The sequence below is a fragment of the Luteococcus sediminum genome (assembly GCF_054783495.1).
This window is the reverse complement of record NZ_BAAGQL010000019.1, coordinates 1-54,228: the sequence shown is the minus strand read 5'-3', so window position 1 is coordinate 54,228 and position 54,228 is coordinate 1. Positions and strand designations below refer to the sequence as shown.

Annotated in this window: 57 protein-coding genes, 2 tRNA genes and 1 riboswitch (1 of these 60 only partly in view); of the genes, 13 read left to right on the top strand and 46 right to left on the bottom strand. The window is 70.6% G+C overall.

The genetic code is table 11. The features are described 5' to 3' along the window. Positions 1–453: the 5' portion of a lysophospholipid acyltransferase family protein gene (locus tag ACYVKA_RS10785; RefSeq protein ID WP_460705332.1), read on the bottom strand. Its footprint begins 369 nt before the window's first position; only the first 453 of its 822 coding nucleotides appear in the window; the start codon lies at positions 451–453; its stop codon lies beyond the left edge, outside the window. A gap of 159 nt (positions 454–612) precedes the next feature. On the opposite strand from ACYVKA_RS10785, the gene ACYVKA_RS10780 reads away from it, so the two are divergent. Next, entirely contained in the window at positions 613–888 is a 276-nt protein-coding gene (locus ACYVKA_RS10780; RefSeq protein ID WP_460705330.1) for a hypothetical protein, read from the top strand. A gap of 163 nt (positions 889–1,051) precedes the next feature. On the opposite strand, the gene ACYVKA_RS10775 is transcribed toward ACYVKA_RS10780, so the two are convergent. The 3 genes from ACYVKA_RS10775 to leuC form a co-directional block, all read right to left on the bottom strand. Next, positions 1,052–1,345 carry an HU family DNA-binding protein gene (locus tag ACYVKA_RS10775; RefSeq protein ID WP_460705328.1) on the bottom strand — a complete coding sequence of 98 codons (294 nt, stop codon included), beginning with the start codon at positions 1,343–1,345 and terminating at the stop codon, positions 1,052–1,054. 192 nt (positions 1,346–1,537) lie between these two features. Continuing rightward, on the bottom strand, positions 1,538–2,143 hold the full coding sequence (gene leuD, locus ACYVKA_RS10770; RefSeq protein ID WP_394276701.1) for a 3-isopropylmalate dehydratase small subunit: 606 nt from the start codon (positions 2,141–2,143) through the stop codon (positions 1,538–1,540). A 1-nt stretch (position 2,144) separates the two neighbouring features. Further along, positions 2,145–3,557: a 3-isopropylmalate dehydratase large subunit gene (leuC, locus tag ACYVKA_RS10765; RefSeq protein ID WP_460705326.1), complete on the bottom strand. Its 1,413-nt coding sequence runs from the start codon at positions 3,555–3,557 to the stop codon at positions 2,145–2,147. Between the two features lie 86 nt (positions 3,558–3,643). On the opposite strand from leuC, the gene ACYVKA_RS10760 reads away from it, so the two are divergent. Then, a complete protein-coding gene (locus tag ACYVKA_RS10760) occupies positions 3,644–4,369 on the top strand; it encodes an IclR family transcriptional regulator (RefSeq protein WP_394276699.1) in 726 nt (241 codons plus the stop codon). Positions 4,370–4,547: 178 nt separating this feature from the next. Here ACYVKA_RS10760 and ACYVKA_RS10755 read toward each other — a convergent pair. From ACYVKA_RS10755 to ACYVKA_RS10740, 4 genes are all read right to left on the bottom strand, one after another. Beyond that, a tRNA-Glu gene (locus tag ACYVKA_RS10755) sits at positions 4,548–4,623 on the bottom strand. Positions 4,624–4,697: 74 nt separating this feature from the next. Further along, a tRNA-Gln gene (locus ACYVKA_RS10750) sits at positions 4,698–4,769 on the bottom strand. A gap of 44 nt (positions 4,770–4,813) precedes the next feature. Further along, the gene (locus ACYVKA_RS10745; protein ID WP_460705324.1) at positions 4,814–5,839 is read right to left on the bottom strand and encodes a lysostaphin resistance A-like protein; all 1,026 of its coding nucleotides are present in this window, start codon (positions 5,837–5,839) and stop codon (positions 4,814–4,816) included. Then, the gene (locus ACYVKA_RS10740) at positions 5,836–6,660 is read right to left on the bottom strand and encodes a fumarylacetoacetate hydrolase family protein (RefSeq protein WP_460705322.1); all 825 of its coding nucleotides are present in this window, start codon (positions 6,658–6,660) and stop codon (positions 5,836–5,838) included. The genes ACYVKA_RS10745 and ACYVKA_RS10740 overlap by 4 nt, the downstream gene beginning before the upstream one ends. 39 nt (positions 6,661–6,699) lie before the next feature. On the opposite strand from ACYVKA_RS10740, the gene ACYVKA_RS10735 reads away from it, so the two are divergent. Continuing rightward, positions 6,700–7,995 (top strand): thymidine phosphorylase, encoded by a 1,296-nt coding sequence (locus ACYVKA_RS10735; RefSeq protein WP_460705320.1) that lies wholly within the window; start codon positions 6,700–6,702, stop codon positions 7,993–7,995. A 69-nt stretch (positions 7,996–8,064) separates the two neighbouring features. Here ACYVKA_RS10735 and ACYVKA_RS10730 read toward each other — a convergent pair whose 3' ends face one another. Then, entirely contained in the window at positions 8,065–9,147 is a 1,083-nt protein-coding gene (locus ACYVKA_RS10730) for a branched-chain amino acid aminotransferase (RefSeq protein ID WP_460705318.1), read from the bottom strand. A gap of 75 nt (positions 9,148–9,222) precedes the next feature. Here ACYVKA_RS10730 and ACYVKA_RS10725 point away from each other — a divergent pair, with 75 nt between their 5' ends. Then, positions 9,223–10,284, top strand: a complete 1,062-nt coding sequence (locus ACYVKA_RS10725; protein WP_460705316.1) for a 3-isopropylmalate dehydrogenase — start codon at positions 9,223–9,225, stop codon at positions 10,282–10,284. A 153-nt stretch (positions 10,285–10,437) separates the two neighbouring features. On the opposite strand, the gene ribH is transcribed toward ACYVKA_RS10725, so the two are convergent. The 5 genes from ribH to ACYVKA_RS10700 form a co-directional block, all read right to left on the bottom strand. Then, positions 10,438–10,905 (bottom strand): 6,7-dimethyl-8-ribityllumazine synthase, encoded by a 468-nt coding sequence (ribH, locus tag ACYVKA_RS10720; RefSeq protein ID WP_460705314.1) that lies wholly within the window; start codon positions 10,903–10,905, stop codon positions 10,438–10,440. Then, positions 10,902–12,134, bottom strand: coding sequence for a 3,4-dihydroxy-2-butanone-4-phosphate synthase (ribB, locus tag ACYVKA_RS10715; RefSeq protein ID WP_394277491.1), 1,233 nt, complete (start codon positions 12,132–12,134; stop codon positions 10,902–10,904). The genes ribH and ribB overlap by 4 nt, the downstream gene beginning before the upstream one ends. Beyond that, the gene (locus ACYVKA_RS10710; protein WP_460705312.1) at positions 12,131–12,742 is read right to left on the bottom strand and encodes a riboflavin synthase; all 612 of its coding nucleotides are present in this window, start codon (positions 12,740–12,742) and stop codon (positions 12,131–12,133) included. Before ACYVKA_RS10710 ends, ribB begins: the two co-directional genes overlap by 4 nt. Next, complete coding sequence (ribD, locus tag ACYVKA_RS10705; protein ID WP_460705470.1) at positions 12,743–13,771, bottom strand: bifunctional diaminohydroxyphosphoribosylaminopyrimidine deaminase/5-amino-6-(5-phosphoribosylamino)uracil reductase RibD; 1,029 nt, start codon at positions 13,769–13,771, stop codon at positions 12,743–12,745. 127 nt (positions 13,772–13,898) lie between these two features. Further along, positions 13,899–14,029: riboswitch (FMN riboswitch) on the bottom strand. Between the two features lie 89 nt (positions 14,030–14,118). Then, a complete protein-coding gene (locus ACYVKA_RS10700; RefSeq protein WP_460705310.1) occupies positions 14,119–14,913 on the bottom strand; it encodes a DUF3152 domain-containing protein in 795 nt (264 codons plus the stop codon). Positions 14,914–15,024: 111 nt separating this feature from the next. On the opposite strand from ACYVKA_RS10700, the gene ACYVKA_RS10695 reads away from it, so the two are divergent. Beyond that, positions 15,025–15,588: an O-methyltransferase gene (locus ACYVKA_RS10695; protein ID WP_460705308.1), complete on the top strand. Its 564-nt coding sequence runs from the start codon at positions 15,025–15,027 to the stop codon at positions 15,586–15,588. A gap of 9 nt (positions 15,589–15,597) precedes the next feature. On the opposite strand, the gene ACYVKA_RS10690 is transcribed toward ACYVKA_RS10695, so the two are convergent. The 4 genes from ACYVKA_RS10690 to ACYVKA_RS10675 form a co-directional block, all read right to left on the bottom strand. After that, on the bottom strand, positions 15,598–16,491 hold the full coding sequence (locus ACYVKA_RS10690; RefSeq protein ID WP_460705307.1) for a patatin-like phospholipase family protein: 894 nt from the start codon (positions 16,489–16,491) through the stop codon (positions 15,598–15,600). 173 nt (positions 16,492–16,664) lie between these two features. Beyond that, positions 16,665–17,693 (bottom strand): ketol-acid reductoisomerase, encoded by a 1,029-nt coding sequence (gene ilvC / locus ACYVKA_RS10685; RefSeq protein WP_460705305.1) that lies wholly within the window; start codon positions 17,691–17,693, stop codon positions 16,665–16,667. A gap of 57 nt (positions 17,694–17,750) precedes the next feature. Beyond that, positions 17,751–18,263: an acetolactate synthase small subunit gene (gene ilvN / locus ACYVKA_RS10680; RefSeq protein ID WP_394277485.1), complete on the bottom strand. Its 513-nt coding sequence runs from the start codon at positions 18,261–18,263 to the stop codon at positions 17,751–17,753. After that, complete coding sequence (locus ACYVKA_RS10675) at positions 18,260–20,008, bottom strand: acetolactate synthase large subunit (protein ID WP_460705303.1); 1,749 nt, start codon at positions 20,006–20,008, stop codon at positions 18,260–18,262. The genes ilvN and ACYVKA_RS10675 overlap by 4 nt, the downstream gene beginning before the upstream one ends. A 92-nt stretch (positions 20,009–20,100) precedes the next feature. On the opposite strand from ACYVKA_RS10675, the gene ACYVKA_RS10670 reads away from it, so the two are divergent. Beyond that, on the top strand, positions 20,101–20,247 hold the full coding sequence (locus ACYVKA_RS10670) for a hypothetical protein (protein WP_460705301.1): 147 nt from the start codon (positions 20,101–20,103) through the stop codon (positions 20,245–20,247). 108 nt (positions 20,248–20,355) lie between these two features. On the opposite strand, the gene ACYVKA_RS10665 is transcribed toward ACYVKA_RS10670, so the two are convergent. From ACYVKA_RS10665 to ACYVKA_RS10615, 11 genes are all read right to left on the bottom strand, one after another. After that, positions 20,356–20,760, bottom strand: a complete 405-nt coding sequence (locus tag ACYVKA_RS10665; protein ID WP_460705299.1) for a hypothetical protein — start codon at positions 20,758–20,760, stop codon at positions 20,356–20,358. Between the two features lie 158 nt (positions 20,761–20,918). Next, the gene (locus ACYVKA_RS10660; protein ID WP_460705297.1) at positions 20,919–21,314 is read right to left on the bottom strand and encodes an HIT family protein; all 396 of its coding nucleotides are present in this window, start codon (positions 21,312–21,314) and stop codon (positions 20,919–20,921) included. A gap of 47 nt (positions 21,315–21,361) precedes the next feature. Then, positions 21,362–22,123: an imidazole glycerol phosphate synthase subunit HisF gene (gene hisF, locus ACYVKA_RS10655; RefSeq protein WP_460705295.1), complete on the bottom strand. Its 762-nt coding sequence runs from the start codon at positions 22,121–22,123 to the stop codon at positions 21,362–21,364. Between the two features lie 52 nt (positions 22,124–22,175). Beyond that, the gene (locus tag ACYVKA_RS10650) at positions 22,176–23,243 is read right to left on the bottom strand and encodes a DUF808 domain-containing protein (protein ID WP_460705293.1); all 1,068 of its coding nucleotides are present in this window, start codon (positions 23,241–23,243) and stop codon (positions 22,176–22,178) included. A gap of 114 nt (positions 23,244–23,357) precedes the next feature. Then, positions 23,358–26,291 (bottom strand): DEAD/DEAH box helicase, encoded by a 2,934-nt coding sequence (locus tag ACYVKA_RS10645; RefSeq protein ID WP_460705291.1) that lies wholly within the window; start codon positions 26,289–26,291, stop codon positions 23,358–23,360. 11 nt (positions 26,292–26,302) lie between these two features. Then, positions 26,303–27,346 carry a diacylglycerol/lipid kinase family protein gene (locus ACYVKA_RS10640; RefSeq protein WP_460705289.1) on the bottom strand — a complete coding sequence of 348 codons (1,044 nt, stop codon included), beginning with the start codon at positions 27,344–27,346 and terminating at the stop codon, positions 26,303–26,305. 1 nt (position 27,347) lies between these two features. After that, complete coding sequence (gene tatC / locus ACYVKA_RS10635; RefSeq protein WP_460705287.1) at positions 27,348–28,196, bottom strand: twin-arginine translocase subunit TatC; 849 nt, start codon at positions 28,194–28,196, stop codon at positions 27,348–27,350. A gap of 2 nt (positions 28,197–28,198) precedes the next feature. Then, positions 28,199–28,426 carry a twin-arginine translocase TatA/TatE family subunit gene (tatA, locus tag ACYVKA_RS10630; RefSeq protein WP_394277476.1) on the bottom strand — a complete coding sequence of 76 codons (228 nt, stop codon included), beginning with the start codon at positions 28,424–28,426 and terminating at the stop codon, positions 28,199–28,201. Between the two features lie 45 nt (positions 28,427–28,471). Continuing rightward, a complete protein-coding gene (locus ACYVKA_RS10625) occupies positions 28,472–28,681 on the bottom strand; it encodes a hypothetical protein (RefSeq protein ID WP_460705285.1) in 210 nt (69 codons plus the stop codon). Beyond that, positions 28,678–29,715 carry a helix-turn-helix transcriptional regulator gene (locus tag ACYVKA_RS10620; protein WP_460705283.1) on the bottom strand — a complete coding sequence of 346 codons (1,038 nt, stop codon included), beginning with the start codon at positions 29,713–29,715 and terminating at the stop codon, positions 28,678–28,680. The genes ACYVKA_RS10625 and ACYVKA_RS10620 overlap by 4 nt, the downstream gene beginning before the upstream one ends. Further along, positions 29,712–30,716: a helix-turn-helix transcriptional regulator gene (locus ACYVKA_RS10615; protein ID WP_460705281.1), complete on the bottom strand. Its 1,005-nt coding sequence runs from the start codon at positions 30,714–30,716 to the stop codon at positions 29,712–29,714. Before ACYVKA_RS10615 ends, ACYVKA_RS10620 begins: the two co-directional genes overlap by 4 nt. A gap of 127 nt (positions 30,717–30,843) precedes the next feature. Between ACYVKA_RS10615 and gluQRS the strand changes: the two genes are divergently transcribed. Then, positions 30,844–31,788 (top strand): tRNA glutamyl-Q(34) synthetase GluQRS, encoded by a 945-nt coding sequence (gene gluQRS, locus ACYVKA_RS10610; protein ID WP_460705279.1) that lies wholly within the window; start codon positions 30,844–30,846, stop codon positions 31,786–31,788. 86 nt (positions 31,789–31,874) lie between these two features. On the opposite strand, the gene ACYVKA_RS10605 is transcribed toward gluQRS, so the two are convergent. The 11 genes from ACYVKA_RS10605 to ACYVKA_RS10555 form a co-directional block, all read right to left on the bottom strand. Further along, positions 31,875–32,969: an FKBP-type peptidyl-prolyl cis-trans isomerase gene (locus ACYVKA_RS10605; protein ID WP_460705277.1), complete on the bottom strand. Its 1,095-nt coding sequence runs from the start codon at positions 32,967–32,969 to the stop codon at positions 31,875–31,877. A 10-nt stretch (positions 32,970–32,979) separates the two neighbouring features. Further along, entirely contained in the window at positions 32,980–34,428 is a 1,449-nt protein-coding gene (locus tag ACYVKA_RS10600) for a proteasome accessory factor PafA2 family protein (RefSeq protein ID WP_460705274.1), read from the bottom strand. Continuing rightward, complete coding sequence (locus ACYVKA_RS10595; RefSeq protein ID WP_460705272.1) at positions 34,428–35,270, bottom strand: pseudouridine synthase; 843 nt, start codon at positions 35,268–35,270, stop codon at positions 34,428–34,430. The genes ACYVKA_RS10600 and ACYVKA_RS10595 overlap by 1 nt, the downstream gene beginning before the upstream one ends. Then, entirely contained in the window at positions 35,248–35,958 is a 711-nt protein-coding gene (gene scpB / locus ACYVKA_RS10590) for an SMC-Scp complex subunit ScpB (RefSeq protein WP_460705270.1), read from the bottom strand. Before scpB ends, ACYVKA_RS10595 begins: the two co-directional genes overlap by 23 nt. Then, positions 35,951–36,796, bottom strand: coding sequence for a segregation and condensation protein A (locus ACYVKA_RS10585; protein ID WP_460705268.1), 846 nt, complete (start codon positions 36,794–36,796; stop codon positions 35,951–35,953). The genes scpB and ACYVKA_RS10585 overlap by 8 nt, the downstream gene beginning before the upstream one ends. 13 nt (positions 36,797–36,809) lie before the next feature. Continuing rightward, positions 36,810–37,316: a hypothetical protein gene (locus ACYVKA_RS10580; protein WP_460705265.1), complete on the bottom strand. Its 507-nt coding sequence runs from the start codon at positions 37,314–37,316 to the stop codon at positions 36,810–36,812. Continuing rightward, a complete protein-coding gene (locus tag ACYVKA_RS10575) occupies positions 37,301–38,191 on the bottom strand; it encodes a ParA family protein (protein WP_394277493.1) in 891 nt (296 codons plus the stop codon). Before ACYVKA_RS10575 ends, ACYVKA_RS10580 begins: the two co-directional genes overlap by 16 nt. Positions 38,192–38,338: 147 nt before the next feature. Further along, the gene (locus ACYVKA_RS10570; RefSeq protein WP_460705263.1) at positions 38,339–39,019 is read right to left on the bottom strand and encodes a hypothetical protein; all 681 of its coding nucleotides are present in this window, start codon (positions 39,017–39,019) and stop codon (positions 38,339–38,341) included. Positions 39,020–39,064: 45 nt separating this feature from the next. Next, on the bottom strand, positions 39,065–39,454 hold the full coding sequence (locus tag ACYVKA_RS10565; RefSeq protein WP_460705262.1) for a hypothetical protein: 390 nt from the start codon (positions 39,452–39,454) through the stop codon (positions 39,065–39,067). Positions 39,455–39,789: 335 nt separating this feature from the next. Then, complete coding sequence (locus ACYVKA_RS10560) at positions 39,790–40,770, bottom strand: site-specific tyrosine recombinase XerD (RefSeq protein WP_394277463.1); 981 nt, start codon at positions 40,768–40,770, stop codon at positions 39,790–39,792. Further along, complete coding sequence (locus tag ACYVKA_RS10555) at positions 40,763–41,437, bottom strand: NUDIX domain-containing protein (protein ID WP_394277462.1); 675 nt, start codon at positions 41,435–41,437, stop codon at positions 40,763–40,765. Before ACYVKA_RS10555 ends, ACYVKA_RS10560 begins: the two co-directional genes overlap by 8 nt. Positions 41,438–41,480: 43 nt before the next feature. On the opposite strand from ACYVKA_RS10555, the gene ACYVKA_RS10550 reads away from it, so the two are divergent. From ACYVKA_RS10550 to ACYVKA_RS10525, 6 genes are all read left to right on the top strand, one after another. Further along, complete coding sequence (locus ACYVKA_RS10550) at positions 41,481–42,554, top strand: ATP-dependent DNA ligase (protein WP_460705261.1); 1,074 nt, start codon at positions 41,481–41,483, stop codon at positions 42,552–42,554. A gap of 35 nt (positions 42,555–42,589) precedes the next feature. After that, complete coding sequence (locus tag ACYVKA_RS10545) at positions 42,590–43,471, top strand: siderophore-interacting protein (protein WP_460705260.1); 882 nt, start codon at positions 42,590–42,592, stop codon at positions 43,469–43,471. Positions 43,472–43,521: 50 nt separating this feature from the next. Beyond that, the gene (locus ACYVKA_RS10540) at positions 43,522–44,577 is read left to right on the top strand and encodes an iron-siderophore ABC transporter substrate-binding protein (protein ID WP_460705259.1); all 1,056 of its coding nucleotides are present in this window, start codon (positions 43,522–43,524) and stop codon (positions 44,575–44,577) included. After that, positions 44,574–45,566, top strand: a complete 993-nt coding sequence (locus ACYVKA_RS10535; protein WP_460705257.1) for a FecCD family ABC transporter permease — start codon at positions 44,574–44,576, stop codon at positions 45,564–45,566. Before ACYVKA_RS10540 ends, ACYVKA_RS10535 begins: the two co-directional genes overlap by 4 nt. A gap of 130 nt (positions 45,567–45,696) precedes the next feature. After that, positions 45,697–46,668, top strand: coding sequence for an iron chelate uptake ABC transporter family permease subunit (locus tag ACYVKA_RS10530; protein ID WP_460705255.1), 972 nt, complete (start codon positions 45,697–45,699; stop codon positions 46,666–46,668). Further along, positions 46,665–47,462, top strand: coding sequence for an ABC transporter ATP-binding protein (locus tag ACYVKA_RS10525; RefSeq protein WP_460705253.1), 798 nt, complete (start codon positions 46,665–46,667; stop codon positions 47,460–47,462). Before ACYVKA_RS10530 ends, ACYVKA_RS10525 begins: the two co-directional genes overlap by 4 nt. Here the strand turns inward: ACYVKA_RS10525 and recN are convergent. The 6 genes from recN to ACYVKA_RS10495 form a co-directional block, all read right to left on the bottom strand. Further along, a complete protein-coding gene (recN, locus tag ACYVKA_RS10520) occupies positions 47,453–49,156 on the bottom strand; it encodes a DNA repair protein RecN (protein WP_460705251.1) in 1,704 nt (567 codons plus the stop codon). The genes ACYVKA_RS10525 and recN overlap by 10 nt on opposite strands. Next, positions 49,156–50,076 carry an NAD kinase gene (locus ACYVKA_RS10515; protein WP_394277454.1) on the bottom strand — a complete coding sequence of 307 codons (921 nt, stop codon included), beginning with the start codon at positions 50,074–50,076 and terminating at the stop codon, positions 49,156–49,158. The genes recN and ACYVKA_RS10515 overlap by 1 nt, the downstream gene beginning before the upstream one ends. A 73-nt stretch (positions 50,077–50,149) precedes the next feature. Continuing rightward, positions 50,150–50,902, bottom strand: coding sequence for a TlyA family RNA methyltransferase (locus ACYVKA_RS10510; RefSeq protein ID WP_460705249.1), 753 nt, complete (start codon positions 50,900–50,902; stop codon positions 50,150–50,152). After that, on the bottom strand, positions 50,895–51,143 hold the full coding sequence (locus ACYVKA_RS10505) for a hypothetical protein (RefSeq protein ID WP_460705247.1): 249 nt from the start codon (positions 51,141–51,143) through the stop codon (positions 50,895–50,897). Before ACYVKA_RS10505 ends, ACYVKA_RS10510 begins: the two co-directional genes overlap by 8 nt. After that, a complete protein-coding gene (locus ACYVKA_RS10500) occupies positions 51,140–52,132 on the bottom strand; it encodes an HAD-IIA family hydrolase (protein ID WP_460705245.1) in 993 nt (330 codons plus the stop codon). Before ACYVKA_RS10500 ends, ACYVKA_RS10505 begins: the two co-directional genes overlap by 4 nt. Beyond that, positions 52,132–53,961 (bottom strand): hypothetical protein, encoded by a 1,830-nt coding sequence (locus ACYVKA_RS10495; protein ID WP_460705243.1) that lies wholly within the window; start codon positions 53,959–53,961, stop codon positions 52,132–52,134. Before ACYVKA_RS10495 ends, ACYVKA_RS10500 begins: the two co-directional genes overlap by 1 nt. Positions 53,962–54,228 lie beyond the last annotated feature (267 nt).

The window sequence follows — 54,228 nt, the reverse complement described above, 5'->3', positions numbered from 1 at the left end:
GCGAGCGGTCATCGGCCAGGTCTCGGGATCGGCGGTGATCGTGCCCTCGGGATAGATGGCCACCATCTCGCCCGCGTCCAGCGCCTCGCGCGCGGCCTTGAGGGAGTCACCCGCGCGGATGGTGTTGCGCTCGACGGGGATCTGGCGGCATCCGCGGGCGAAGAAGCCGACGACGGGGGTCGACCACAGGTCCGACTTTCCCAAGAAGCGCGGCCACCGTCCCGAGGAGATCAGGTAGTCCCCGAGCACCAGGGGGTCGTACTTGCTGATGTGGTTGCTGACCACCAGGACGGCGCCCGAGGCGGGGACCTTGTGCTGGTCTAGCCAGAGGCGGGGACCGATGAGTGTGTTGAGCCCCCGGGCGACCTGGCCGAGGAAGCGGTAGGTGGGCTCGCCTCCGGCCCGGTCGCAGCCGCGACGGCCCTCGACGGTGGAGCTCGGCTCGGACGTCATGCGCGCATTCCTCCTGCGGGTGGTGACGCGGCCGGGCCACGACCAGACTTGTCGTGGTGCGGCACCGCCGCGACGACGTGTGCGAACCAACGCTAGCCCATCGGGGGCCCCGCCCCGCCGGCAACGCCTGCAGCGGTCGGGCCGTGGCAGGATCGAGCCATGAGCCGAGATGACCAGCAGCTGTCGGGCACCGGGAGGGAACAGCGCGGGACGGTGGTGGAGCAGCGCGGGACGGTGGTGGAGCAGCGCGGGACGGTGGTGGAGCAACGCGGGACGGTGGTGGAGATCCTGCTCGACGACGGCACTCGCGCGGAGCTGCCGCTCGCAGCCGAGGTGACTGGGCTGTCGGCCGGACAGCGCGTCCGGATCCTCGACGATCAGGTCGTCGGCCTGCCCCAGGCGCCGGTGCTGGTGCATCCTGCGCAGCGCCGCTAGTGCTGGGCGAGGGGAATGCGGAGGGGGCGGGTCCCGAAGGATCCCGCCCCGAGCCTCGTCTCGCAAGTGGTCAACCGACCGTGGCATCCCCGACAGTCATGGTTGGCCTGCGCTGGCGCGGCGGTGCCGTCCGATTCGTGCCGGTGTGGGGCCGGCGCGAGCCTCACCGCTTGCTGTAGGCCTCGGTGACCCGCTTCTTCAGGTCGGTGCCGGGGCGGAAGCGGGGCAGGTCCATGGCCTCGGCGGGCTTGCGCTCCCCGGTTCGCGGGTTGCGCACGATGCGGGCCTCGCGGTGGATGACCTCGAAGACCCCGAAGCCGGTGATGGACACCTTGCCGGTGTTGGCGACCTCGGTGGAGATGGTGTCGACAACGGCGTTGAGCGCCCGGGTGGCCGACGCCTTGTTGCCATCGAAATGGGCCTTCGCCAGGGAGTCGATGAGTTCTGCCTTGTTCACGTCAACGTGCCTTTCTTCGTCCCCGGCCCCCCGCCGGGTGGTCGCGTCACGGTGCGTGTCGCGTGAAATCAAAGCTAGGTTGAACAATCGTCCCATTCCAAGCCTTCACGCCCCGCAGGGGTCTTTGTTCAGCAAATGCAAAGCGTCCGCTTTCCCACAAGGAAAAGCGGGCGCCCGGCGTATTCGTGGTGCTCAGTCGGCCACCTTGACCGGCAGCGTCCGGGGCTTCCAGCCGGGGCGCGAGGCCTCGTAGGCCTCGATCTGGGAGGCGTGCTGCAGGGTGGAGCCGATGTCGTCGAGTCCCTCGGCCAGGCGGTGGGCGGTGTGGTCGTCGATCGAGAAGGGGTGGACCTGGTCACCGGCGGTGATGGTGCGGGCGCCCAGGTCGACGGTCATCTGCTCCTCGGGGTGCTGCTCGGCGACGGCCCACAGCTGCTCGACCACGTCCTGGTCGACGGTGGCCAGCAGCAGGCCGGACTTGCCGGCATTGGAACGGAAGATGTCGCCGAAGCGGGAACCCACCACCACCCGGAAGCCATAGTTCTGCAGGGCCCACACGGCATGCTCGCGCGAACTGCCGGTGCCGAAGTCGGGACCGGCCACCAGGATTGACCCATCACGCCAGGGTTCCTTGTTCAGAACGAATTCAGGATCATTGCGCCAGGCACTGAACAGGCCGTCCTCGAATCCGGTGCGGGTGATTCTCTTCAGGTAGACAGCAGGAATGATCTGGTCGGTGTCGACATTCGATCGGCGCAGCGGAACGGCAATTCCGGTGTGGGTCGTGAACTTGTCCATCTCAGATGGCCCTTTCGGTCAGGTCGGCCGGCGAGCTGAGGCGTCCGGTGACGGCAGTGGCGGCGGCGACGGCCGGGCTCACCAGGTGGGTGCGGCCCCCCTTGCCCTGGCGGCCCTCGAAGTTGCGGTTCGAGGTGGACGCGCAGCGCTCCCCCGGTGCGAGCTGGTCGGGATTCATGCCCAGGCACATCGAACAGCCGGCCGCTCGCCACTGGGCACCGGCGTCGAGGAAGACCCGGTCGAGGCCCTCGGCCTCGGCCTCCAGGCGCACCCGCGCAGATCCGGGAACCACCAGCATGCGCACGCCCTCGGCCACCCGGCGGCCGCGCAGCACGTCGGCCGCCAGCCGGAGGTCCTCGATGCGGCCATTGGTGCAGGAGCCGACGAAGACGGCGTCCACGGCCACCTCGCGCAGCGGCATCCCGGCCTGCAGGTCCATGTACTCCAGGGCGCGCCGGGCAGCCTGCTGCTCGTCGGGGTCGGTGAAGCTCTCGGGCTGGGGCACGGCCTCGCCCAGCCCGATTCCCTGGCCGGGATTGGTGCCCCAGGTGACGAAGGGCGTCAGGGTGCTGGCGTCGAGGTCGACGACGGTGTCGAAGACCGCGTCCTCGTCGGTGCGCAGCCCTTTCCAGTACTCGACGGCCGCGTCCCAGTCCTCGCCCTGGGGAGCGTGGGGGCGACCCTTGAGGTAGTCGAAGGTGGTCTGGTCGGGAGCGACCATGCCGGCCTTCGCGCCCCATTCGATGGACATGTTGCAGATGGTCATGCGGCCCTCCATCGACATCTCCTCAATGGCGCTGCCGCGGTACTCGACGATGTGCCCCTGCCCCCCGCCGGTGCCCACCTTGGCGATCAGCGCGAGCACCACGTCCTTGGCAGTGACGCCTTCGGGCAGCTCCCCGTCGATGTTGACCGCCATGGTGCGTGGGCGAGACTGGGGCAGGGTCTGGGTGGCCAGGACGTGCTCCACCTCGCTGGTGCCGATGCCGAAGGCGATCGCCCCGAAGGCGCCGTGGGTGGCGGTGTGCGAGTCTCCACACACGATCGTCATGCCGGGCTGGGTGAGGCCCAGCTGGGGGCCGATGATGTGCACGATGCCCTGGTCGCGGTCACCCAGCGAGTGCAGGCGGATGCCGAACTCCTCGGCATTGGCGCGCAGCGTCTCGATCTGGAGGCGGCTGACCGGGTCGGCGATCGGCTTGTCGATGTCGATGGTGGGCGTGTTGTGGTCCTCGGTGGCCAGGGTCAGGTCTGGACGACGCACCGGGCGTCCGGCCATCCGCAGCCCCTCGAAGGCCTGCGGACTGGTCACCTCGTGGACCAGGTGCAGGTCAATGTAGAGCAGGTCGGGTTCGTTCTGGGCGCTGCGCACCACATGCGCATCCCAGACCTTTTCGCTCAGTGTCTTGCCCATGGCTCCTCTTCCACGCGGGAAACGTCTCTCTCGTCATCGCCCAGTATGCATTGAAATATCAGATGACGAGACGTTATTCTCGGTCAATGGACAACACGAGCGGCGTAGGCGTACTGGACAAGGCAGCCATGGTGCTGGGGGCACTCGAGGGCGGCCCCATGACGCTGGCTGGACTGGTCCAGCAGACCGGACTGGCCCGCCCCACCGCCCACCGGCTCGCGGTGGCGCTGGAGCATCACCGGCTGGTCGGCCGCGACCTGCAGGGCCGCTTCGTGCTGGGCCCCCGGCTCACCGAGCTGGCTGCGGCCGCCGGCGAGGACCGGCTGCTGGCCACCGCCGGACCCATTCTTGCGCGGCTGCGCGACATCACGGGCGAATCGGCGCAACTCTTCCGCCGCCAGGGTGAGATCCGCATCTGTGCCGCGGTGGCCGAGCGCCCCAGCGGCCTGCGCGACACCATTCCCGTCGGCTCCCAGCTCACCATGACGGCCGGTTCGGCCGCCCAGGTCCTGCTCGCCTGGGACGAGCCGGACCGGATGCAGCGAGGGCTGGACTCCTCCGCCTTCTCCGCCGTGGCCCTGGCCACCGTGCGACGACGCGGGTGGGCGCAGTCGGTGGCCGAGCGGGAGGCCGGGGTGGCCTCGGTCTCGGCGCCGGTGCGTTCCCCCAGCGGCAAGGTGCTGGCCGCCGTCAGCGTCTCCGGCCCCATCGAGCGCCTGACCCGCCAGCCCGGACGCCTGCACGCACCGGCAGTGGTGGCGGCCGCCGAGCGTCTCTCCGAGGTGCTCAGGCGCAGCGGGGAACAGGGCTGAGGTACCTGGCCGGCAGATCTGCATGGAGGGCCCCGGGCATGCGCCCGGGGCCCTTGCACGTTGCGACTGGGGCCGGCCCGGGCGGCACCCGTCTGCCTACAAGCCACCTGCCGCCGCGGGCGGCCCATCCCTGAAATGCAGGAAGGCCCGGATCCAGTGGATCCGGGCCTTCCCGAGCTGGTAGCCCCGACGGGATTCGAACCCGCGCTACCGCCTTGAGAGGGCGGCGTGCTAGGCCGCTACACAACGGGGCCCTAGCGAGTGCTCCGTTTCCGAAGCGAGTGAAAGCCTAGTGGAATGTGCTTTTCAGGGCAATTCCTGACTTTCGCAGGGGTACCAGGACTCGAACCTGGACTAACGGAACCAGAAACCGTCGGGCTGCCAATTACCCCATACCCCTTCGTTGCAACCTTGGCGTTTTCAGCGGCGCAACGAGGTAGAACACTACCCGAGTCGCGGCTGCATGCCAAATCGGTCGGCCAGGGGGTTACGGGAGGCCAGGTTCATCCGCCCCGCGATCCACGCAGCACACAGGGCGAAGAGCGCAAAACCGGTCAGGTCGCTGACGGCCTGGGCCCAACCGATCGACTGCAGCGCCCTGGCCTCGGCAATGCCGCCACCCAGCGCCGCCCACCCGAAGGCGAACAGGTTGTTGGCCACGTGGCAGGCGATGCCGGCCTCCAGGCCCCCGGTGCGCAGCACCAGCAACCCCGCCAGCAGGCCGAAGCCGAAGCGGTCGACGAACAGTGCCGGATTCTGCACACCGTGGAAGAGCGCGAAGACCAGCGAGGAGCCCACCACGGCAGCAATCCTCGCGATCTGCTGGCCTCCGCCCAGCTGGCTCGCCAAGGAACCGGTGGCCTGCAACAGGTAGCCGCGGAAGAAGAACTCCTCCCCCGCCGCCTGCAAGGGGGCCGTCAGAAGCACCGCCAACAGCCACCACGCGACGTGCGCCTGGGGCTGCAGGTGGAAGCCGGAACCTGCCGAGCCCACCAGCAGCACGCCATTGAGCACCACGGCGGCCACCGGTAGGCAGAGCAGCAGGTAGCGCCAGCGCATCCCCGGCTGGACACTCATGCCCCACTCGACACGACGGCCGTGGACCAGGCGCACCAGGCCCAGCGAGATGAGCGTCAACAGCGCCAGGCCGAGGTGCGCCCCCACCAGGCCGGGAATGTGCTCGAAGGCCAGCGCCTCCCGCAGGTAGACCCCGAAGGGCCCCGGGCGTCCACCCATCAGCCACCCCATCCAGACCACCAGCTGGGCCACCATCGGCACCGCCACGGCGTACAGCGAGAAGGCCATCAGGGCGCCGAAGACCGGCCTGAGCGGGCTCTGGTCGGGGCCGGTGAGGGCATGGGCGAAGTCGACTCCCGCGGGCGGCTCCTGCACACCGGCCACGAGCGGGCCGGAGGTGGCCCGCACCGGCTCGGCGCCACGACTGGACCGGCTCACTCCCTTCTGGCTCACTCCTCGTCCACGACGGGATTGGACAGCTCGCCGATCTGGTCGATGGTGATGCTGACCCGCTGGCCCGGCTCCATCGCGCCGACCCCCGCCGGGGTGCCGGTGAGGATCACGTCGCCGGGCAGCAGCGTGGTGAACTCGCTGATCGCACTGACCAGCTCGGCCACCGAGCGCACCATCAGCTTCGTCGAGTCGTCCTGGCGCACCTCACGGTCCTCGGGAGTGCGCTGGCTGGCCACCTCGGTGGTGACCTGCAGCGCGCCGGCCTCCTCCAGGGACAGGTGCGTCACGATCCACGGACCCAGCGGGCAGAAGGTGTCCGAACCCTTGGCACGCGTCCACTGGCCGTCCGACTCCTGCCAGTCGCGGGCACTGACGTCATTGGCGACGGTGTAGCCGAAGACCACCTCCTGCACACGGTCCGCCGGGACCTGCTTGCAGATGCGACCGATCACGACGGCGAGCTCGCCCTCGTGGTGCAGGTTGGTGACGCCCCTGGGGCGCACGATCGGGTCGTCGGGGCCGATCACCGAGGTGTTGGGCTTGATGAACAGCAGCGGGTTCTCGGGCACCTCATTGCCCATCTCGGCGGCATGGGCCGCGTAATTGCGACCCACCCCGATCACCTTGCTGCGAGGGATCACGGGTGCCAGCAGGCGCACCTCGTCGAGCGAATGGCGCTCGCCGGTGTAGTTGACCGGCCCCGCGAGCGGGTCTCCGGTGATGGCTGCGATGGTCTCGGGGTGCTCCCCGCCGTCGGTGGCGAGTTCGACGAGGCCGAACTGGGGCTCTGCTCCGGCAAGGGCATATCTGGCGATGCGCATGCCTGAGAGGATATCCGTTACGCCTGCGATACTGCAGTCATGGCAGCAGACTTCAACGCACAGGCCTTCAGCGCGGTCGAACTCATCCGCACCAAGCGCGACGGGCACCGGCTGCCCGACGAGCAGGTGCGCTGGCTCATCGAGGCCTACACCGAGGGCATCGTCGCCGACGAGCAGATGAGCGCCATGGCGATGGCCATCCTCTTCCAGGGCCTTGACGACGCCGAGCTCGCCACCTGGACCCAGGCGATGATCGACACCGGTGTGCGGCTCGAATTCCAGGCCCTGAGCCGCGCGACCAGCGACAAGCACTCCACCGGCGGGGTGGGCGACAAGATCACCCTGCCGCTGGCGCCGCTGGTTGCCGCCTGCGGCGTGGCCGTCCCCCAGCTCTCGGGCCGCGGCCTCGGCCACACCGGCGGCACCCTCGACAAGATGGAGGCCATCCCCGGATGGCAGGCGACTCTCAGCAATGACCAGATGATGCGCCAGCTGGAGGAGGTCGGGGCGGTCATCTGCGCCGCCGGTGACGGCCTGGCGCGCGCCGACAAGAAGCTCTACGCCCTGCGTGACGTCACCGGCACCGTCGAGGCCATCCCGCTGATCGCCAGCTCCATCATGAGCAAGAAGATCGCCGAGGGCACCGGCGCGCTGGTGCTCGACGTAAAGGTGGGCTCCGGCGCCTTCATGAAGACCCTCGACGATGCTCGTGAGCTGGCACGCCGCATGGTGGCGCTCGGCAAGGCGGCCGATGTGACCACCGTCGCCCTGCTCACCGACATGTCGACTCCGCTTGGCCTGACCGCTGGCAATGCCCTCGAGGTGCGCGAGTCGGTCGAGGTGCTGGCCGGGGGCGGCCCGGCCGACGTCGTCGAGCTGACCCTGGCCCTCGCCCGGGAGATGCTGCAGGCCGCCGGCAGCGACGCCGACCCCGAGAAGGCCCTGGCGGACGGCTCGGCGATGGACGCCTGGAAGCAGATGGTGCGCGCCCAGGGCGGCGACCCGGAGGCGGAGCTGCCGTGGGCCGCCCAGACCGAGGACGTGGTGGCCGAGCGAGACGGCGTGCTGACCCAGCTGGACGCGATGGCCGTCGGGGTGGCCGCCTGGCGACTGGGTGCCGGGCGCGCCCGCAAGGAGGACCCGGTGCAGGCCGGTGCCGGCGTGGTGATGCACGCCAAGCCCGGCGACCGCGTCACCAAGGGCCAGCCGCTGCTGACGCTGCACACCGACACCCCCGAGGCCTTTGCGAGGGCCCGGGAGGCACTGGCCGGCGGCATCGAGATCGGCAACGAGACCCTCGAGCGCCAGCCCTTGGTGATCGACCGGATCAGCTGACCGATCCGGCCAGCAGGATGATGCCGCAGGCACCGGCCGGGGGGCCGGTGCCTGCGGCATCATCAGGGGTCAGCAGACCCGACGGGTCCAGCCGTGGGTGTCGGCGACGCGGCCGTACTGGATGTCGAGCAGGTGTTGGCGGATCCGCAGGGACTGCGGCTGTTCGACCTGGGGCAGGCGGTACACCTGCTCGCCGACCTTGAGGCTGGCGATCGGGGTGACGACGGCCGCGGTGCCGCAGGCGAAGGCCTCGCTGATGGTGCCGTCGGCGACTCCGGCAAGCACCTCGTCGAGCGTGATGCGACGCTCCACCGGGGTGAACCCCAGCTCGGGTGCCAGGGTGAGGATCGAGTCGCGGGTGACACCCGGCAGGATGTTGCCGTTCAGCTCGGGGGTGACCAGTTGCCCGTCGGTGGTGATGACGAAGAAGTTCATGCCGCCCAGTTCGTCGATGTGCTGCCGGTCGGCAGCATCGAGGAAGAGCACCTGGCTGCAACCATTGGCGATGGCCTCGTTGGTGGCCTTGAGGCTGGCGGCGTAGTTGCCACCGCACTTGGCTGCGCCGGTGCCGCCGCTGCCGGCGCGCGCCGAGTCCAGGCTGACCCAGATGTCAACACTCTCCACGCCGCCCGAGAAGTAGCCGCCCACCGGCGAGGCGATGACGCAATAGGAGGCGGTGTGGGCGGCCCGCACCCCCAGGAAGTTCTCGTTGGCGATCGTGAAAGGGCGCAGGTACAGCGTCTGCTCGTGGCCACTGGGCACCCAGCGCTCGTCGGCCTTGACCAGGGCCTCGACGCTGGCGACGAAGTCCTCGACGGGCAGTGGGGGCAGAGCGAGTCGCTCGGCGGAGTCCTGCATCCGTCGGCCATTGGCCTCGGGGCGGAAGAGCCAGACCGAACCGTCCTCGCGACGGTAGGCCTTGAGGCCTTCGAAGATCTCCTGGGCATAGTGCAGGACGGCGCTCGCGGGGCTGATGGCCTGCGGCGTGTAGGCGGTGATTGCGGCGTCGTGCCAGCCCTCGCCCTTGGTCCAGGTGGCAACGGCCATGTGGTCGGTGAAATGGTCACCGAAGCCGGGGTTGGCGAAGACCTCGTCGATCCGGACCTGGTCGGCGGGGGTGTCGGTACCTGCATGCGCGAAGTCGAGAGCCATGGTGACAGCCTATCGCCGTTCCTCATCATGAGACAGCAGTCTCACTCCATGGACGATGGGGCCTAGGCTGTGCCCATGCAGACCCAGAAACCCACCATCGCCGTCGTCGGTGGAGACGGCATCGGACCCGAGGTCACCGCCGAGGCGGTCAAGGTGCTCACCGCCGCCGTCGGCGAGGACGCCTTCGCCTTCACCGAGGTCTCGCTCGGCGCCGAGCACTGGTTGCGCACCCAGGAGGTGCTGCCGGAGCCCGCCGTCGAGACCCTCAAGGCCAGCGACGCCATCATCCTGGGCGCCATCGGCGCCGCCCCCGGATCGAGCGAGGTGCCCTCGGGGCTGCTGGAGCGAGGCCTGCTGCTGAAGCTGCGCTTCGCCTTCGACCATGCCGTGAACCTGCGGCCCAGCAAGTACTTCCCCGGCACCACCACTCCGCTGTCCAGCCAGGTGACCGAGCGCGGCCCGATCGACTTCGTCGTCGTGCGCGAGGGCACCGAGGGCCTGTACTGCGGCAATGGCGGCGTGGTGCGGGAGGGAACCGTGCACGAGGTCGCCACCGAGGTGAGCGTCAACACCGCCTACGGGGTGGAGCGTGTGGTGCGCCACGCCTTCGAGCTGGCCATGGGCCGTCGCAAGAAGCTCACCCTGGTGCACAAGCACAATGTGCTGGTCAATGCCGGTGGGCTGTGGCGGCGCATCGTCGAACAGGTGGCCCAGGACTTCCCCGAGGTCGAGCACGACTACCTGCACATCGACGCCACCACCATCATGCTGTGCACCGATCCGCAGCGCTTCGACGTGATCGTCACCGACAACCTCTTCGGCGACATCATCACCGACCAGGCCGGGGCGGTCACCGGTGGCATCGGTCTGGCCGCCAGCGCCAACATCAACCCCACCGGTGAGTTCCCCAGCATGTTCGAGCCGGTGCACGGATCGGCCCCGGACATCGCCGGGCAGGGCATCGCCGATCCGACCGCGGCGATCAGCTCGATGGTGCTGCTGCTCGACCACCTGGGCCGCCCTGAGGACGCGCGCCGGATCGAGGCGGCCGTCACCACAGACATCGCCAGCCGGGGGGATGCGAAGCGCTCCACCAGCGAGGTCGGCGACGCAATCGCCGCGGCCGTCCGGGGCTGACGCTCCCGAGCACACGACAGGGCCCCCGAGTACACGACAGGGCCCCCGAGTACACGACAGGGCCCCCGAGCACACGTTCCAGGGTGCGCCCGGGGGCCCTTCACTGTGCGCGGGCGCTGGCGAGGTTGCCCCACGCCACTCAGGCGTACCCCGTCAGCCAACCTGGCGCAGTGCCATCACCGTCGCGACGGCGGCAGTGGCGGCCTCGTGGCCCTTGTCCTCCGACGAGCCAGGCAGGCCGGCACGATCCAGCGCCTGCTGCTCGTCGTCGCAGGTGAGCACGCCGAAGCCGACCGGCTTGCCGGTGCGCACCGCCACCTCGGTGAGGCCTACGGTGGCCCCCTGGCAGACGAAGTCGAAGTGCGGGGTGCCGCCGCGGATCACGACGCCCAGCGCCACCAGTGCGTCGAAGCGGTCGGCCAGCGCCGAGCAGGCACCGGCCAGTTCGAAGGTGCCGGGGACCCGCACCAGGGTGACATCGGTGACGCCGGCCTCGGCCAGGCCTCGCTGGGCTCCGTCGACCAGGCCGTCCATCACGGTGGTGTGCCAGCTGGCCGCGACGATCGCGACCTTCAGCCCGGGGGCCTGGACGGTGATGGTGGGTGCTCCTGCGCCGCTCATGCGGGTTCTCCGTTCGTGGTGGTGATGTCGGTGGTGGTCAGGTCGGCCGGGAGCGCATGGCCCATCCGGTCGCGTTTGGTCCTCAGGTAGGTGAGGTTGTCGGCGCTGACGCCGGTGGCTCCGCTGCGCAGCCCCAGCACGTCGAGGCCAGCCTGGCGCAGGGCGTCGAGCTTCTCGGGATTGTTGCTCAGCAAGGTGATGCCGCGCACGCCCAAGGTGCTGAGGATGGCCGCCGCCGCCCCGTACTCCCGGTCATCGACGGGCAGCCCGAGCTCGGTCTGGGCGTCCACGGTGTCGGCGCCGCCGTCCTGCAGGTGGTAGGCGCGCAGCTTGTTCAGCAGGCCCACCCCGCGGCCCTCGTGCCCGCGCAGGTAGACCAGCACGCCGGGTTCGTCGGCCAGCAACTGCTGCGCACGGCGCAGCTGTGGCCCGCAGTCGCAGCGCAGCGAGCCCAGCGCGTCGCCGGTCAGGCACTCCGAGTGCACCCGGACCAGGTTGGCCTCGCCCAGCCCATGGGGGCTGACCATGGCGAGGTGCTCGGCACCGGTGACCAGGTCGCGGAAGCCGATCGTCTCGAAGCGTCCGGCCTCGGTGGGCACCCCGGTGCGGGCCACCTCCTCCACGCGGTCGTGCAGCTGGCGCCAGGCCGCCAGGTCGGCGATGGTGACCACGGGCAGGCCCTCGCGGGCGCCGAGCTCCAGCACCGCGTCGGTGCGCATCATGGTGCCGTCGTCATGCACCAGCTCACCAATCACGCCGACCGGGCAGAGCCCGGCCAGCCGGCACAGGTCGACGGTCGCCTCGGTGTGGCCGCGGCGGGTCAGCACTCCCCCGTCGCGGGCCCGCAGCGGCACCACGTGGCCGGGGCGGTTGAAGTCGGCGGGCGTGGCGTCTGGATCGGCCAGCAGCCGCACCGTGGTGGCGCGGTCGTGGGCGCTGATGCCGGTGGTGGTGCCCTCGGCGGCATCGACGGTGATGGTGTAGGCGGTGCGCAGGCTGTCCTGGTTCTGCTGCACCATCATCGGCAGCTCCAACCGGTCGGCCCACTGCTCCGGCATCGGGGCGCACAGGTAGCCGGAGCTGTGCCGGATCGTCCAGGCGGTCCACGCGTCGGTGAGCGTCTGGCCGGCGACGATCACGTCGCCCTCGTTCTCCCGGTCGACGTCGTCGAGCACCAACACGGGCCGGCCCTCGCGCATCGCCTGCAGCGCCTCCTCGATGGTGTTCATGCCTGCTCTCCCGCCACGACGCCGGCCACCAACATCTTCTCGACATACTTGGCCAGCACGTCCACCTCGAGGTTCACCAGGTCGCCCACCTGCCGGCTGCCCAGCGTGGTCATCTCCAGCGTGGTGGGAATCAGCGAGACCTCGAAGAAGCCCTCGCCGACTGCGCTCACGGTCAGCGAGACCCCGTCGACGGTGATGGACCCCTTCTCCACCACATAGCGCGCCAGGGCGGCGGGCAGCTCGAAGCGCACCACCTCCCAGCGCTCGCCGGGGGTCCGCTGCAGCAGCCGGGCGGTGCCGTCGACATGTCCCTGCACGACGTGGCCACCGAAGCGGCCATTGGCGGCCATGGCGCGCTCCAGGTTCACCGGGGATCCCTCCACGAGTTCACCCAGGCTGGAGCGGCGCAGGCTCTCGGCCATCACGTCGACACTGAAGGTGGCCTCGTCGTGCTCGACGACGGTCAGGCAGACGCCATTGCAGCTGATCGAGGCGCCGTGGGTGGCGTCGCTGACCACCAGCGGGCCGCGGATGCGCAACACGGCCGATTCGGCGCCGTGCTCGATGGACTCGACCCTGCCGAGCTCCTCGACGATTCCGGTGAACATTCACTTCTCCTTGGTGGTGTTGAGCGGGTTGAGGATGAGGGCGAGGTCGTCGCCGTGGTGCTCGACCTCGACCAGACGCAGCCGGTCGATGTCGGCGATGGTGCTGATGCCGAGGTCGGCGACGGCGGCCGGTCCCGCGCCCAGCAGGGCCGGGGCCAGGCAGCAGACCACCTCGTCGACGAGGCCGGCACGCCACCAGGCGGCGGCCAGGGTGGGTCCGCCTTCCAGCCAGAGGTGGTGGATCCCCTGCGCGGCAAGGCTTTCCAGCGTCGCGCGGGGGTCGCTGCCGGGCAGTTGCAGGAAGCGGCCGTCGTTGCCGCGAACCCGTGCGGAGGCGGGCACCGGGCGGTCACCGACCACGACACGCAGCGGCTGGCGCTCGGCTGGCTGGTCGGCGGCGTCCCGGACGGTCAGGCGCGGGTCGTCGGCCAGCACGGTGCCGGTGCCGACGACGATCGCCCCGCACCGGGCCCGGCGGGCATTCATCGCCCGGCGCATCGGCTCGCCGGTGATCCACTGACTGGTGCCGTCGGCGGCGGCGCTGCGACCGTCGAGGGTGGCGGCGAACTTCCAGGTGACGAAAGGACGGCCGGCGCCACGGGAGAAGGTCCATGTGGCATTGACCGCCCGGGCCTCGTCGGCGAGCAGCCCGCCGCGGACCGGCACCCCTGCCGCAGCCAGGGTGGCGGCCCCGCCACTCGCCTCGGGCGTCGGGTCGGCCTGGGCGTAGACGACCTCCGCGATATCGGCCGCGAGCAGTGCTTGGACGCAGGGGCCGGTGCGGCCAGTGTGGTTGCACGGTTCCAGCGTGACCACTGCCGTCCCCCCACGGGCGGCCTCGCCTGCGGCTGCCAGCGCCACCACCTCGGCGTGGGCGGTGCCGGCTCCCTTGTGCCAGCCCTCGCCGACCACGTCGCCGTGCGCATCGAGGATGACGCAGCCGACGCGGGGGTTCGGATCGGCCTCGAGGCCGTGCTGGGCGAGCTCGAGGGCACGCTGCATAGCGGTGGCCTCGGCTGTGGTCTGCATCATCTGCTCCCGGTCGGTCGACACTGTCGGTGCACCGGGGCGGGCGGGCATCAGCGGATGCGCCGCCGGCGTGCCCGGCCACTGGCCGCGCACGTCCTGGGCAGCCCGACGACGACGCCTGGCTGCTCCACGTGTTTCCTCCCATCCGGACTTTCACCGTCGGTCCTGGAATTGCACCAGCTCAGCCGATCGCTGGCTGCGATCGGGTCGCGGACTGTCACCGCCGGTTCGGACTTGCACCGACCCCGGAACACGTTGGGGCCATTGTGCCACGGCACCCGGGCAGGACGAGCCGGGGTCCGTGCGGCGACCGGGCATCCTGCGTGGCAACCCAGCACAGGCGAAACTCACTTGGGGTCGAGCGAGGGCCAGGCATTGGGCCGGCACCCGTCCAGCCCCTTGCTCTGCTGCATCATCACCGGCGCATTGGCCCCGGCCTTGGGGCATCCCAGGTGCCCCTTGCCGATGGAGTGCCCCACCTCATGGTTCAGCTGGTAGGCGCGGTACTCGTCCACGTCGTCGAAGGTGGGCGTCATGTAGAGCCAGCGGTCGGTGTTCAGGATCACCTTGGTGCCGGCCCGGCAGCTCCAGGTCATCCGGATGTCCAGGGGGCACATCTTCTGCGCGGTGCCCGGGGTGGCCAGGTAGATCGTGAACTTCGCACGAGCCGGATCGGTGACCAGGCGGAAGGAGTTCCCCTGGTGCCCCAGCCAGCCACGGGGATCGTTCAGGATGGCACTCACCTGGCGGGCGGCCTGGTCGACGCCGATGCCGCTGCCATCCTCGGCCCGCACCACGTAGTCATGAACTGCGACGGTCTTGCGGGGCGGTTCGACGGTGAGCGTCGAGTTGCGCCACGTCCCCTTGCCGGTGATGCCGCTGCGACGGATGCCGTCGGTGCCGGCCGGGGCGTCGTCGGCGGCATCGGACGAGGCCGACGGGCTGCTGGTCGGACGTGAGCTGGCCGACGCAGGCGTGCTGCTGGGCGAGGGGACCGCCGGAGACGTCCGGTCATCCGGGTCGGCACGACAACTGCGCAGACTGGCCATGCCGACCAGCAGGAGCAGCAGGGCCAAGGACGCGGCCTTGAGGCGCCGTCCACGCAGGGTCAACCGCGTCGGGGCGAGGATTGGCTCACTCACGGGACCAGCCTAGGTCTCAGGGGACGCGCACGGAGTTGCAGCGCCGAGGACCCGGCCATCTCACTTGGCGAGCCACCCCTTTGACTTGATGGACTCTGCGAGACTGGCGCCGTGAGCACCGCAACCGAGATCCCGCCCCTGGTCAGCAAGGCGCTGAGCCAGTGCCTGCGCACAGGATGGTTGCACACCACCCGAAACGAGACCGGTCGTCTACTGGCCACCCTGGCGGCCAGTCGCACCGGCACCGTCGCAGGCGTCTCCACCGGCAGCAGCACCGGGGTGGCCTGGTTGCGCAGCGGAGCCAGCGAGGCCACGCGCGTGGTCTGTGTGGAGTCAGACCCCCGGCGTGCCGCCCAGGCCCGTGAGATCCTGTTCGGCAGCGACATCGAGGTGCTCGACGGCGACTGTGAGCAGTTGCGCTGTCGGGCTCCCTTCTCCCTGCTCTACATGAACCGCGCCACGGCGCAGGTACTGAGCCGTGACCTGGCCCACGAACTGGTCGAGACCGGCGGGCTGGTGTTGATCGACGATCTCGAGGAGGACCCCTTCCGCGACAACGTCCCCGGCGTGCACGTCGACCCGCTCCTGGAGGGGTGGCTCACCGACGAGCGCTTCACCTCCACCGAGAGCCAGCTGGCCCCCGACCTGACGGTCGTGATCGCCACCCGGACCTGAAGCGCGCGGTCAGCGCCCCAGGAAGTCCTCCCAGCGCGGCACCTCCCGACGAGCCTGGGCCATGCCCAGCCGGTGCGCCTCCCGCAGCCGGTCGATGCGCCGCTCCTGGTTGACGATCTGCATGTGGGTGGGGCGGAAGACGTAGGCCCTGCCCCTGGCCTCCAGCTCGGCCAGTTCGTCGAGCACCCGGTTGTAGTTCTCGGCACGCTCCAGAAGGCCCCGCGCGATCTGGGGGTAGCGGCGAAAGAGCACGTCATAGGCGTGCGGCAGGCGCGACGGAGCCTTGCGGTAGCCGGCCGGGCGGGTGAGGACGACGAAGAACTTCTCGTAGCCCGCAGCCTTGGCAGCGTCCAGGGCGATGCCCCCATTGGGGCCCAGTGCACCGTCACACCAGGGTTCGCCGTCGATCTGGATGATCGGCATCAGTCCGGGCATGGTGGACGAGGCCCGGATGCGCTTGGCCATGGCCCGCAGGTCCGGCATGTCGTCGTCCTTGTTCCAGTAGACACACTCGCCGGTGCGGGCATTGAACCCACCCACGTTCATGGTGATCGGGTTGGCCTTGAAGGCCTCCCAGTCCAAGGGGAGGGGCTGGCCGGCCTCGCCGGTCTGTTCGTAGATGAACTCGGAGTTGAAAACCCCCTTGCCCCGCACCCAGGTGCGCCAGCTGCCGAACTCCGGCTCCAGCACCAGGTCGACGAAGCTGGCCCGGGCGCGTTCGGCGTCACGGGCCACGTAGTTCAGGCTGTTCGACGAGCCCGCCGAGATGCCGGCGACGAAGTCGAAGTACATCTCCTGGGCGAGCAGTTCCTGAACCACGGCACAGGTGTAGGCGGCGCGCATACCGCCACCCTCGAAGATCAACGCGGTGTCGGTGATGTTGCTGCTCAGGTCTAGTACCACCCCGCCACCCTAGCCATCCGGAACGCTGTCCTATCGGCCCGCCCGAAACAGGCGGATTGCTGCACCTCAGTCGGCTTTGCAGGTTCAAGCGCCCCGATACGTCTGTTTCCGCCAGCCAGGACGCAAACGGGCCCCCTTCCCGCTCGCAGGAAGGGGGCCCGGAGAGCCGTGGGTCAGCGGTCGGCCTTGCCCTCGGTGTAGTCGGTGTCGGTCGGCTTGATCCAGCTGAACATCTTGCGCAGCTCCTTGCCGGTGGCCTCGATCTGGTGGGCCTGCTCGGCCTCGCGCATCTTCTTGAACTCGGGCGCGCCGGCGTCCTGGTCCTCGATGAAGCGCTTGGCGAAGGCGCCGTTCTGGATGTCGGCCAGCACCGCCTTCATGTTCTCCTTCACCTGGCCGTCGACCACGCGCGGGCCGGAGACGTAGTCGCCGTACTCGGCGGTGTCGGAGATGCTCCAGCGCTGCTTGGCGATACCGCCCTCGATCATCAGGTCGACGATCAGCTTCAGCTCGTGCAGGCACTCGAAGTAGGCGACCTCGGGCTGGTAGCCGGCCTCGACCAGGGTCTCGAAGCCCGCCTGCACCAGGTGGCTCATGCCGCCACAGAGCACGGCCTGCTCACCGAACAGGTCGGTCTCGGTCTCCTCGGTGAAGGTGGTCTCGATGCCACCGGCCCGCAGGCCACCGATCGCCTTGGCATAGGACAGCGCCAGCGGCCAGGCCTGGCCCGACTCGTCCTTCTCGACGGCGACGACCACCGGCACGCCACGGCCGTCGGCGTACTCACGACGCACCAGGTGTCCGGGGCCCTTGGGGGCGACCATGCACACGTCGACGCCGGCCGGCGGGGTGATGTAGCCGTAGCGGATGTTGAAGCCGTGGGCGAAGAAGAGCGCGTCGCCCTCCTCCAGGTTGGGCTCGATTTCCTCGGTGTAGAGCTTGCGCTGGGCCTGGTCGGGGGCCAGGACCATGATCAGGTCGGCCTCCTCGACGGCCTCGGCGACGCCCAGCACGCGCAGCCCCTCGCTCTCGGCCTTCTCGCGCGAGGAGCTGCCCTCGCGCAGGCCGACGCGCACGTCGACGCCCGAGTCACGCAGGTTGAGCGCGTGGGCGTGGCCCTGCGAGCCGTAACCGATGACGGCGACGCTGCGCCCCTGGATGATCGACAGGTCGGCGTCGTCGTCGTAGAACATCTTTGCCATGGTGGGGTCTCCTTGTGCTTGGTTGGGTTCAGGTCTGTGACGGTCCGCGGACCGGGGTCAGGCGGAGGGACGGGACTTGTCGGAGATGGACCGGCTGCCGCGGCCCAGGGCCACCTGACCGGACTGCACCAGTTCGATGATGCCGTAGGGGCGCAGCATCTCCAGCAGCGCGCCGAGCTTCTCCTTGCCGCCGGTGGCCTCGATGGTGATCGACTCGGGGCCGACGTCGACGGCCTTGCCACGGAAGAGCGCGACGGTGTCGATGATCTGGCTGCGGTTGGCCGGTTCGGAGCGCACCTTGACCAGCAGGAGTTCGCGCTCCACCGATCCGGCGGGCAGCTCGACGACCTTGATCACCTCGACCAGCTTGTTGAGCTGCTTGACCAGCTGCTCGAGCACCAGGACGTCGTCCACCCGGGCCACCAGCGTCATGCGCGACAGGTGCTCCTTCTCGGTGGGACCGACGGCCAGGGACTCGATGTTGAAGCCGCGGCGGCTGAACAGTGCGGCGGCGCGGGCCAGCACGCCGGGGGCGTCCTCGACCAGCACGCTGAGGGTGTGGGTGCTCACAGGACTTCCTCTTCCCAGTCGGGCGCCATGTCTCGCGCGATCTTGATGTCGTCATTGCTCGTGCCCGCAGCCACCATGGGCCAGACCATGGCGTCCTTGTGCACCACGAACTCGACCACGACGGGGCCGTCGTTGATCTCCAGCGCCTTCTTGATCACCTCGTCGACCTCCTCGGGCGTCTCGGCGCGCAGCCCGACACAGCCCATCGCCTCGGCCAGCTTGGGGAAGTCGGGGATGCGCTCGCTGCTCAGGTCGGTGTTGGAGTAGCGCCGGTCGTAGAACAGCGTCTGCCACTGGCGCACCATGCCCAGCACGTTGTTGTTGATCACCGCGATCTTGATCGGGATGTCATTGAGCGCACAGGTGACCAGTTCCTGGTTGGTCATCTGGAAGCAGCCGTCGCCGTCGATGCCCCAGACCACGGCATCTGGCTCGCCCACCTTGGCACCCATGGCCGCGGGGACGCAGTAGCCCATGGTGCCGGCGCCGCCGGAGGTGAGGAACTTGCGCGGTTCCTGGTGGGGCAGGAAGTGTGCCGACCACATCTGGTGCTGGCCCACGCCGGTGGCGAAGATGGCGTCGGGGCCGCTGAGCTCGCCGATGCGCTGGATCACGTACTGGGGGCTGAGGCGGCCGTCGGTCTCCTCCTCCCAGCCCAGCGGGTAGCGGCGCTTCAGCGAGGCCAGCGTGGCATGCCACGGTGACAGGTCGCCCATCTGGACGTCCTGCATGGCCTCGGTGAGTTCCTTGAGGAAGGCGCGGGCATCGCCGACGACGGGCAGGTCCGCGAGGCGGTTCTTGCTCACCTCGGCCGGGTCGATGTCGGCGTGGATCACCTTGGCGTGCGGGGCGAAGGTGTCCAGTTTGCCGGTCACGCGGTCGTCGAAGCGGGTTCCGACGGCGATCAGCAGGTCGGACTGCTGGATCGCGCCGACCGCCGAGACGCTGCCGTGCATGCCGGGCATGCCCATGTGCAGCTCGTGCTCGTCGGGGAAGGCGCCGCGGGCCATCAGGGTGGTGACCACGGGGATCCGGGTGGCCTCCACCAGTTCGGCCAGCTGCTTCCAGGCGCGGGCCCTGACCACGCCGCCGCCGATGTAGAGCACGGGACGCTTGGCGTCCGCGATCATCCGGGCAGCCTCCCGCACCTGGCGGGAGTGGGGCCGGGTGGTGGGGCGGTAGCCGGGCAGCTCGATGCCCGACGGCCAGACGAAGGGTGCCTCACTGGTCAGGGCGTCCTTGGCGATGTCGACGAGCACGGGGCCGGGACGGCCGGTCTCGGCGATGTGGAAGGCCTCCTTGACCGCGCGCGGGATGTCCTCGACCTTGGTGACCAGGAAGTTGTGCTTGGTGATCGGCATGGTGACGCCGCGGATGTCGGCCTCCTGGAAGGCGTCGGTGCCGATGGAGGTGGAGTTCACCTGGCCGGTGATGGCCACGATCGGCACCGAGTCCATGTAGGCGTCGGCGATGGGGGTCACCAGGTTGGTGGCGCCGGGGCCGGAGGTGGCGATGCACACCCCGACCCGTCCGGTGGCACTGGCATAGCCCTCGGCGGCGTGGCCGGCGCCCTGCTCGTGGCGCACCAGGATGTGGCGCACGCTGGAGTCGTAGAGCGGGTCATAGGCCGGCAGGATGGCGCCGCCGGGAATGCCGAAGACGACCTCGACGCCGAGTCGCTCCAGGGAGGCGACGAGGGCCTGCGCCCCTGTCATGGTCGGGGGTGTGCCGTGCTCGGGTGCCATGGCCCTGCCTTCCTGTCGATGTGCTTGCCTAATCATCCCGTGCCGGGAGCCGTGCCGGTGGCGCGTCCCGCCAGGCGGAAGCCTGACGGCCCGTGTTCCTGTCCGTGCACGAAAAAACCCTCGCTGCCGGGGCAGACGAGGGTGGCGCCGAGACCGCGGTGGTCTCAGCGCCCGGTGAGTACGAGGATGAACGGCTTCATGGCTCCATTCTGGGCAACCTGCAACCCTCCGGTCAATGATTGAGACGGAAATCCCATATTTCGGACACCAGGATGGGCGAATGCATCGGAGGCGGCACCCCCCGGGGTACCGCCTCGGTGTGGATGCTCGTTCGGGACCGGTGTGGTTCAGGCGCGGACCACGGTGGCGCCACGACGAACCACGTCGACATCACCGATGCGGGCCGCGGCCAGCTTGGCCAGGTGACGCAGCGCCCACCCGACGAGCATCGACAGCAGCCCGAGACCCATCACCAGGGCGCTGATGCCGTAGCTCACCACGGAGGTGAACAGCGAGGCGCGCAGGAAGGAGCCGTGCAGGGAGTGCTTCTTGATGGTCTCGGCCTGGCTGCAGGCGGTGAACGGACCGGCCACCTGCTTGCCGGCGAAGGAACTCGCGTCGGCGGGGACGGTGATGTTCTCGTCCTTGAGCTGGCTGGTGACGGTGGCCCAGGTGAGGGCTCCGGCGATGATCATGGCCAGGCCGGCGAGCATGCTGAGCAGTCCGACGAGCTTGGCAGGGGTGGCATTCATGGTGGTGTCCTTGGATCCCGGACGGAGCTGGTGCCCCCATCGCACAATCCAGAACTCAACTACCGTGGTCTGGCCGCCGTCCCCTCATTCCGGCCAATGTCATCGCCGGTTCAGCCAATCGACAGGTGAGCCCTCGCACTGCCCGAAAGACGGACTGATCAGCCCACGATGCAAGCGAGGACCTCGTCCGGATCATCGATGACCTGCTTGCGGAAGAGCTCCTGCAGGCCGGGATGGTCGTCGGTGCGGGGCACCAGGTGGACGTGCAGGTGGAAGACCTCCTGCCCGGCCACGGGACCGGCGCTGGAGATCATGTTCAGCCCGTCGGCGTCCAGGCGGTCCACCAGCAGGCGCGAGACGGCGCTGATCGCCGGGGCGATCTCGGTCAGCACCGTGGGGTCCCCGGTCAGGTCGTCGACGTGGCGCTTGGGCACCACCAGGGTGTGCCCGGGGTGCCAGGGCTCGATGTCGAGGAAGGCGTAGGCGACCTCGTCCTCGTAGACCTTCCGCGAAGGGATGTCACCGGCGATGATGCTGCAGAACAGGCAATCCATGGCTCCCATCGTAGGGGTGCCAGAAGGCCCACCGCCGCGACTGCGGGTCAACGGACCGGGAAGCCGGCCTCGCGCAGGCCCGCCTTCACCTCGGCCACCGACAGGGTGCCATAGTGGAAGACGCTGGCCGCGAGCAGGGCGTCGGCCCCGGCCCGGGCCGCCTCGACGAAGTGCTCGACGGTGCCCGCCCCGCCCGAGGCGATCACCGGCACCTCCACCACCTCGCGCACCGCACGGATCATCTCCAGGTCGAAGCCGTCGGTGGTGCCGTCGGCGTCCATCGAGTTCAGCAGCACCTCGCCGACACCGCGCTCGACGGCCTCGCGCACCCAGGCGATGGCATCCAGCCCGGCGGACTGTTGCCCGCCGTGGGTGGTCACGCCGAAGCCGGACGGCTGGGACGGGTCGCGCCGGGCGTCCAGCGAGAGCACCAGCACCTGGTTGCCGAAGCGGCGGGTGATCTCGTCGATCGCCTCAGGACGGTTGATCGCGCCGGTGTTGATGCCCACCTTGTCCGCGCCACAGCGCAGCAATCGGTCCACGTCGTCGACGCTGCGCACTCCCCCGCCCACGCACAGCGGGATGAAGACGGTCTCGGCGCAGCGGGTGACCATGTCGCGGGTGGTCTCCCGACCTTGGCTGGAGGCGGAGATGTCGAGGAAGACGAGCTCGTCGGCCCCGGCCTCGCCGTAGGCGCGGGCCAGTTCGACGGGATCGCCCGCATCACGCAGGTTGGTGAAGTTGACGCCCTTGACCACGCGTCCGTCGTGGACGTCGAGGCAGGGGATCACGCGCAGGGCAAGGCTCATGGCCCAAGGCTAGACCGGCCGGCCGGCCGTGACCGGTCAGTCTCGGGGACGGTCAGTCCCGGGGACGGTCCTCGGCCTTGACCGGCTCGCCCTCGACGATGTCCTGGGTGCCCTCGCCGGGCCACTCGCCCTCGGCCTGCGGCTCCGGATGGCCGTCATGGCTGTCGTGGCCGTCGTGGCCCTTGCCGTGGCCGAAGGGCAGCAGCGCCAGGATGCCGACCACGACCGAGCCCACCAGGAAGCCGATGATGGCCGAGCCGAGGGTGTTGGTGAGCCAGCCCAGGGTCGCGGAGAGCGCATGCGGGACGGCGTGGGAGACCTGGTGCTCCAGGTGGTGCACGAACTGGTAGGGCCAGTGCAGGCCCAACTCGTCGGCACCCACCATCAGGATGTGGCCACCCACCCAGAGCATGGCAGCCAGGCCGACGGTGGACAGGATCGACAGGATGACCGGCATCGACTTCACGACCAGCTCACCCGCCTTGACGCCCTTCTGGGTCATCCTGAGGCCGATGTCGTCCAGCTTGACGATCAGTGCCACCACGCCATAGACGACGGCGGTGATCAGCAGGGCGACGGCGACCAGGCTGAGGATGCGGGTCATCAACGGCTGGTCGGCGACCTCGTTGAGCGAGATCACCATGATCTCGGCGGACAGGATGAAGTCGGTGGTGATGGCGCCCTTGACCATCTTGTCCTCCTGCTCCTTGCCGCCGAGCACAACCGGGGTCTCGGGGTCGGAGTGGGGCTCGTCGTGGCCGTGTCCGGTGAGCATGCCCCAGATCTTGTGGGCACCCTCATAGGCCAGATAGGTGCCGCCCAGCATCAGGATTGGGGTCAGCAGCCACGGTGCGTAGATGCTGAGCAGGATGGCGACGGGCAGGATGAAGACCAGCTTGTTGCGAATGGAGCCGATCGCGATCTTCTCGATGATCGGCAGCTCGCGGTCCGGCGTCACGCCCTCGACGTACTGCGGGGTGACGGCGGTGTCGTCGACCACCACGCCGGCGGCCTTCACACTGGCCCTCCCGGCTGCGGCGCCGACGTCGTCGACGGACGCCGCCGCCAGCTTGGCGATCGCCGCCACGTCGTCGAGCAGTGCTGCAAGGCCACCGGCCATGGGCGTTCTCCATTCGGGTCTTCGTGGTCGCAGCACAGGGGTCTGCGTGCAGGGGGTTCAGGTCCGCGGCAATCCTAGTGGCGCCGCGGCGTGCCGCGGTGCCTGACGAGCCGCTCAGTCCTCGTCCGGGTCGAACTCGACCACCCCGCGGCGCATGGCCCCGACCGCCTCCCTGCAGACGCGACGCACGTCGCCGGGCCCGGCCGCGGCGGCCACCTGGCCGCACATGTCGATCACCTGACGGATCCATCGCACGAAGTCACCGGCTGGTAGGTCGCTGAGCGACAGGCAGTGCGCCAAGGTGGCGCCGTCGGCCCAGGCATGGGCCGCCTCGGCAAAACCGATGTCGGGCTCGCTGCTTCGCTCCAGGCGGAAGTCTCGCTCCACCAGGCTGACGCGTCGCCAGGTCTGGCGCACCTGGTGCTGGGCGTGCTCGCTGGCGGCATCGGGCATCCGCGCCATCCGCCCCGGCACGACCCGTCGGGTCTCGAAGACCAGCGAGCTGAGCACCGCGGCCATCTGGGGCGCATCCAGGCCGTCGAAGACCCCGTCGCGCAGGCACTCGGCAGTGACCAGGTCGAGCTCGGAGTAGAGCCTGGCCAGCATCCGGCCGGCATCGGTCACCTCATCGTCCTCGCTGCCCAGGTAGCCCATCGACTCCAGCACCTGGCACAGCTTGTCGAAACGCTGGGCGATGGTGTTGGAGCGTCGCTCGGCCCGCTCGCGTGCCTGGACGCGCTCGCGCTCCAGGCGCATCGCGCGCTCGGCGAAGCGGGCATGGCTCTCCCGGTCGGGGCACTCGTGGCAGGGGTGGCGCTTGAGCTCGCGCCGCAGCTCGCTGATCCGCGCCGTCATCTCGGCATCGGCGCGGGGCCCGTGCAGCTGGGTGGGCTGGGGGTCGAGCACCCCGAGCTTGTCGCGGAAGCCGGCGAACAGGTTGCGCCGGTCGGAGGCCTGACGCGGGTCGAACTTGCGCGGGATCCGCATCCGGCCCACCACCTGGGTGGGGACGGGGAAGTCGTTGAGGGTCAGGCGCACCATCTCGCGGCCCTCGGTGAGCACCATGGGGTGCGGCTCGGAGCCCCGGTTGCCACGACGGCCCGGGTCCACCACCACGGCCCAGCCCTGGTGGCGCCCGCCGGGGACGTGGATGATCTCGCCGGCCTCCAGCACCAGCAGCGACTGCAGCGCCTCGGCCCGACGGTCGGCCTTGCGCAGCCGTGCCTGCTCGTTCTCCAGCTGGCCGACCTGCTCGCGCAGCTGGGCGTACTCGACGAAGTCGCCCCGCTCGCAGTGCGCTGCCGCCAGGTAGTCGTCGATCTGGCCCTGGTTGCGGGCAGCGGTTCGGGCCAGGCCGACGACGGAGCGGTCGGTCTGGAACTGGGCGAAGCTCTGCTCCAGCATTCCGCGTGCCCGTTCGCGGCCCACCCGGCCGACCAGGTTCACGGTCATGTTGTAGGTGGGGGCGAAGGAACTCTTCAGCGGGTAGGTGCGTCGCGAGGCCAAGCCTGCGACGGCGCGCGGGTCCATGCCCGGCTGCCACAGCACCACGGCGTGGCCCTCGACATCGATGCCGCGGCGGCCTGCACGCCCGGTGAGCTGGGTGTACTCCCCCGGCGTGATGTCGACGTGGTTCTCGCCGTTGTACTTGACCAGCTTCTCGATCACGACGGTGCGCGCCGGCATGTTGATGCCCAGGGCCAGGGTCTCGGTGGCGAAGACGATCTTGACCAGACCGGCGGCGAAGCCCTCCTCGACGATGGCCTTGAAGGCGGGCAGCAGCCCGGCATGGTGGCTGGCGATGCCGCGGCTGAGCGCCTCCACGAAGACGTCGTGGTCCAGGGCCCGCAGGTCCGCCGGCGCCATCCCCTGCAGGTGGCGCTCGGCGATGGCCATCAGCTGGCGCGCCTCGTGGTTGGTGGTGAGGTTGATGCCGCTGGCCAGCAGCTGGCGCACGGCCCCGTCGCAGCCCTGGCGGCTGAAGACGAAGCAGATCGCGGGCAGCAGCCGGGCGCGCTGCAGCTGGGTGGTCATCACCGCGCGGCTGGGGGTCAGGCGCGGTGCGGGCCGCTCGTCGCGGTCGTGCCGGCGGTCCAGGTGGGCCTTGGCGGCGCCGCCGTACTGGCCCGAGCCATAACCGGCATTCTTCTTGCCCTTGCCGGAGCGTCCCCGGGGGCGGCGGGAGTCGTCGCGCACCTGCTTTGCCTCGCTGCGCGCCAGTTTGAGCAGTTCGGGGTTGACCCTGGCGGCACGCTCGGCGGGCAGCTCCGCCGCGGTGGGCGCGATGCCCTCGAAGAGGTCGTGCACCTTCTTGCCGGCCATCACGTGCTGGTAGAGCGGCACCGGGCGGCGCTCGGAGATCACCACCTTGACGTCGCCGCGCACCTCGTCCAGCCAGTCGCCGAACTCCTCGGTGTTGCTGACCGTCGCCGAGAGGCTCACCAGCTGCACGCTGGGCGCGAGGCCGATGATGACCTCCTCCCAGACGGCGCCGCGGAAGCGGTCGGCCAGGTAGTGCACCTCGTCCATCACGACGTAGCCGAGGTTGGCCAGCGTCGGGGAGTTGGCATAGATCATGTTGCGCAGCACCTCGGTGGTCATCACCACCACCTGCGCCTCGGAGTTGATCGACGAGTCACCGGTGAGCAGGCCCACCCGGTCGGCGCCGTGGCGGCGGACCAGGTCGTGGAACTTCTGGTTGCTCAGCGCCTTGATCGGGGTGGTGTAGAAGCACTTGCGCCCGGTCGCCAGGGCGCAGAAGACGGCGAACTCCCCCACCACGGTCTTGCCCGCGCCGGTGGGGGCGGCCACCAGGACGCCGGCCCCGGCCTCCACCTCGGCACAGGCCTTCAGCTGGTAGTCGTCCAGGGCGAAGTCATAGCCGGAGGCGAACTGCTCCAACAGGCTGCCGGGCTCGACGACGAAGGGAGCCAGCGGCCCGTCGAGCAGCTCGGAGGCGTCGGCGGGCACGACGAGCCTCTCGGGCAACGCATCGCCCGGCTCGCGGCCGTCGGAATTGTCGGGACGGTGGTCTGGTGAGGTGTTCATCACCTTCGAGGCTAGCCGGTGCCTCCGACAGAATCCGGCAGCGCCGGATTCACCGCGAAGGCACGGAACCGACCGGATGCGAAGACGTCCAGCAGTCCGGGACGGCAGGTGATGGTGATGGGCACGTCGCCCAGCAGCTCGCCGTCGGCCATCGCGAACATGGTGCCGCGGCTGCCGTCGCGCGCCACGGTGGCACCGTCGATGCGCACCTCGCGGGCGCGGATGACCTCCACCACGTCCTCGTGCACGTGGCTTCCCCGGTAGAGCTTCGGCAGGAGTCGCAGCACGTCGCGCCGCGTGAGGCTTCCCACCAGCACCACGTCGAGCAGGCCGTCGTCCACCCGCGCGTCGGGCAGGACCTTCATGCCGCCCCCGAAGTGCCCGGCATTGGCCACCGCCACCAGCACCGAGCTGATCTCGCGGGTCTGGCCGTCGATCCACAGCCGGTAGTCCAACGGGGCGAAGCGTGCCAGTTCCGCCAGCGCGATCGCGCCATAGGCCAGCGGGCCCAGCGGTCCGATCGGGTGCGGGAAGGTGTTGGTGGCCAGGTTCACCCGCGCGTCGTAGCCGGTGGAGACCACCGAGCCGACGAAGCGGTGCTCCGCGCCGTGGCGCAGCTGGCCGGTCACCTCGGACAGGTCGATGCGGCGGGTGTGGCCGGCGACGATCGCCTCCACCGCCGAGAAGCTCTCGCTGGCCAGTCCCACGCCACGGCAGAAGTCATTGCCGGTGCCGGCGGGCACCACCCCGAGTGGCACGTCGAGGCCCTCGGCGCGGGCATCGGCACAGGCATTGAGCCCCAGGTGGGCCATCCCGTCGCCACCCATCACCACCAGCGCATCACGCCCACGTCCCTCGCGACCGCGCCGTGCCCGGGCGGCACTGGTGCGGCAGAGCTCCTCGGCGTGGGCATAGCTGGTGGAGCTGTGCACCACCACCTCGGCGCCGGGTACGGCCTCGAGCCGCTCCCGGGCGCGCGGCAGCAGCTTCGCGGCCCTGCCGTGGCCCGCGCTCGGATTGACCACCAGGTGGAAGGTGGGACCGTCGGTGCCCACCTCAGTCTGCGAGCACGAGCTCGTCGCTGACGCCCCGGCGCTTGTCATTGGCGTGGCAGATGACCTCGCTGATGATGTACATGACGGCCATCGGGACGGCCAGCGCGCACATGCTGAAGGGGTCCTGCGAGGGCGTGGCGACGGCGCCGAAGATGAAGCACAGGAAGATGCCGACCGCGCGGTACTTGCTGAGGGTGCGTGCCCTCAGCACGCCCACCAGGTTGAGGGCCACGAGGATCACGGGCAGCAGGAAGGCACCGCCGAAGACCAGCAGCATCACCGACAGGAAGTGCAGGAAGTCGCTGATGTCCTGCAGGTTCACCACGCCTTCGGGCGTGAAACCCAGCAGCATCGCGAAGCCCTTGGGGCTGATCCAGTAGCCCAGCGCAATACCGGAGAGGAAGAGCGGGATTCCCGTTGCCAGGAAGCCCAGGGTGTACTTCTTCTCCTTGGCCAGCAGTCCGGGCGCGATGAAGGCCCACAGCTGGTAGAGCCACACGGGGCAACTCACCACCAGGCCTGCGTACAAGGCGGTCTTCAGCGTGAACATGAAGGGCGTCGACACCCCGCTGGCCACCAGGTTCACGTCGGCTCCCGGATGGGCCGCCTCGTACATGACGATGGACAAGCGGTAGGGACGAAAGACCAGTCGGTACAGCAGGTCGCTCCAGATCAGGCAGACCGCCGTCGCGAGGACCACGGCGATGGCCGACAGGATCACCCGGTAGCGCAGCTCCTTGAGGTGGTCCACCAAGGCCATCGACCCGTCCTCGTCAGGCCGGGGTGCCTTCATCCAGGACAGGTCCACGCGTCGTCGCCGCCGGACGGTGGCGCCACTGGACTTCGCCACGATCAGGCTTCGAACTTCTTCTCGGTCTCGACGACGCGGCCATCGGCCGACTCGACGCGCGTGGTCTCGACCTGCTTGGGCTGCTCCTTCTTGAGCGTGGAGGTCTCCTCCTTGAACTCGCGGATCGCGCGTCCGGACGCCTTGCCGACGCCGGCCAGGCGGGTGCCGCCGAAGAGCAGGATGGCGATGGCGAGGATGATCAGCAGCTCGGTGGGGCCCAGATTAGGCATGGTCTCGTTCTCCTCGGGTTCGGACGCGGGAGGTCCGCGTCCACATCAGGTGCGATCGGACCGCTGCGATGCGGCGGCACGTTCCGCGGGCAACTCTAGCTCCCCCAACAGCGTGGTCATCTCACCGAGCGTGCGCCCCTGGGTACGCAGCTCGTCGTACAGGGCGCGGCCCTTGCGCCACAGCACCCAGCCACACCCGACCAGCACCGCCACCTGGAGCAGGCCGATCGCGGTCCACAACAGCAGCCACTTCACAGCGCGGGCCCCGATCCCGCGTCCTGGCCGACCCCCGTCGTGTGCTGCCGGTGTTCCCAGGCGTGCACGGAGGCGCCGAAGATCTGCTCGTTGAGGGCCAGCGCCTCGCGCGCCTCGCGGGCCGCGTCCTGGCCGGCGCCGGCGGGCTCCAGCACCCGGGCGTCGCCCCCCAGGCGCAGCAGCAGGCCACGCAGCCAGGCGGGGTCCGAGACGGGCAGTGTGGCCACCAGCTGTTCACCGTGATTTCCGCTGGGGTGCACCTGGCTGGTCGGGTGGTACTCCACGATCCACTGCGCGGCAGGGGCCAGCTCCAGGGTGACCTCGGGCTGGCCCGGGTCGAACCAGCCCTGGGTGGGCTCCGGTGCCGCGCCGTGGTCGGCGGCCTGCTGCCCAAGCTCCTCCACGCGCACGATCCGGTCCAGCTTGTAGGTGCGCCAGGCCTCACGTTCCAGGCTCCAGGCCTGCAGGTAGGCCGCCCCGTCGCGCAGGTCGATGCGCACCGGGTCCACCTCGGGGGTGGAGGTGAGTCCGCGCGCCAGCCCGTCGTAGACCAGCCGCACCCGGCGGCCGTCCTCGATGGCGCGGGCCAGGCTCCCGCGCACCTGCTCGTCGCCGCTGGCCACGCGAATGGCGACCCGGTCGGCGGCATCGCCAGCCACGAGGGCCTCAAGCTTCGCCAGGGCGCTGGTGACGGCCGCGGCGGTGCTGCCGCTGGCCACCTCGGCGACGGCACGCAGCGCCACCACCAGGCTCATCGCCTCGTCGAGGGTGAAGCGCAGCGGCCGGCTCAGGTAGTCGGCATTGGTCAGGTGGATGGTGCCCTGCTCTGCGGCGGCATCCATGTCGATCTCGATCAGGTCGCCGGGCAGGCCGCCGGGCAGCCCGCACATCCACAGGACCTTGAGGTCCTTCATCACCTGGGCCGGGCTCACCTCGAAGGCCTGCGCGACGTTGGCCACGGGAATTCCGGGGTGGGCCTGGAGGTAGGGAACCATCGCCAGCAGGCGGGCCACCTGGTCTGCCGAGGTGCTCATTGCCCCACCTCCGGGTGCTCGACTGAATAGTCGTGGCCGGCCAGGGGCTGGTTGGCGTCGACGACGGCCTGCAGCTGCTCGACCACCTGGGCGCGCAAGGCAATGGGTTCCAGCACCAGCGCGTGGGTCCCGGCGGCGCAGACCTCGGCGACCAGCTCCGGTCCGGTGGCATAGGGCACCCGCCAGGCACTGAAGCCCTGCGGCAGGGCCAGCGAGGTGGAGGCGGGCTGGGAACGACGCGTCAGCAGCGGGGCGTGGCCGTCTCGCACGGCCACCAGGGCGGCGCGTCCGGGTCCGGCCGGTTCCAGGCGACGGGCCAGCTCGGCCAGGTCCACCTCGGGCACCTGATAGGCGCCGGCCTGGTTGCCCAGCACGGCCTCGCTGGTGATGCGGCTCATCTTGAACATCCGCGGTTCGCCCCGGCCCAGGTCACGCCCCAGCACATACCAGCGCCCCTTTCGCCAGGTGACGCTCCACGGCTCGATGACGCGGTCCTGGTCGCCGCCGCGGTAGCGGAAACTGACCCTCCGGCGCTGCAGGGTCGCCCGCCAGATCGCCTCGAAGGCGGGCTCGTCGGCGGTGACGGCCGGCGCCAGGGCGGCCAGCCGGTGGGTGTCGGGCTCCACGCCGGCGGCGCGCAGCTTGGCCAGGGCGCTGACGGTCTGCTCGGCCACGCTCGCCTGCTGCCAGACGCGGGCGGCCGCTCCCAGGGCGGTGGCCTCGTCGGGGGTGAAGTCGACCGGCGGGAACTCGAAGTCGTCACGACGGATCCGGTAGCCGGCCTCGTCGTCGAAGAGCAGTTCGTTGTGGCCGGTCTCCACCGGGACGCCCAGGGCGCGCAGTTCGTCCTTGTCCCGTTCGAAGGTGCGCTCGAAGGCGGCGTCGGAGAGGCCTGCATAGCCCTCGACGATCTCGCGGATCTGGCTCTTCGGCAGGAAGCGCCGGGCGGACAGCAGACAGATCGTCAGGTTGACGATCCGTTCGCTCTTGCGGGGTGCCATGGTGACCTTCTGCCGGGGGTGCTGGGGACGCCGGGGGGCAGGGTCGAGGCTACCAGCGACCCCGGGCCCCGGTGGGGAAAGGGGCTGATGGATGATGCCATCGCCCGCCACGGGGCAGGATGAATGCATGATCTCCGCAGGTACTCCCGGCCCCATGCCGTCGCGCGACCGTGGCGCCGGCCGCTTCGCCCCCTCGCCCACGAGCTCCCTGCACCTGGGCAACCTGCGCACCGCCCTGCTGGCCTGGCTGTGGGCACGCTCGGAGGAACGCAATTTCCTGCTGCGCATCGAGGACCTGGACCAGCAACGGGTCGCCGCCGCACCCCAGGTGGCCCGGGAGCAGCTCGACGACCTCGCCCGGATAGGCATCGACCACGACGGTCCGGTGCTGCGCCAGTCCGAGCGGCTGGAGATCTACCGCGAGCACGCCGAGCTGCTGGAGACCTATGAGTGCTTCTGCACGCGCCGCGAGATCGCCGAGGCCTCCCAGGCACCCAATGGCGGGCCGGGCGCGGCGAGCTGGCGCCCCTACCCCGGCACCTGCGCCCAGCTGTCCAGCGCCGAGCGTGCCGAGCGGCGACTGACCCGCGCGCCGGCCATCAGGGTCCGCAGCGGCGTGGACGCCTTCACCGTCGACGACGTCCATGCCGGGCGCCACACCGGCCCGGTGGACGACTTCGTGCTCTTTCGCGCCGACGGCACCCCCGCCTACAACCTGGCCGTGGTGGTCGACGACGGACTGCAGGGAATCACCCAGGTGACCCGTGGCGACGACCTGCTCGACTCCGCTCCCCGCCAGGCCTGGCTGGCCCAGCAGCTCGGCTTGCCCGTGCCGCACTACGTGCACGTCTCGCTCGCGCTCAATGCCGACGGCCAGCGCCTGGCCAAGCGCGACGGGGCCGTCTGCCTGTCAGACCTGCAGGCCCAGGGCATCGGACCCACCGAGGTGGTACGACGACTGTGCCGTTCCGCGGGCCTGCCCGAGGCCGACGACGCACCGGGAGTGCTGGCCGCCCTCGAACCGGGCCAGCTGGACAATCCCCTGGTCTGGCAGCCCTGGATGGTCGGCTGAAGCGCCCCCGAAGGACGCGACGGGCCGCAACCCCACTGGGGTTGCGGCCCGCGCTCGTGCCTTCGGTCGGGAACCTCAGGCGAGGATCACTGGACGGCCTGCGAGGCATCCATCGCGTGCAGGATGTCGATGACGTAGACCATCGTCGACTTCGCCGGGATGTTCTCCACCTTCTGGTTGCCGTAGGCGTCGGCCGGAGGGGAGACGATCAGCACTCGGCTGCCGACGGTCTGGTTCACCAGGCCCTTCTTCCAGGCCGGGATCAGGTCGGTGAGCTTGCCGGTCTGCGGACCCTCCTTGTAGCCGTCGGCCACCAGCGTGCCGCCGTCCCACAGGTAGGCGCGGTAGGTCACCATGACCGCATCGTTGGCCTTCACCTGGGCGCCGGGGCCCTTGATGAGCGGCTGCACCTCGAGCTTGGCCGGTGCCGCGGTCTTGGGCACGGTGACGCTGGGGACGCCCTTCGCATCCTCCTTGACCGTCGGCAGGCCCGCCTTGGCCTCGACGGCGGTGCCGGTGGCCTTGGTGAAGGGGGTGGAGACGACGTCGATCACGAAGACCAGGTTGTCGCCCTTCTCGATACCGGCCTGCGGGTTGCCGCCGGTCGAGTCGTAGCCGTCGGCGCCGGTCATCATCACCAGGACCCTGCTGCCGACCTTCTGGCCCTCCAGGGCCTTCTTGAAGCCGGTGACCACCTGCGCGGTGGAGAAGGTGGCGGTCTGGCCGCGGCTGAAGGACTCGTCGAAGACCTTGCCGGTGCGGGCATTGACACCCTGGTAGTGCACCTCCACCTGGCCGCCCTTGGCGACGGTGGGTCCGTCGCCCTGGCTGAGCACCTTCACCTGGGTCTTCTCGACGGCCAGCGGCCACTTCGCCTTGACCGAGGGCGCCTTGCCGGGCTCGGTCGGGGTCACGGTCAGCGCCGAGAGGTCCTTGATGACGGTCGGCTTCACCTTCGGGGTGGCCGGGGCGCTCGATGCCGGGGTGGCGCTCGCCGCGGGAGTCGCGTTGGCGGCGGGTGTCCCGGAGGCGGCGGGGGTCGGGCTCTTCGCCGCCTCGTCGCTGCCACCGCAGGCGGCCAGCGTGGCGCTCAGGCCCAGGGCCAGGACGGTGGTGCCGGCACGGCGCAGGGCTCGGGTGCCGAGAGCGGGCAGGGAAGGGGTCTGGTTGGAGTCACGCACGGATTCGAGACTACCCGAGGCTGCTGGGCGTCCAGGCGCGGCGCGACGCGAAGCCACCCGACTCCTTGCGGCGCGGCTCGCTGGCCATCCGGCGCACCAGCTCGTCGACCCTGGAGTCCTGGCTGCACAGCGGATCGTCCAGGTCGACGCGCCCGTCGGCCAGGTCGTGGCAGTCCAGCCGCACCCAGTCGACGGAATACTCCCGCCGATGCTGCTGGGCGGCGGTGACGAAGGCGCCGCGCAGCCGGGCGCGGGTGCTCTGCGGCGGGCTGTCGACGGCGGCCAGTGCGTCATCGCTGCCGTCCCACCGCGCCAGCTGGCCGCGCTGTTCCGCCAGCCGCGCCAGGCCCTGGCCCGCCACGATGTCATGCCAGGCCAGGTCCAGTTGTGCCAACCGGGGGTCGTCCTCGGCCATCCGGTGACGACGTGCCTGGGCCGTCAGCAGCCGCCACTTGGCCACCCAGTCCACCTCCGCCTCCACCCGGTGCAGGGCGTCATCGGCGATGGCATCCAGCACTCGCCCCCACAGCCGGTGGGCGGCGCCCAGCTCGTCGTCGTCGGCCAGGTCGGCGGTGCGCTCCCAGCAGGCGCGCTGCACGTCCAGGGCCACCATGCCGGTAGGGGTCACCACGGCGCGACCGCGCGGGTCCGCGGCGACCTCCCGGATGCGACGACCCGCCTCGTCCACCGCCAGCGACTCGAAACGCTCCCCCTGCTCCACGGCGCGCAGCACCAGTTCGGTCGATCCCAGGCGCAGCAGGGTGGTGGTCTCCAGCATCGTCGAATCTCCGACGATCACGTGCAGGCGACGAAAACGCTCGGCATCGGCGTGTGGTTCGTCGCGGGTGTTGACCATGGGCCGCGATCGGGTCGTGGCAGATCCCAACGGGTCCCACATGTGCTCGGCGCGCTGGGAGAGCAGGAAGCGGGCCTTGCCCTGCCGGTCACGCTGCCAGTGGCCGGCGCCGCACAGCAGCTGCCGGGTGACCAGGAAGGGGGTCAGTGCCTCCACCAGGGCGGCGAGCTCTCCGGTGCGGGCCACCTGGAAGTTCTCGTGGCTGCCGTAGGAGTTGCCATGGGAGTCCACATTGTTCTTGAACAGGCTGGTCCGGGCCTCGAAGCCCTTCTCGGCGAAGCGCTCCCGGCAGCGGGCGGCCAAGCGGTCGAGCACAAGGTCGCCGGCGCGGTCCTGGGCCAGCAGCTCGGCCAGGGTGGAGCACTCGGCCGTCGCATACTCGGGGTGGGCGCCGACGTCGAGATAGAGCCGCCCGCCATTGCGCAGGAAGACATTGGTGGAGGCATTGCTGCCCACCACCGGCTCGAAGAGGGCCTGGGCGCCCTCCTCGGCAGAAAGCCGCCGCCAGCCCGCCGGGGACGGGTCCCGGGGACTGGCGGCCTCCAGCGGGCGCACGCGCACCTGGAGCCCGTACTCGGTCTCCAGACCGCGTACGCGCCGCATCACATCTTGACCAGATCGAACAGGGCGCCCAGTTCCTCGCGGGTCAGTTCGCGGGCCTCGCCGATGCCGAGCTGCCCCAGGCGCACCGGCCCGATGGCGGTACGGCTGAGCTTGCGCACGGGGTGGGCGATGGTGTCCATCATCCGTCGCACGATGCGGTTGCGTCCCTCGTGCAGGCTCACCTCCACCAGGCTCTTGGTCTCCGAGCGCATCACGAGCTTGACCCTGTCGGGGCGCACCGGGCCGTCATCCAGGCGCAGGCCCTTCTCCAGGCGACGGATCGTCTTGTTGTCCATGAAGCCCTCCACCTCGGCGAGGTAGGTCTTCGGGACCGCGTACTTCGGGTGGGCCAGGCGGTGGGCGAAGTCGCCGTCATTGGTGAGGAAGATCAGGCCCTCGGTGTCGGTGTCGAGGCGGCCGACGTGGAAGAGCCTCAGCTGCTGCCAGCTCTTCTTGTCGAACTGGATGTCGCCCAAGGTGGGACGGCCCTCCGGGTCCTCCATGGTGGAGACCACGCCGCGCGGCTTGTTGAGCACCAGGTAGACGTGTCGTCGCGGCGGTGGGATGCGGGCGCCGTCGACGCGGATGGTGTCGGTGTGCGGGTCGACGCGCATGCCCTGCTCGCGCACGATCTCGCCGTTGACCTCGACGCGTCCGCGGTCGATCATCTCCTCGGCGGCACGGCGCGAGGCGACGCCGGCCTGGGCCAGCACCTTCTGCAGTCGGATCGGCTCGCTGGCCTCGGGCTCGTCCGTGCTGGCCTCGGACTGCGGGGCCGGGCTGGGCTCGGGGGTCGAGTCGGTCAGGATTTCGTCGACCTCACGGTCGTCGTTCTGGGTCATGGCTCTCTTCATCCATCGTTGGTTCCGCGACGGGCTCGCCGCGCTGTTGCGGCCCGCCGGTGCTGCCCTGGGCGTCCTGCCCGGGGCCCTCCTGCTCGGCCGTCTGTGCCAATTGTGACAGCTCCGCCTCCAGGGCGGACGCATCGGGCAGGTGGGGAGCCAGCGGGGGCAGCTCGCCGAGCCCCGCCAGGCCCATCCTCTCCAGGAAGTACTCGGTGGTGGTGAAGGTGATCGCACCCCCGCCCTCGGTGGGCGGGTTCTCGGCCAGCAATCCCCGGTTGAGCAGGGTGCGCACCACGCCGTCGACGTTCACGCCGCGCACCGCGGAGATCCTTGCCCGGCTGATGGGCTGCAGGTAGGCGACCACGCTCAGGGTCTCCAGGGCGGCCTGGGAGAGCTTGTTCTGCTGGCCCGAGACGACCCAGGCGCTGATCAGCTCGGCGTGCTCGGCGCGCGTCCAGTAGCGCCAGCCGCCGCCGATGCGTCGCAGCTCGAAGCCGCGCCCGGTGCGGTCGTAGAAGTCCACCAGGCTGGCCAGGGCCCGCTCCACCACCTCGACCGGTTGCTGGACCGCCTCGGCCAGTGCCTGGCTGCTCATCGCCTCCTCGGCCATCAGCAGCAGGGCCTCCAGGGCTCCTTCGACCTGCTCGTCCGGCTGGGCCTGCTGGCCAGTGTGGTGCTCAGTCATCGTCCTCCTCCTGGCTGCCCGCCGGGCGGCCGTCGAACTCCTCGCTGACCTGCACGTCCCCCTCGGCCTCGCCGGTCCAGCGGATCGTGAGCTCCCCCAGCGGCGTCAGCTGTTCGAAGGCGATGGCCCGGTTGCGGTAGAGCTCCAGCAGCGCCAGGAAGCGCGCCACCGTGGTGATCCGGTCGGCGTCCCCGGTCAGGGCCCGGAAGGTGAGGGTGCCCTGACGACGCAGCCGGTCGGCCACCAGCTGGGCCTGCTCGCGCACGCTCACGGTGGAGCCGTGCAGGTGCTCCAGGCTCACCTCCGGCGGCCGCTCGGGCGTCAGGGCCCGGGCGGCGATCCTGGCCAGCTGCTCGGGATCGGCGACGATGTGCACCTCGGGCAGCAGGCCGGCGAAGCGCGGCTCCAGCCCGCCCGGGCGCGCGAAGCGACGGGCCTGGTCGGCCATCCGTTCGGCGAAGGAGGCGCTGACCAGCTTGAAGGCGCGGTACTGCAGCAGGCGGGCGAAGAGCAGGTCGCGGGCCTCGAGCAGCGCCAGGTCCTCCTCGTCGGCCACCTCCCCCTGGGGCAGCAGCCGGGCGGCCTTGAGGTCCAACAGGGTGGCGGCCACCAGCAGGAAGGAGCTGGTCTGTTCCAAGTCCCAGACCTCGCCTCCAGCCTTGACGTGGGCGATGAACTCGTCGGTCACTCGGGACAGGGCCACCTCGGTGACGTCCAGCTTGTGGCGGCCGATCAGCTGCAGGAGCAGGTCGAAGGGTCCCTCGAAGTTGTCCAGGACGACGGTGAAGCCCCCGCTGGCCTGGCCGGGGGCCGTCACCTGGGCGGTGTCCGCGCTCACTGGCCCTCCGGGCTCACTCGGTCTCGAGGCGACGCACCAGGTCGGAGTCGGCGCCGCGCGCGGCCAGGTCGGCCATCACCAGCGCCACCGACTCCCGCACGATCCGTCCCCGGTCGACCGCCAGCCCGTGCTCGGCACGCAGCGTCAGCCGGGCCTGCTCCAGCGCGAGCAGTTCTTCGCTGCTGACGTAGACGGTGATCTTCTCGTCGTGGCGGACCCGGCCGCTCGCACCGCGGCGCCGGTCGGCGGCATCGGTGGCGGCAGCGGACTTCGCCGCGCTGCGCGGTGCCGGGGCCTTCTTCGCCGGGGCGGGGGCCTGCTGCGCCGGCTCGGTACGGCGCGCCGTGGTCTTGCGGGGCGCGCTCTTGCGGGCCGTGCTGCGCTCGGGAGCAGGCTGCGGCTCGGGGCTGGCCTGGGCCGCCTGTTCGACCAGGTCGGGCTGCGGCTCGGCTTCCCCCGCCGTCGAGCTGGTCGGTCGGAAGAGCTCCGAGGCGCCCGGCAGGCTCACTCGGCGTGACACCTGGCCAGCACCTCCTTGGCGAGCTGGCGGTAGGCGGCGGCACCGGGCGAGGAGCTGGCGTAGCTCGTGATGGGCTCACCGGCGACGGTCGTCTCGGGGAACTTGATGGTGCGCTTGATGACGGTGTGGAAGACCTGCTCGCCGAAGGCGTCGACCACGCGCTCCAGCACCTCGCGACTGTGCAGGGTGCGTCCGTCGTACATGGTGCCCAGGATGCCCATCACCTGCAGGCTCGGGTTGATACGGTCCTGCACCTTGCCGATGGTGTCGGTGAGCAGCGCGATGCCACGCAGCGCGAAGAACTCGCACTCCAGCGGCATGATCACGTAGTCGGAGGCGGTCAGGGCATTGATCGTCAGCAGGCCGAGCGAGGGCGCGCAGTCGATCAGGATGACGTCGTACCGGTCACGGACCTTCTCCAGCACCCGCAGCAGGGTCTGCTCGCGGGCCACCTCGTTGACCAGCTGCACCTCGGCGCCGGACAGGTCGATGTTGGAGGGGATCATGTCGAGGCCCTCGGTGGAGGTGGGCTCGATGACCTCCTCCACCTCGTACTCGCGGCTGAGCAGCAGGTTGTAGATGCTCACCTCGATGGAGTGCGGGTTGACGCCCAGGCCGACCGAGAGCGAGCCTTGCGGGTCGAAGTCCACCAGCAGCACGCGACGGCCGGTCTCCACCAGTGCCGCGCCCAGGTTGATGGTGGTGGTGGTCTTGCCCACGCCACCCTTCTGGTTGCACATGCTGATGATGGTGGCGCGCTTGGGGCCCTCGCCCGGCGGCGTGGGCTCGGGCAGGTGCGGGAAGGTGCGGCCCGTGGGATCCTCCGCACCGGCCTCGGTCTGCACGTCATTGCGTCGGCTGCGATCGACGCTCACCGTGGACTGGTTCTGGTCGTCAGGATTCTCGGTGGGCTCCACGATGTGCCTTTCCTTCTGGTGATCAGGTGGACGCGTCCTGCTGCGCCCGGATGCGTCGAATGACCAGCCTAGTACCCATACGACGTGCGGGCTCCCCGCGCGCGCTCAGCAGGTCGGAATCGCCCCGTTGTGGCCGTAGGGCTCCAGGTGTGTTCCCTCGACCCACACCTGGGGCGGGGCATCGGGGGTCATCGGCTCCACCAGGTACCAGGACTGCCTGGGGTCGCTGCCAGCGGTGCGGCAGAAGGCGAAGACCACGCGGTGGTTGAGGATCCCGTAGCCGTCGTCGACCACGGCCCCCTCGCGCGAGGGCTGGTCCCGGGCCTCGGTGCGACCCTCCCCCAGCCCGAAGACGCCATAGGCCCACGGTCGCATCGGGGCGCTCGGCGCCTTGTCGGCCCCGGGCACGGCAGGCAGCACCTGGGTGCGCCACTGCTCGTCGCTGAGCTTCTTGGGGTTCTTGAGGTAGCAGCGCATCCGGTTGGAGCAGGCAACGTCGTCTCCGACGGGCGGGGCCTTGCTCGGGACGGAGGTGTCGGCGGTGACCTGGACCGACGGGTGGTCGGCCGGTCCAGAGCCCTGCCCCGTGGGGGTCGAGACCTGCCCGGTGGCCGGCGAGGCCGGGGTGGGGCCTGCCTGCTGGGAACCCGAGCACCCAGCCAGAGCAATGAGCGTCGCCAGGGCGAGCGGGGCCAGGGCCCGACGGGGTGCGGTGCTGCGCTGAATGGGGGCTTCTCCAGAGGTCGAATGGATGCGTGTGTGCGGGCAAGCACCGGGTGGGGCCATGGGACCCACCCGGTGCTCAGGCCCAGGTCCTGCCGGACCGAGGGGTCACCACCAGGTGAACCAGTCCCACGAGCCATCCTCGGGGTTGGGGGTGGGAGCCGGCTCCCAGGTGGGCTCGTCGGTGGGCGTGGTGGTCGGCTCGGCGGTGGGCTGCACCGCCGGCGTGGAAGTGGGCTCGGCCGTGGGCGTCGCGGTCGGGCTCTTGGTCGGGGCGGCAGTCGGGGCGGGGGCCGCCTGGATGGCGGCGCCGCCCATCGTGCCGTGACGCTGCGGTTCGGTCGCGGCCGCCGGGATGGCGCTGGTGTCCAGGCCCAGACCGTGGTCGGCGGTCGTGGTGGTGTCCTGCGGCAGCGGTGCGGCAGCGGCCGGCATCGCGGGCAGGACCATGAGGGTGAGCGAAGCAGCCAGCAGGCTGCCCCCGAGTCCTCGCATCACGTCTTCTCCTGGGGTTCTTGCAGTGGGGGTGGGTCGTCTGCGCCAGGCACGCCGCACACCACCCAGAAGTTGAGCCCTTTCTCAGGCAATCGCCCCATCTGCAGCTTCCGGCCGAACCGGACCGAGGCAGCCGCCCGCCCACGGCCCACCTCGCTCCCGCCGCGCGGTCCAGCACGAACCGACCCTTCCTGGCAAGGCTTTCCTGTTCCGCCAGTGGATGCCGCGCGGACGGAGGCAGCACCCTCGCGGAGTCCGCCGCTCGATTGTCAACTCGATGGCGTCACGAATTCTGGCGGCTCTGGGGCCACTTGGCGTTTCCACCTGGTGGGACGCTCTCAGCTGTGCGGCGGCTGTGTCGCCCGGTGGCGGGCCCGGGGGTGCGCGCCCAGGTAGACCTCGCGCAGGTGCTCCACGCTGACCATCGTGTAGATCTGGGTTGTGGTCACCGAGGAGTGACCCAGCAGCTCCTGCACCACCCGCACGTCGGCGCCGCCGTCGAGCAGGTGCGTGGCGAAGGAGTGTCGCAGGCTGTGCGGGCTCACGCTGGCCGAGATGCCGGCCGCGCGGGCCGCCTTCTGCAAGATTGCGTGCGCGCTCTGCCGGCTCAACCGGCGTCCCAGCGAGTTCAACAGCAGCGCCGGGCCGGGAGCCCTGGCCTTCTGCTGCCACTGCGGCCGGCCGCGCACCAGCCAGGCCTCGACAGCCTCCCGGGCATAGCTGCCCAGCGGCACGACGCGCTGCTTGTCCCCCTTGCCGGTCAGGCGCAGGCCAGCTCCGGGGTCCTCCAGCACGCGGGCCAGGTCGTCGACGTCCAGGTCGCACAGCTCGCTGATGCGTGCGCCGGTGCCGTAGAGCAGTTCCAGCAGGGCCCGGTCCCGCAAGCCCTCGACGCTCTCGACATCGGGCGTCTCCAGCAGCGCCTGCACCTGGTCGATCGACAGGGCCTTGGGCAGGCGTGTGCCGAGCTTGGGCACCTCCAGGTCGGCGGCGGGGTCATTGCCGGTCAGGCCGTCGGCCAGGGCGAAGCGGTGCAGGTTGCGCACGGCGACCACGGTGCGGGCGACGCTGGCCGGGGACAGGGCGGGGTGATCGGCGTCGCCGGTCGTCAACCAGCGCTGGAAAGCGGCGAGGTCACTGGTGGCGATCTCGTCGAAGGCCTCGATGCCGCGCAGCCGCAGGTAGCCGGCATAACGCGTCAGGTCCCTGCGGTAGGCGGACAGTGTGTTGGCTGACAGTCCCCGCTCGACCGCCAGATGGTCCAGCCATGCGGTTGCCACCCCCGACAGCGTCCCCCAGCTGGCGCTGGGCTCAGTCATCCGACTCCATCGCCCGTCGTTCGGCCACGCGGGCGGCCCACAGGTCCCGGGCGGGCCAGGGGGCGTCGGCCGGTCGCAGTTCGTCGAGGCGTCCGGCCAGTCGCGCAGCCTGCAGGGCCATGGTCCCGCTCACCATGGACGGGGACTGGATGGTGCCGGCCAGGATCTGCGTGGCCAGCTCGTCGAGGGGCACCCAGCTGATGTCCATGTGGGCCTCCTCGTCCTCGACCACGAAGCCCTCGGGGCGCGCAGTCGCGGACAGTCCACGGGCGAGATAGATCCGGATGGACTCCTCGCAGCCGCCGGGAGTGGTGAAGATGTCGACCAGCACCCGCCAGTCCTCGGCCTTCAGCAGCGCCTCCTCGGCCAGTTCGCGCTGTGCCGCCGCCAGGAAGGACTCCCCCTCGGCGTCCAGCAGTCCGGCCGGCGGCTCGACGAGCTTCATCGCCACCGGGTGCCGGTACTGGTGGACGACGGCAACGCGGTCCTGCTCGTCGAGGGCGATCACGGCGACCGCACCGGGGTGGGTGAGGTACTGGCGGGTGAAGACCTCTCCCGAGGGCGGCCTGATGTCGTCCTCGACGAAACTGCACACCCGGCCGGTGCCGAGCACGCGGTGCTCGTCGATGGTCCAGGCTTCGGCACGGTCCAGCGGCATGTCGCTCATGGTTCCAACCTATTGCGTCCTGTATCGCTGCCACACTGGGGACATGCAGCTCCCCCTCAACCTCCCCATCGCCCCGATGCTTGCCAAGGCCGTGGCCGAGATCCCCGCCGCCGGCAGCGTCGAGGGCGGCTGGAGCTATGAACCCAAGTGGGACGGCTTCCGCTGCATCGTCTGCCGCGACGGCGAGGAGGTGGAGCTGCTCAGCCGCTCCAAGAAGTCGCTGAACCGCTACTTCCCCGAGGTGGTCGCACAGGTGCGCGCGCACCTACCGCAACGCTGCATCATCGACGGCGAACTGGTGGTCCGCGCCGGCGGACCGGGTGCGCAGAAGCTCGACTGGGAGTCCATCAGCGCCCGGATCCACCCGGCCGCCTCACGCATCGAGCGCCTGGCCCGCGAGAGCCCGGCCGAGCTGGTCTGCTTCGACCTGCTGGCCCTGGGCGAACAGGACCTCACCGGCCTGGACTTTGCCCAGCGTCGTGCTCGACTGGAGGAGCTCTTCGGTGGGTTCGACGCCCCTGGCATCCACCTCACCAGGACCACCGCCGACGAGCAGGAGGCCCGGGACTGGTTCGAGCGCTTCGAGGGCGCCGGCCTGGATGGCGTGGTCGCCAAGCGCAATGACGGACCCTACGAGCAGGGCAAGCGCACGATGCTCAAGGTCAAGCACAAGCGCACCGCCGAGGCCGTGGTGATGGGCTACCGGCTGCACAAGTCCGGTGAGGGCGTCGGCTCCCTGCTGCTGGGCATGGTCGACGAGCACGGCGAGCTGGTGCCGGTGGGTGGCATCGCAGCCTTCACCGCGGCCCGCCGCCGCGAACTCGTCGAGGAGCTGGCCCCACTGGTGCTGCGTGATCCCCATGGCGCGGTGCAGCAGGCCAGTCGGGAGCGCTCCCGCTTCACCAGTGCCGCCGATGCGGCCTTCGTACCTCTGGACCCGCGGCTGGTGGTCGAGGTCGCCTTGGACCAGCTGGACGGGCGGCGGTTCCGGCACGCAGTCATCTTCCTGCGCTGGCGCCCCGATCGGGAGCCGTCGAGCTGCCTGCTGGAGCAGGTGGAGCGGCCGATCGCCTACAACCTGGCCGAGGTCCTGGCCCCACACCACACCGGAAATTAGGTAAGCCTTACCTATCCATTGCTAGAGTTCTGGGCGTGCCCACGCCCTACGAGTGCCTCGACGCCACGGTGGCCGCCGTGGCAGACCTCACCCCCAGCATCCGTCGCGTGACCTTCCACGGCCCCGCGCTGGGCCGCGTGCACCCGCGCTGTCTGGACCGCAGGATCAAGCTCGTCCTGCCACGCCACCAGGGTGACCTGTTCAAGGACATGCCCCGCGGCGGCGACTGGTACCAGTCCTGGCAGCGGCTCGACCCCCGCCCAGCGCTGCGCACCTACACCGCCCGGCAGGTGCGCCCCGCCAGCGCCGAGGTGGACATCGACGTCATCCGCCACGGCACCGCCGGCCCTGCAGGCCGGTGGATCGAGCAGGTCCGGCCCGGTGAGCGCCTGCTGCTCGTCCTGCCCGTCGCAGATGTCGATGGCAGTGACGAGCTGGGCATCGCCTGGCGCCCCGGGGCTGCCCGGGAGGTGCTGATCGCCGGCGACGCCACCGCCGCCCCGGCGATCGCGAACATCCTGGCCTCGCTCCCCGCCGATGCCACCGGCACGGCGCTGGTCGAGCTGCCCACCAGTCAGGACCACTACCCCCTCCAGGCGCCGCCCGGCATCGACGTGCGCGTCCTCGCCTGTGACGGCGCCGCGCCGGGAAGCCTGCTGGAGCAAGAGCTCGCCGCCGTGGCCTGGCCGCCGGACTGCCCCCTGCCCTCCCGCCAGGCCGTTGAGGACCAGACCGTGCCGGATGCGCCGCTGTGGCAGGAGGCCCAGACCGGCGCCGACACCCGGCACTATGCCTGGCTGGCAGGCGAGAGCACCGCCATCACCCGCATCAGGCGCCACCTGGTGCAGGCCCGCGGCTGCCCTCGCCAGTGCATCAGCTTCATGGGCTACTGGCGGGCCGGCCGCGCCGAGTGCTGACCGCAGCCACCCCCGATCCCCTCCCGCACCACGATCACCCAGGAGAACCAATGGACGCCCACTTCACCCGCCGCAATCTGCTCGGCCTTGCCGGCATCACCGGGCTGGCCACCCTCGTCGGCTGCTCCGGCAACCAGTCCGCCGCCCCCGAGACGCCGGCCGCCCCGGGCGCCGGCAAGAACAGCTCGAGCGAGGGCAGATTCCCGGTGACCATCAAGCACGCCCTGGGAACCGCCACCATCGACAAGGCCCCCACCAAGGTCGTCACCCTCGGCCAGGGCGCCGCCGAGGCCGCCATCGCGCTCGGAGTCTTCCCGGTCGGCACCGAGACCTATGCGTGGGGAGCCGACAAGGACGGCCACCTCCCCTGGGTGCGCGAGGCCTTCGAAAAGGCCGGCAAGGCACTGCCCCGCACCTTCGCCGGTGGGGAGCAGCTCGATGTCGAGACCATCGCCACGCTGGAGCCCGACCTGGTGCTCGCCCCGTGGAGCGGCCTGACACAGAAGCAGTACGACCTGCTCAGCGAGATGTGCCCCGTTGTCGCCTACGAGAAGACCCCGTGGACGACAACCTGGCAGCAGGAGATCAGCACCGTCGCCACGGCCTTGGGCCGCCCCGCCGACGGGCAGCGGGTCATCGCCGAGCTGGACAAGACCCTCGCCGATGCCGCCGCCGAACACCCGGACTGGAAGGGCACCACCTTCAGCTACATCTACACCCAGGGCCAGGGCACGCTGGGCATCTACCTGCCCACCGAGCAGCGGGTCGCCATGATCAGCTCGCTCGGCCTCACCCCCGACCCGGCCACCGCATCGATCAAGGCCAAGGACGGCTCCGACTGGGCGCTGATCGGTCTGGAGAATGCCGACAAGCTCGACGGCTCCGAGCTCGTCTTCACCTGGTACCTGGACGCGGCCAGCAAGAAGCAGGTGCTCTCGCAGCCGCTCTATGCCTCGATCCCGGCCATCAAGCGCGACACCGTCGTCACCTCGCAGGACCCGCAGCTGGTCACCGCGATGAGCATGATCAACCCGCTCACGGTGCCGTGGGCGCTGCCCAGGATCACCCCACTGATCGACGCCGCCGTGAAGAAGCTCGGCAAGTGACCCGACGCCACCTGGGCGTCCCGCGCACCGCCACCGGCCTGGCACTCACTGCCCTGGCGCTGTCGGTGCTGTTCAGCCTGGCCCTGGGAAGCCGCGCCATCGGCCCCGCGGCCCTCTGGCAGGCGGCCCAGGGCCTGGGCGACGAGCACACGCGCGCCGTCCTGGCCACCAGGATCCCCCGCACCCTGTGCGGGCTGCTGGCCGGGGCGGCGCTGGCGGTCTCCGGCGCCGCCATCCAGGTGGCCACCCGAAACCCGCTGGGTGACCCGGGAGTGCTCGGCCTGACCAGCGGCGCCGCGGCCGGGATCGTGCTGGTGGCAACCTCGGCAACGCTCGCGCCGCTGGGGCTGGTGGGCGGCGCCTTCACCGGTGCCCTGCTGGCCACCGTCGCCGTGCTCGGGCTCGGCAGCCTGGGGCGTGGCCCCGATGCCACGCGCCTGCTGCTGGCCGGCGCCGTGGTCACCACCGTCGCGATGGCGCTGTCCCAGTCGCTGGCGCTGCGCGACCAAGGGGCCTTCGACGCGCTGCGATTCTGGTCGGCCGGCTCGCTGTCGGCCGGCGCCGCCCTCACCGCACCGGTGCTGGTCACCGCCGCAGCCGGTGCCCTGCTGCTGGCCGGCACCAGCCGCGGACTGGACGCGCTGGCCCTGGGTGATGACGCAGCAACCGCACTGGGGCAGCGCCCCGGCCTGGTGCGGGGCCTGACCTTCCTGGCCGTGGCACTGCTCACCTCGGCGGCGACGGCGGTGACGGGCCCGATCGCCTTCGTCGGTCTGGCCGTGCCGCACCTCGCCCGCGGCCTGGTCGGTTCCGGCGCCCGGGCGCTGCTGGCCTGCTGCTTGGTGCTCGGGCCCTGCGTCCTGCTGCTGGCCGATGTCGCCGGCCGGTTGGTGATCCGCCCCTCGGAGGTCCCGGTCGGCGTGGTGACCGGCTTGATGGGAGCGCCGCTGCTGCTCGCCGTGGTGCGTCGCACCAGGGGTGCGCTGTGACCGCGCAGCACCAGGGGTGCGCTGTGACCGCGCAGCACCAGGGGTGCGCTGTGACCGCGCAGCACCAGGGGTGCGCTGTGACCGCGCAGCACCAGGGGTGCGCTGTGACCGCGCAGCACGAGGGTGCGCTGTGACCGGCCGTCGCTCGGTCGCCGTCGTCGCCCTGCTGGCCGCGGTCCTGCTGACGTGCAGCGCGACGCTGGCCTGGGGCCGGTTGGGCATCTCCCCTCCCCGCCAGCCACAGGCCCTGCTGGACCTCCTCAGGGGCGAGGGCGGCTTTGCCCTGCGTCGGCTGCGCGGTCCGCGGTTGGCGACCGGGCTGGCTGTGGGCGCGGCCCTCGGCCTGGCCGGGGCGCTCTTCCAACGCTCCACCGCGAATCCGCTGGTCACACCCGATGTGGTCGGCATCACCGCCGCGGCTGGTGCCGGAACGGCACTGGCCACCCACCTGAACTTCCCCGTCATGGTCGGCGCCCTGGGCGGGGCGCTGCTTGGGGGCCTGCTGGTGGCCTGGGGGACGACGACGGGCTTCCGCAACCCGGGGGCGGTGATCGTCGCCGGGATCGGGGTGGCGGCCGGGGCCACCGCCACCACGCAGCTGGTGCTGGTCTGGTCGCAGCAGGCCGAGGCCCTGGCCCTGGCCTCGGCCCTCACCGGGTCGCTGAACTCCCGGGCCTGGTCCGATGCCGCCCTGGCCTGGGCGGTGCTGGTGCCGGGCACGCTGGCCGCGCTGGCCCTGCGCACCGACCTCGACCTGGTTGCGCTGGGCGACGATGCGGCCCATGGGCTGGGCTCGCGGCCCGCAGCCGTGCGCAGCACGGCGTTGGCCCTCGGTATCGTCCTGACGGCCGCCGCCGTGGCCGTCGCCGGGCCGATCACCTTCGTCGCCCTGACCGCGCCCCACCTGGCCCGCTGGCTCACCGGCCGCCCCGCCATGGGGACCGCCGCCCTGGTCGGTGCCCTCGAGGTGTGCGCCGCGGACCTGGCCGTCGCCCACTGGCAGCCGCTGACGGCGCTGCCGGTCGGGGTGGTCACCGCCCTGGTCGGCGGCGTCTTCCTCGGCATCCTGCTCATCTCCCAGTTCCGGAAGGGGACGCTGTGACCCTCGCGCCCACCATCACCATCTCCGGGGCGACGGTCCGCTTCGGGGACTTCACCGCCGTTGACGCCCTGTCCGCCACCATTCCCGCCGGCTCCTTCACCGCGGTGATCGGCCCCAATGGCTGTGGCAAGTCCACCCTGTTGCGTTCGCTGTGCCACCTGCGGCCGCTCGACGAGGGGCGCGTCGACGTCGACGGACGCGCCGTCGGCGACTGGGGGCGTCGCGAGCTGGCGCGCACCGTCAGCCTGCTGCCGCAGCAGACCGTCGCCCCGCCGGGGCTCGTGGTTGCCGAGCTGGTGGCGCGAGGACGACACCCGTACCACTCCTTGTTGCGCAACAGTGTCCCCGGTGATGCCGAGGCCATCGAGCGGGCCGTGGAACGCGCCCAGGTCGGGCCCCTCTTGCAGCGCCGGGTCTCGGAGCTGTCCGGCGGGCAGCGCCAGCGCGTCTGGCTGGCGATGGTGCTGGCACAGGACACGCCCGTCGTGCTGCTGGACGAGCCCACCACCTACCTGGACCTGGCTGCCCAGTACCACCTGCTCGACGTCTGTGCCGACCTGGTGGACGAGGGACGCACCGTCGTCGCCGTCCTGCACGACCTGCCCCAGGCCGTCGCCTATGCCGACCACGTCCTGCTGATGGAGCGCGGACGGCTGGTCGCCGACGGGCGCCCCCGCGAGGTCGTCACCGAGCGGGATGTCGCCGAGGTCTACGGCATCCGTTGCCGGGTCGACCTGGACGACCCGAGGGGCCCGGTGGTCGCTCCCCTGTCGCGAGCCGAGCGTCAGGCCTGACCGGCGGCCTCCAGCAGTTCCCTGGCGTGGGCCATCGACGAGTCACTGGACTCGATGCCGCCCATCATCCGGGCCAGCTCCTGTAGCCGCTCTTCCCCGGTGACGCGACGCAGGTTGCTGACGGTCACCTCACCATTGGTGGACTTGTCGACGACCAGGTGGGCATCGGCGAAGGCCGCCACCTGGGCCAGGTGTGTCACGACCACCACCTGGCAGTGCTTGGCCAGCATCGCCAGCCGCCGTCCGATCTCGACGGCCACCGCCCCGCCGACACCGGCATCGACCTCGTCGAAGACGCAGGTGTGCACCCCACGGTCCTCTCCGGCGTCGGCATCGGCGAGCACCACCTCGAGCGCCAGCCGCACCCGGGACAGCTCGCCGCCGGAGGCCACCTTGCCCAGGGGGGCGGCGGGCAGGCCCGGGTTGGCGGCGAAGACCAGCTGGATGGACTCGGCGCCGTGCGGGCCGAGCGCGTCGAGGGGCTTGAGCTCGAAAGCGAGCCGGGCGTGGGGCATGGCGAGTGCTGCCAGTTCGCCCTGCACCTGCTCGGCAAGGCGCTGTGCCGCATCGCTGCGGGTGCTGGTGATCGCTGCGGCCTGACGGGCCAGCGACTCGTCGAGTGCGGTGACTTCCTGGCGGATCTCGGCGATCCGGTCGTCGGAGCCCTCGAGCTCGCCCATCCTGGCCGCGGCCGTGCGCGACCACTCCAGGACCTCCTCGATGGTGGTGCCGTACTTGCGGGTGAGCCCGGCCAGGGCGGCGCGACGCTCGGCGATGGCCTCCAGCTGGCGCGGGTCGGCCTCAAGGTCGGCCAGGTAGCTGGCCACCTGCGCAGCCAGGTCATTGACCAGGAAGCCGGTCTCGCGCATCTGCTGCGCGATCTGGGCCGCGGCGGGGTCGAGTGCCTCGACCTGTTCCATCGCCTTGCGTGCCTCGCCAAAGAGCCCGACGACGCCTGGCTGGTCGGTGAACCCCTCCGTGGAGCCGCTCAAGGCGCCCGAGGCGGACTCGGCGAGGCGCTGCAGGTCGTCGGTGGCCTGCAGTCGCTGGGCCTGCGCGGCCAGCTCGGTCTCCTCCCCCGGCTGCGGGTCGACGGCGGCAATCTCGTCCAGGCCGAAGCGCAGCAGGTCCTGCTCCCGGGCCCGCTCCTGGGCCCTGGTGACGAGTTCGTCCAGCTCATGGCCCAGTGCCGCCCGCCGCTCGTGGTCGGCGCGGTAACGGGACAGTGCCTGTGCGTGTTCGGGTCCGCAGAAGCGGTCGAGCACCTCGCGCTGGCGCTCCGGGCTGCCCAGACGAATCTGTTCTGACTGGCCGTGGATGGTGGCCACCTCACCGGCCAGGTCGGCCAGCCGCCCCACCCCGCTCTGGCTGCCGCCGACGAAGGCACGGGAACGGCCCGCGGCACTCACGTGGCGGGCCAGCAGGAGTTCGTCGTCCTCGATCACGCCGCCGGCCTCGTCGACGGCCTCGGCGATGTGCTCAACGCCGGTGAAGCGTCCCTCAACCAGGGCGCGGCGCGAGCCGTGGCGCACGACGCCTGCGTCGGCGCGGCTGCCCATCAGCAGCCCCAGTGAGCTGACCACCATCGTCTTGCCGGCGCCGGTCTCGCCGGTGACGGCGGTCATGCCGGGGTGGAATTCGATGGTGCTGGACTCGATGACGCCCAGGCCTTCGATGTGCAGTTCGGTGAGCATCAGTGGCGTCCTCGGAATCCCTCGACGGGGAGGCCGAACTTCTTCACCAGGCGAGTGGTGAAGGGTTGTGGGGCCAGACGGGCGATCAGCAGGTCCTTGTCGCCGCGGCGCAGCACGATCCTGCTGCCGGGGGCCGCATCGACGGTGCGGGCCCCGTCGGCCCACACCACGGCCGGGACATTGCGTTCGCTGCCGACCATCAGGTCAATGGTGGAGCGAGGGCTGAGCACGACCGGCCCGGTGAACAGGGCATGGGCCGACAGCGGCACCAGCTCCATGGCCTCCACGTCGGGCCACATCACGGGCCCGCCGGCGGAGAAGGCGTAGGCGGTGGAACCGGAGGGGGTGCTGACCAGGATGCCGTCGCAGCCCCAGCGGGACAGCGGGCGGCCGTCGACCAGGGCCAGCACTTCGAGCATGCGCTCACGGGCGATCTTCTCCACCGACACCTCGTTGACGGCGAAGGAGGTCCACTGCAGGTCCCCGGTGGGCTCGTAGACGTCCACCGAGAGCGTCAACCGGCGCTCCACCTTGAAGCTGCGGGCCTCGACGTGGTCGGCGAGGTGCCCCACCTCGGACGCCTCGAACTCTGCCAGGAATCCGACATGACCCAGGTTCACCCCCAGCAGGGGCACCTGCCAGGGCACCGCCAGTTCGGCGCCGCGCAGGATCGAACCGTCTCCGCCGAAGACCAGCACCATCTCCACCTGGGGCTCGCGGGTGTCGAGGAGCTGCACCTCCACCTCGGGACGCACCAGGGCGCGCACGGCCTCGTAGGCCTCCGCCAGCACACGGGTGGCGATCCCACGGACTGCGATCTGCTCGATGAAGTCGACGGCACTGTCAAGGGCCTCGGGCCTGCTGGGGTGCAGCAGGACGGCCACTGCCCGCGGCGCGGGGGTGTCAAGGTCATCGCTCACGTTCTCCACCCTAGCCGGGAGCACTGACTGGAAGTGGGCCCGAGCCTGCTCGCCGGCTGGTGCTCCCCCGGGCTCAGACGCGTTCGAAGAGCACGAAGTACTCGATGTTTCCGGCCGGGCCGGGCAGGGTGCTGGGCGAGCGCCAGCGGTCGGTCCAGCCGAGTTCCCGTGCTGCCGCGCAGACGGCTTCGACCGCCTCCAGGCGAGTCTGTTCGTCGCGTACGACCCCGGCGGAGCTGAGCCGTCGTCGTCCCACCTCGAACTGGGGCTTGACCATGAGCAGCGCCTTGCCGCCCGGGGCGATGACCGAGAAGATCGGTTCCAGCAGCAGGGTCAGGCTGATGAAGCTCACGTCGCACACGGCCAGGTCGACCGGACGACCCCCGACATCGGCCAGGGCCAGGTGTCGCAGGTTGAGGCCCTCGTGCGCCACGACGCGCGGATCGTCGAGCAGGCTCTGGGCCATCTGCCCGTGGCCGACGTCGACCGCATGCACCTCCACCGCTCCCCTGCTCAGCAGCACCTCGGTGAAGCCGCCGGTCGAGGCGCCCGCATCCAGGGTCCGCTCGGGGACCCGGTCCCAGCCCAGCTCGTCGAGGGCCCCGAGCAGTTTGTGCGCGGCGCGAGAGACCCAGGCGGTGTGCTCGTCCAGCGTGATCTCGCAGTCCTTGGGAACGGTCTGGGAGGCCCTGGTGGCGGCGCGTCCGTCGACCTGGACGATGCCCTGCTCGACCAGCTTGCGGGCCAGGCTGCGGCTCCGGGCCAGTCCACGATCCACCAGTTCGAGGTCGAGGCGGTTGGTCCGTGTCCGGTCGTGGTCAGCCATGGGACCTCATCTGTTGCGCGATCGTGTGCGTGGGCGACTGTCGGCTCTCCTCGAGGGCCCGTCCGAGTGCCTCCTGGGCGGCCGCAAGGGCAGCGTGGTGCTCGGCCAACGGCCGCCGGTCCAGGTCCTGCAGTTCGCGCAGGGCCTGGTCGACGGTGCCGTTGCCGGTCCGCGGCGGTGTCGGCACGGCACCGGTCTGGTCGGTCCAGGAGTCCTCGGACTGGGCTTCGGGGGTGCTCACTGCACCTGGTCCAGCCGGTCCAGCACGCCCGCATCGGCCCCGGTGTCCCAGGCCAGCTGCAGGACCGCCCACAGGGCGTCCAGCTGCTCCTCGCGTCCCGTCGGCACCTGGTCGAGGTGGATGCGCCCGTCGACGATGAGGGCCTGCTGATCCCGGCAGCGTGCTTCCTCGCCGTCCAGGGTGGCGCGTCGGGCCGGCTCCAGCAGGGAACGCAGGTCGTGTCCGATCGTGGTGGGCCGCTGGTCCTCGGGTGCCTGCAGCAGGTCCTGCTTGCCGTGGGCACCGGTGAAGACGAAGAGGGAGTCCATGCCGACGGCCACGGCACCCTGCACGTCGGTGTCGAGACGGTCACCGACGAAGATGGCCTGCCGGGTGCCCATGCGGCGCATGGTCTCCTCCAGCAGCGGGGTGCACGGCTTCCCTGCCACTGTCGGCTCCTGCGTGACGGCCACCCGGACGGCGGCGATCTGCGCGCCGGCGCCGGGCACGAGCCCGACGTCGGTGGGGCGGGTCGAGTCGGTGTTGGTGGCGAACCAGCGCGCGCCGGCCTGGATGGCATGGCAGGCGTCGTCGATCCGGGGCCAGGTCAGCTGCGGGTCGTAGCCCTGGATGACTGCCGACGGCCTGTCCTCGCGCGACCAGACGGGGACCATGCCCGCGGCCTCCACCTCGTCGGCCAGTGCCTGGGTGCCGACGACGAGCACACGGCTGCCGGGTTCGAGCGCCTCGGCCAGCTGTCGAGCCCCGGCCTGCGCGCTGGTGACCACGTCCGACAGGTGCGCCTCCACACCCAGGCCGGTGAGCTGGTCGACGACCACCTGCGGCGGGCGGGCGGCATTGTTCGTGACGAAGCCGACCTGCACGCCGAGCTCGCGCAGGGCCGCGATCCCCTCGGGGGCTCCCTCGACGGGGGCCGGCCCCAGGTAGACGACGCCGTCCAGGTCGAACAGCGCGGCCTCATAGGCATCCACCAGACGGGGGTCATTCATCACTTGTCCTCCGAATCCTGCATCGCCGCTGCATCGGCAGTGTCCCCGGCCTCATCGGGCCAGTCAGTCTTGTCGCTCTGGTCAGCCCGGGCCGGCTCGCCGTCGGTCGAATCCCCACCGCTCTTGTCGTCGCGGTCCACGAGATCCTCGGCGGCGGGCTCGCTCGCCTCATCGTCCTCGGACTCGTCGACCTCGAGGACGAAACCGTCGAGCGCGTTGATCCTGTCCTGCGCATCAAGGGTCTGATCGGTGTCGTGCTTGAGCGCCGAGACGAACCACTTGCGTGCCTCCTCGGTGTCTCCGGCGTCCTCGAGCAGGTCGGCGAAGGCATAACGCATCCGGGCCTGACCGAGCTTGTTGCCGGGCATGTCGGAGATACCCCGCTTCAGCAGCCGGATGGCCTCGGCCTGCTGGCCCATGTCGGCGCGAGCCCCGGCCTCGACGAGCAGCATCTCGACGCGTTGGGTTGCATCCAGCTGTTCCCGCTCGGCCTCGCGCGCCAGCTTCAGGGCATTCTGCGGACGGCCCAGGGCGCGCTCGCAGTCGGCCAGCACCGGAAGGTACTCCGCACCTCCGGTCATGCGACGCATGGCGCGGTATTCGTTGAGCGCGACGGCATACTCCCCTGCCGCATAGGCGGTCTCGGCGGTGGCCTCACGAACCACGGGCAGGCGGGCGGCACGACGACGGGCGGCCTCGGCATGGCGGTAGGCCAGCGCCGGGTCCTCGTCGATCAGTGCGCCGGCTGCGACCAGGTGTGCGGCGACGATCTGCCCCAGATCCTTGGGGAGTCCTCGAAGCTCGGCCCGGACCGGAAAGGGCAGGTCCTTCTCATCGATGTCGGTGGGCGTCTCGGGCTCGTCCTCGCGCGCTGCCAGCCCGGGACGCACGAAGTCCTCGCGTTCCTCGCGGCCGAAACGGTCCTGGCGCGGCCCCCGGCCAAAGTCATCGCGGCGCGGGCCGCGCGAGTCCTGACGGCGGTCATCGCCGCCACGGTGACCTCCGCGCTCGACGCCATCACGGTGACCATCACGGGCCTCGCCGCCCTGGTAGCCCCGGCGCTCTCCATCGCGCGATCCGCGACGCTCATCACCACCCTGGTATCCGCGGCGGTCACCCGAGCCGCGGTAGCCGTCACCGTCGCGCGGGCCACGGTAACCTCCACGCTCGCCACCACCACGGTAACCACCACGGGCGTCCTCCCCCCGGTAGCCTCGACCCTCTCCGGAGGCGAAGGGCCGGCGCTCGCCGTCCCCGCGTCCTCGGTCATGTCCGACACGCCCCCCGGGGCGCTCGTCCTCGCGACGGTAGCCACGGGCCCCATCGGCGCTACGGCCACGCTGGTCATCACGTCCCCAGGGACGGCGGTCACCCTGTCCCGCCCGGCTGCCGCGGTCATCGCGAGGATCACCGCGACCGTCTCGCCTGTCGTCGTCACGGCGCTGTCCACGCTCGTAGCCTCCGGAGCGGTCGGAGCGGTCGGAGCGGTCGGAGCGGTCGGAGCGGTCATTGGGCGAGTCCTGGCGCTGACCATAGCCCCGCTGTCCTGAACCGCCGGCGTCGCTGGAACGACGGCCCTGCGAATAACCGCGTCGATCCGAGTCGCGATGGCGCTCACCGTCACGTGCCGGACGGCCGACAGATCGCTCCTCACGGCCATCCCCGCCTCGATATCCCCGCCGCTGGTCGTCACGCGGACGGTCCTGTCCGTGCGGGGGACGCGACGACTGGTCGCGATCAGTGCGCGAGCGTCCGTCGGACGCGCGTCCACCGCGACTGTCGCGACGATCTCGATCGTCGAAGGAACCGTTGTTCGGGTAGTCAGACATGTTCTCATCCTGCCGCAAGTTGGCGTGCTGTGGTGTGTGGCCGATGTGCCGCACCGGGCCTTACCGCCACGTCGAGCGATGGACTGTGAGGATCTCGTCCGCCTGAGCAGAACCACGACGGCTGTGCCCAGGGCGAGACGCGGAAGCTCTTTCCCATCGCATCAAGAGGTCTCTGTGTGCAATTGTTTTCGGGCATGAAAATACCCCCTGCCAGGAACCCATGAAGAGTCCCGACAGGGGGTATGTATAAGTCCGGCGGCGTCCTAG

What these genes read in the sequence shown, in the direction of transcription:
- ACYVKA_RS10780 (WP_460705330.1), top strand. Translation starts at nt 613, where the DNA reads ATGAGCCGAGATGACCAGCAGCTGTCGGGCACCGGGAGGGAACAGCGC.
- leuD (WP_394276701.1), bottom strand. Translation starts at nt 2,143, where the DNA reads ATGGACAAGTTCACGACCCACACCGGAATTGCCGTTCCGCTGCGCCGA.
- leuC (WP_460705326.1), bottom strand. Translation starts at nt 3,557, where the DNA reads ATGGGCAAGACACTGAGCGAAAAGGTCTGGGATGCGCATGTGGTGCGC.
- ACYVKA_RS10760 (WP_394276699.1), top strand. Translation starts at nt 3,644, where the DNA reads ATGGACAACACGAGCGGCGTAGGCGTACTGGACAAGGCAGCCATGGTG.
- ACYVKA_RS10740 (WP_460705322.1), bottom strand. Translation starts at nt 6,660, where the DNA reads ATGCGCATCGCCAGATATGCCCTTGCCGGAGCAGAGCCCCAGTTCGGC.
- ACYVKA_RS10735 (WP_460705320.1), top strand. Translation starts at nt 6,700, where the DNA reads ATGGCAGCAGACTTCAACGCACAGGCCTTCAGCGCGGTCGAACTCATC.
- ACYVKA_RS10730 (WP_460705318.1), bottom strand. Translation starts at nt 9,147, where the DNA reads ATGGCTCTCGACTTCGCGCATGCAGGTACCGACACCCCCGCCGACCAG.
- ACYVKA_RS10725 (WP_460705316.1), top strand. Translation starts at nt 9,223, where the DNA reads ATGCAGACCCAGAAACCCACCATCGCCGTCGTCGGTGGAGACGGCATC.
- ribH (WP_460705314.1), bottom strand. Translation starts at nt 10,905, where the DNA reads ATGAGCGGCGCAGGAGCACCCACCATCACCGTCCAGGCCCCCGGGCTG.
- ribB (WP_394277491.1), bottom strand. Translation starts at nt 12,134, where the DNA reads ATGAACACCATCGAGGAGGCGCTGCAGGCGATGCGCGAGGGCCGGCCC.
- ACYVKA_RS10710 (WP_460705312.1), bottom strand. Translation starts at nt 12,742, where the DNA reads ATGTTCACCGGAATCGTCGAGGAGCTCGGCAGGGTCGAGTCCATCGAG.
- ribD (WP_460705470.1), bottom strand. Translation starts at nt 13,771, where the DNA reads ATGCAGACCACAGCCGAGGCCACCGCTATGCAGCGTGCCCTCGAGCTC.
- ilvC (WP_460705305.1), bottom strand. Translation starts at nt 17,693, where the DNA reads ATGGCAAAGATGTTCTACGACGACGACGCCGACCTGTCGATCATCCAG.
- ACYVKA_RS10675 (WP_460705303.1), bottom strand. Translation starts at nt 20,008, where the DNA reads ATGGCACCCGAGCACGGCACACCCCCGACCATGACAGGGGCGCAGGCC.
- ACYVKA_RS10665 (WP_460705299.1), bottom strand. Translation starts at nt 20,760, where the DNA reads ATGAATGCCACCCCTGCCAAGCTCGTCGGACTGCTCAGCATGCTCGCC.
- ACYVKA_RS10660 (WP_460705297.1), bottom strand. Translation starts at nt 21,314, where the DNA reads ATGGATTGCCTGTTCTGCAGCATCATCGCCGGTGACATCCCTTCGCGG.
- hisF (WP_460705295.1), bottom strand. Translation starts at nt 22,123, where the DNA reads ATGAGCCTTGCCCTGCGCGTGATCCCCTGCCTCGACGTCCACGACGGA.
- ACYVKA_RS10650 (WP_460705293.1), bottom strand. Translation starts at nt 23,243, where the DNA reads ATGGCCGGTGGCCTTGCAGCACTGCTCGACGACGTGGCGGCGATCGCC.
- ACYVKA_RS10645 (WP_460705291.1), bottom strand. Translation starts at nt 26,291, where the DNA reads ATGAACACCTCACCAGACCACCGTCCCGACAATTCCGACGGCCGCGAG.
- tatA (WP_394277476.1), bottom strand. Translation starts at nt 28,426, where the DNA reads ATGCCTAATCTGGGCCCCACCGAGCTGCTGATCATCCTCGCCATCGCC.
- ACYVKA_RS10620 (WP_460705283.1), bottom strand. Translation starts at nt 29,715, where the DNA reads ATGAGCACCTCGGCAGACCAGGTGGCCCGCCTGCTGGCGATGGTTCCC.
- ACYVKA_RS10615 (WP_460705281.1), bottom strand. Translation starts at nt 30,716, where the DNA reads ATGGCACCCCGCAAGAGCGAACGGATCGTCAACCTGACGATCTGTCTG.
- gluQRS (WP_460705279.1), top strand. Translation starts at nt 30,844, where the DNA reads ATGATCTCCGCAGGTACTCCCGGCCCCATGCCGTCGCGCGACCGTGGC.
- ACYVKA_RS10600 (WP_460705274.1), bottom strand. Translation starts at nt 34,428, where the DNA reads ATGCGGCGCGTACGCGGTCTGGAGACCGAGTACGGGCTCCAGGTGCGC.
- ACYVKA_RS10595 (WP_460705272.1), bottom strand. Translation starts at nt 35,270, where the DNA reads ATGACCCAGAACGACGACCGTGAGGTCGACGAAATCCTGACCGACTCG.
- scpB (WP_460705270.1), bottom strand. Translation starts at nt 35,958, where the DNA reads ATGACTGAGCACCACACTGGCCAGCAGGCCCAGCCGGACGAGCAGGTC.
- ACYVKA_RS10570 (WP_460705263.1), bottom strand. Translation starts at nt 39,019, where the DNA reads ATGGCCCCACCCGGTGCTTGCCCGCACACACGCATCCATTCGACCTCT.
- ACYVKA_RS10560 (WP_394277463.1), bottom strand. Translation starts at nt 40,770, where the DNA reads ATGACTGAGCCCAGCGCCAGCTGGGGGACGCTGTCGGGGGTGGCAACC.
- ACYVKA_RS10555 (WP_394277462.1), bottom strand. Translation starts at nt 41,437, where the DNA reads ATGAGCGACATGCCGCTGGACCGTGCCGAAGCCTGGACCATCGACGAG.
- ACYVKA_RS10550 (WP_460705261.1), top strand. Translation starts at nt 41,481, where the DNA reads ATGCAGCTCCCCCTCAACCTCCCCATCGCCCCGATGCTTGCCAAGGCC.
- ACYVKA_RS10540 (WP_460705259.1), top strand. Translation starts at nt 43,522, where the DNA reads ATGGACGCCCACTTCACCCGCCGCAATCTGCTCGGCCTTGCCGGCATC.
- recN (WP_460705251.1), bottom strand. Translation starts at nt 49,156, where the DNA reads ATGCTCACCGAACTGCACATCGAAGGCCTGGGCGTCATCGAGTCCAGC.
- ACYVKA_RS10510 (WP_460705249.1), bottom strand. Translation starts at nt 50,902, where the DNA reads ATGGCTGACCACGACCGGACACGGACCAACCGCCTCGACCTCGAACTG.
- ACYVKA_RS10500 (WP_460705245.1), bottom strand. Translation starts at nt 52,132, where the DNA reads ATGAATGACCCCCGTCTGGTGGATGCCTATGAGGCCGCGCTGTTCGAC.
- ACYVKA_RS10495 (WP_460705243.1), bottom strand. Translation starts at nt 53,961, where the DNA reads ATGTCTGACTACCCGAACAACGGTTCCTTCGACGATCGAGATCGTCGC.